Origin of the sequence: Parageobacillus galactosidasius (assembly GCF_002217735.1) — a bacterium.
GTDB classification, from domain to species: Bacteria; Bacillota; Bacilli; order Bacillales; family Anoxybacillaceae; genus Parageobacillus_B; species Parageobacillus_B toebii.
This window is the reverse complement of sequence record NZ_NDYL01000001.1, coordinates 1-57,671: the sequence shown is the minus strand read 5'-3', so window position 1 is coordinate 57,671 and position 57,671 is coordinate 1. Positions and strand designations below refer to the sequence as shown.

Below are 57,671 nucleotides of genomic sequence, written 5' to 3'. Positions count from 1 at the left end.
TACACATAGACGCCCCGTTCGTCATAGCGGAGTTCAATCGATTGCCCAATGAACCGGGGCGGCACTTCATACAGCTGCTTGTTCAAGGTGATCGTTCCATCGGCTTTGACCTTGCGGTGCTCCCGCTTCAGAAAAATCGCATCCAGCCAATCGCCATCTTCGATGAACGACACGAGATGCACTTGCGATTGAAACACCTCATGCGGCGTTTTTCCGTCCAGCGAGCGCCTCCGCTTTTCTTCTCGGTTATCTAGTTTTCAAGGAACCAACTCATTTCCTGCATCTGCTCATAGACGCAGGCGCAAGGCGACTACTTGAGTATGCTTCCTTGCAGCCTTGTGTCGAGGAATCCAGCTTCCTTGAATCCGCTGGTAGACGCAGGCGCAAAACGGATTGATTGAAGAGAACATAAACATGTTCCCTCAAAACTGAACAAACCCGAAGCGCCCACTTCCGACTAGCCCATAAGGGCAGCCGCTTCCGCTTTTCGTACTGTCTAGCTCCAGCGCCTAGCTCTCTTGTGCCAAATAACCTTCCCCCTCGAAGTGCAAGCACTTCAGCGGGTGAAGAACATTTGGCGTGGAGCCTATCGGGATCGAACCGATGACCTCCTGCGTGCAAAGCAGGCGCTCTCCCAGCTGAGCTAAGGCCCCATATTTTCTAAATCGGGAAGACAGGATTCGAACCTGCGACCCCATGGTCCCAAACCATGTGCTCTACCAAGCTGAGCTACTTCCCGCCCGTCCGCCGCTAACCGAACAGAAGCAAGCTCCCGCTCGGTCCGCTCGACTTGCATGTATTAGGCACGCCGCCAGCGTTCGTCCTGAGCCAGGATCAAACTCTCCAAAAAGAAAGTTGATTGGCTTTAATTCGGCGCCGACACCGAAGGTGTCAAGTCGCCTTCGCTTTTCTTATTGTCCAGCTTCAGCGCCTAGCTCTCTTGTGCCAAATAACCTTCCCCCTCGAAGTGCAAGCACTTCAGCGGGTGAAGAACATTTGGCTTCGAGAGCTGATCGCGGCGCTTCAGCTTTTCTTATTGTCCAGCTTCGGCTCCTAGCCCCTCGGGCCGCTTCGGTCTCGCTGTGGCGGCAACAGCCTCCTCGCGAGCCCTCCAGCGCCTGCCGGGGCTAATCAGTCGCCTTCGCTTTTCGTTGTGGACGCTTCGTTTTGTTCAGTTTTCAAAGAACATTCTTTTTTAAAACGACCTTGTTAATATATCATTTTAAAATTTTATTGTCAATCACTTTTTGTTTTATTCGTTTTTCAAAAGCGACGTTTACTAATATATCAATTATGAATATAAAAGTCAACTACTTTTTTAAAAATCTTATGTCCCCTATGATTTTTTTGATCATAGGGGACATGATATCTTATTTATTACGCATTTGCGGGAATAACAATACGTCACGAATAGACGGTGAATTTGTTAATAGCATAACAAGTCGATCAACGCCAATACCTAAACCGCCTGTTGGTGGCATTCCATATTCAAGCGCTTCAATGAAGTCCTCGTCCATCTCGTGCGCTTCGTCATTTCCTTGCTCTCGCTCTTTCAGCTGTGCCTCAAAGCGCTCACGTTGGTCAATCGGATCATTTAACTCAGTAAATGCATTCGCGTGTTCACGACCAACGATAAACAATTCAAAGCGATCTGTGAAGCGCGGATCGTCTGGATTTTTCTTCGCTAACGGCGAGATTTCTACCGGGTGTCCGTAAATAAACGTCGGTTGAATGAGCTTGTCCTCTACTTTTTGCTCAAAAAACTCATTAACAATATGACCAAACGTCATGTGCGGCGCTATTTCAACACCATGCTCTTTTGCCAATTCTCTAGCCTCTTCATCGCTCATTTGTTTCCAAAAATCGACACCTACGTATTCCTTAATCGCATCTACCATATGAAGTCGTTTCCACTCAGGAGTTAAATCAACTGTATGCTCTCCATATTGGATTTTTGTCGTTCCTAATACCTCTTGCGCGATATGAGCAATTAAATTTTCTGTCAATTTCATAATATCGCGGAAATCTGCATATGCTTCATATAGCTCAAGCATCGTAAATTCCGGATTATGTCGAGTAGAAATCCCTTCATTACGGAACACGCGCCCAATTTCATATACCTTTTCTAATCCGCCGACAATTAAACGTTTCAAATGAAGCTCGATCGCAATCCGCATATATAATGGCATATCCAACGCATTATGGTGAGTGATAAATGGACGAGCTGCTGCTCCTCCGGCAATGGAATGCATCATCGGTGTTTCTACTTCTAAATAGCCGTGGCTGTCCAAGTAGCGGCGCATCGCTTGAATAATTCGGCTGCGAGTGATAAACGTATTTTTGCTCTCCGGATTCATAATTAAATCTAAGTACCGTTGACGATAGCGTTGTTCAATATCTTTTAGTCCATGGTATTTCTCTGGAAGTGGACGCAATGCTTTCGTTAAAAACTCATAAGAAGATACTTTAATGGACAGCTCTCCTACTTTTGTTTTAAATACTGTTCCATAAACACCGATAATATCTCCTAAGTCAGAAGTTTTGAAAAGCTCGTATTGCTCCTCACCAACTGTATCTTCACGAACGTAAATTTGAATTTGCCCCGTAACATCTTGAATATGGGCAAACCCAGCTTTACCTTTGCCGCGTTTTGTCATAATACGTCCGGCAACGGCAACTTTTATTTGTTTCTCTTCTAGCTCTTCTTTGGATAAATCCCCATATAAATCAAATAACTCTTTTGCTTTATGTGTGCGCTCAAACCGTTTTCCAAACGGATCAATTCCCATTTCTCTCAATTTATTTAATTTTTCCCTACGGACTAGTAATTGATCGTTTAATTCTTCATGACTCATATGGCCTTCACTCCATTTAAAAAAGTTTTTATGAAAAATACTGCCAGCAACGGCTGGCAGTGAATAACCGCAATCTTTTATTGATCCATTTACACAGCCTGTGCATTCGCCTGTTCTTTGCTTTCTACTTCTTCGGCAAAGTTAAGTAAAAGGGTGGCAAGCTGTTCACGAGTGTCACATTCATTAATGGCATTGCGAATTTTTGCGTTACCGCGCACCCCTTTTAAATACCATGCCGCATGTTTCCGCATTTCTTTTACTGCAATATGCTCGCCTTTTAATGCAATGAGGCGATCTAAATGTAAAAGACATACTTCTATTTTTTCTCTTACCGTTGGTTCCGGGATTAATTCCCCTGTTTCTAAATAACGGACTGTGCGGTAAATCATCCATGGGTTTCCAAGTGCAGCGCGTCCGATCATCACGCCGTCCACGCCTGTTTCTTCAAGCATCCGCTTTGCATCTTGCGGTGTTTTTACATCCCCATTTCCAATGACAGGAATATTCACTGCTTCTTTTACTTGTTTAATGATATTCCAATCTGCTTTTCCTTCGTACATCTGTACTCTCGTTCTTCCGTGAACCGCTACTGCCTTACCGCCAGCGCGTTCTACAGCTTGCGCGTTTTCTACTGCGTAAATATGATTTTCGTCCCAACCGATTCGCATTTTTACTGTCACAGGTTTTTCCACTGCATCTACAATGGCGGCAACTACATCATAAATCTTATTTGGATCTAAAAGCCATTTCGCACCCGCATCGCATTTCGTGACTTTTGGAACAGGACATCCCATATTAATATCGATGATATCCGCATTCGTATGTTTATCGACAAATTTTGCGGCTTCTACAAGCGTTTCCTTTTCTCCGCCAAAAATTTGCAAACTTAATGGTTTTTCCCGTTCATCAATATATAACATGCCTAGCGTTTTTTCGTTATTGTACACGATCCCTTTATCACTTACCATTTCCGCACAAACAAGCCCTGCCCCAAACTCTTTTACCGTGAGACGGAATGCCGAATTGCACACACCGGCCATTGGAGCAAGAACAACACGATTTTTAATTTCTACATCTCCGATTTTAAACATCGGTTTACCCTCCTTTCTTATTCCCTAGGCTCTGAACGTGGCGGTGCAAGCTCTTCTACAGATATATTTAACCGTTCGGCAATTTTCTCTATTAATTGCTCCGACGGTAAGCGATTTCCACGCTCAACTTCTCCTAAAATGGACACAGATACCCCCAGATCTTTTGCCAATTTTTCCTGTGTATATCCTTTCAGCTTTCGAAAAGCGCGAATACGTCTTCCCCATTTTTCTGCTTCCATACACGAACTCCTTCTTTGTCAGGTAGTCGATCTATGAGGCATGCTAAACGTTCAGAAATATTTGGAAAATGGATATCGTGATTTAATTCCAATAACGGAATCATAACAAACGCCCGCTCTGTCATACGCGGATGAGGAATGATAAGTTGTTCTGTTTCAATATTTTCATGATTATATAATAAAATGTCAAGGTCTAACGTTCGTGGTCCCCACCGTATTTCCCTTTTTCTCCCAAGTTTTTGTTCGATATTTTGCGTGACGTCTAGCAATGCAAAAGGAGAAAGAGTTGTATAAATTTTTATAACCATATTTAAAAACTTATCTTGATTCACATAACCGACCGGTTCCGTCTCATAAATAGATGAAGCAGCAGTGACGGAAATTTGTTCATGTCTATCCAACATTTTGACAGCTTCCCGCAGGTAATATAGGCGATCACCGATATTAGAGCCAAGAGCAATATACGCATAATTTTCCATCTAACGACCCCTTACAATTTCTACTGCTACAGATTCATAATGACCTTGAATGGGTGGATTTGGTTTTGTCACTTTAATCGTACAACGAGCAACGGTTGGAAAAGAAGATAAAATTTGCTCCGCAATCGTCTCTGCTACTGCTTCGATTAACGCAAATCTCCTTTTCTCGACAACATTTCGGCAAATATCATACACTTCCGCATAATTAATGGTATCATCTAATCGATCGCTTTTTCCAGCCTTTTGTAAATCCGTTTCGAGAATGACATCTACAATAAAGCGCTGTCCAAGCACATTTTCTTCGGGAAGGACGCCGTGATATCCATAAAACTCCATCCGATGAAGATAAATTTTATCGATCGCTCTCCACTCCTTTTCCAAGCATTGCATCCATCATTTTTGCCATTCGCGCAATCGGCAATACATCATGAACACGGACGATGTGAGCTCCCTTTACGATTCCGAGGCATACGGTCGCTCCTGTTCCTTCGACTCGTTCATTAACCGGTAAATCAAGAACATGGCCGATGAATCGTTTCCGTGATGTTCCCAATAGCAGCGGGTATCCCAGTTTGGCAAATTCATCTAAACGCCGCATGACTTCTAAGTTATGTTCCAATGTTTTCGCAAATCCAATACCTGGATCTAAAATAATATTTTCATCTTTCACCCCTGCGCGTTTTGCGATTGCAACACTTTCCATTAAATCAGAAATCATGTCGGAAATTAAATCACGATATTGAAGATCATGACGGTTGTGCATTAAAATAATCGGAACATCGTAAAAAGCGGCAACTTCTGCCATCTTTGCATCCGCTTTTGCTCCCCATACATCGTTAATAATATGCGCTCCCGCTTCGATCGCTTGCTTTGCAACTTCAGCTTTATACGTATCAATGGAAATAGGAACATCGATTTCTTGAGCGATTGCTTTCACCACAGGAATGACACGCCGTAATTCTTCTTCGAGCGATACCTTTTCTGCACCAGGGCGGGTCGATTCCCCCCCAATATCAATGATATCTGCCCCATCGGCAACAAGACGTTTTGCATGCTCTACGGCACGATCGATATCATAAAACCGTCCGCCGTCAGAAAAAGAGTCTGGCGTTACATTGACAATGCCCATGATCATGGTCTTTTTCCGTAAATCTAACTCGTAATCCCCGCAGCGAAGTACAAAAGAAGCTGCATTTGTTGTAACCATCATTCATTCAATCCTTTCTGCCAACTCATGTCTTGTCCATAAAAATGGTGTGAAGCGCTTGTAATACCTTTGCAAAAATGAAGTAACAATCCCATCAGCACCTGGATAAGTACGACCATTCATTTGATAAATAGGGACGATTTCCTGAATGGAATTGGTCACAAATATTTCATCCGCCTGTTGCAGATGGTCAAGTGTATAAAAACCTTCCTCATATTCAATGTTTAGCACGTTCAACATCGCAATCACAAATTGTCTTGTTACTCCATTTAAAATTCCTGTATGAATCGCCGGAGTGTATACCGTTTTATTTTTTACCCAAAAAATATTGGAGACAATTCCCTCAGCAACATACCCTTGTTCATTCAAAAAAATGCCTTCCACATCGGTACGGCTGCCGATTTCCCGTTTGCCTATAATATTATTCAAATAATGATGCGATTTTAAGCGTTCTTTTCCCTCCGGGGTGTTTCGTTTTGTTTTTAGAACTGTTGCGATTTTGCCTTTTGCAAATGACGGAGGTGAAAAAGGCTTCATATACATAATGATCGTCGGTTCATCATACTCACTCGTTTGCAAACCAATATCCCCGATGCCTGCCGAAATATTGAAACGAACGTAAGCATTTCGCAAACCATTTGCTTCTAACAGACGATGAAGTATCTCCATGACTTCACCGCGAGTAAAGGATTTGACAATATTCATCTCTTGTAAGCTATGATTTAACCGTTCCAAATGGTCGTCTAGCAAAAACGGATGCCCATCATATGTACGAAACGTTTCAAATACACCAAGACCATACAAAAAACCGTGGTCAAACGGCGAAATACGCGCTTCGTCTTTATGAACGACATCTCCATTGATATATACATACATACTGTTATCGAACCCTTTTATATGTTTGAATAAAGTTTTCCAACAGCTTCATCCCGTGACTCGTCATAATCGATTCTGGATGAAACTGAACCCCTTCAACTGGCAATGTTTTATGGCGAATCGCCATAATTTCGTTTTCTTCTGTCCAAGCAGAAATTTCAAAACAATCTGGCAATGTTTCTTTTTCAACAATAAGAGAATGATAACGAGTGGCCGTAAACGGGCTAGGAATATTGGCGAAAATGGTTCTTCCATCATGGAAAATTGGCGACGTTTTACCGTGCATTAAACGGTCAGCACGAATGACTTTTCCCCCAAATACTTGAGCAATCGCTTGATGCCCAAGGCAAACTCCAAAAATCGGAATTTTCCCTGCAAAGTATTCGATGGCTTCCATGCTGATGCCCGCCTCATTAGGAGTGCAAGGACCAGGCGAAATCATAAGAAAATCAGGGCTTAGTGTCTCTATCTCCTTAATCGTAATCTCGTCATTTCGTTTTACGATTAATTCTTCCCCTAACACGCCTAGATATTGCACTAAGTTGTATGTAAAAGAATCGTAATTATCAACCATTAAAATCATCGATCTCACCTCATGCTCTCAATAGTTTCTCTGCTTCGCTCAGCTCTTTTGCTTTCCAAAGGGCTGCCGCCTTTTTCAAACATTCTTCGTATTCATGTTCAGGACAGGAGTCAATGACGATCCCTGCTCCCGCTTGCACATGTGCTATTCCGTCTTTGGCAATCATCGTGCGAATCGCAATATTGAATTCCATATCCCCCTCGAAGCTAATCCACCCGATGGAACCAGTATATACACCGCGACGTACCGGCTCAAGCTCTTCAATAATCTCCATTGTCCGTACTTTTGGAGCTCCGGTAATCGTACCGCCAGGAAACATTGCTTGTATAACATCAAATGCATCTTTCCCTTGTTGCAATTTCCCCGACACATGGGACACGATATGCATAACGTGGGAGTAACGTTCGATTGTCATCCATTCATCTACTTTTACTGTACCATATTGACATACACGCCCTAAATCATTGCGCTCTAAATCGACGAGCATCGCATGTTCTGCTATTTCTTTTTCGTTAGAAAGCAGCTTTTTTGCCAGCTGCTTGTCTTCTTCTTTTGTTTTCCCGCGCGAACGTGTTCCAGCAATCGGCCTTGTGCTAATGTCGCTTCCCCGCTTCTTGACAAGCAATTCAGGCGAACCGCTGACGATTTGAAACTCTGGAAAATGAATATATGCCATGTATGGAGACGGATTAATGATGCGCAGCTGCTCATAAATATGAAATGGATGCACTAGCAGCGGTTTTGATTGCCGCACGGATAAATTCACTTGAAATACATCTCCCTGGGCAATATATTGCTGTACTTTTTTGACCGCTTCGACAAATTCTTCTTTTGTCATCGAAACCGATGGGCTGGCGTCTTCTTTTTGGAATGCCCATTCGATATCCTCTTTCCTTTCTTCCAACCAACATGACTCATAAAAGGAAAGATGCCGCTCCGCTTCTAATTCTTCTCCATCCCCATAATGAGTAATCATATGCAGCAGCTGCTTTTGATGATCATATACAAATACATCATCAAAAATTAAAAAATACATATGCGGAAGCTGTAAATCATCTTTCGCATACGAAGGGATTTTTTCAATATATCGTGCGCAGTCATAACTGATATACCCAATCGCTCCACCTTGAAAAGGCAGTTCGCTTTCGGAAGAGAGAAGGGGGAATTGCGCGAACCATTGTTTGAGCAATAATAGCGGATTTCCTTCATAATAATTCTCTTCATCACGATAAGAGATGAAGAGCTGATTTTCTTTTGTTTGGATGATACCCGCAGGAGTTAAACCAATAATACTATATCGTCCGCCCTGACCGCTTTCTAGCAGAGCATGATACGGCTCACCAGCGGCAAGCATCTTATATTGCCGAAACCAATCATGTTTCGAATAAGGAATCGTTCGCCTCTTTCTATTTCTCCATTTCCGCACAGCGATATCACTCCCTTTATTAGCTATGCATATTCTTATTGTACAATGAGTCGCGGAACATATCATTACAAAAAAATTTCGACAGGGGTCCTCCCCTGTCGAAATAGGATGATTACTCCTCAAATTGATAAAGCGGTGTACTTAAGTAACGTTCTCCGTTACTTGGAATAATTGCCAGCACTTTTTTTCCTTTTCCAAGTTCTTTGGCGACCTTCAATGCAGCATGAATAGCGGCACCAGAAGAAATTCCGCCAAGTATTCCTTCTTCGCGAGCAGCGCGGCGAGCAGCGGCGAACGCTTCTTCTGTTGTAACGGTAATGACTCCATCATAAATGCTTGTATCTAAAATGTCCGGCACAAATCCTGCGCCGATTCCTTGAATTTTATGAGGACCTGGTTTTCCGCCCGATAATACTGGTGAATCAGCAGGTTCTACGGCATAAATTTTAATGTTTGGATATGTTTCGCGAAGCACTTGTCCTGCCCCTGTAATCGTTCCGCCAGTACCGACGCCGGCAATAAACGCATCTAATTGGTCGCCCATTTGCTCAACAATTTCTTTTCCAGTCGTTAACCGATGGATTTCTGGGTTTGCCTCATTCTTAAATTGTTGTGGCATAAAATAGCCATGCTCTCTTACTAGCTCTTCCGCCTTCGCAATCGCGCCGCGCATTCCTTCGCTTCCTGGTGTTAGCACTAATTCAGCGCCATATGCGCGCAACAAATTGCGACGTTCTAAACTCATCGTATCTGGCATGACTAAAACCGCTTTATACCCTTTTGCCGCGGCAACCATCGCCAATCCAATTCCGGTGTTTCCGCTTGTCGGCTCTACAATCGTGTCACCAGGTTTTAATTTTCCGGCTTTTTCCGCCGCTTCGATCATCGCTAAGGCAATACGGTCTTTGACGCTGCTGCCAGGGTTCATAAATTCCAGTTTTAAATATACATCGGCGCTATCTTCATCAACAATGCGGTTTAATTTCACTGCAGGCGTATCGCCAATAAGCTCTGTAATGGAGTTTACTGTTCTTGCCATCTTTCCACCCCTAATCCCGATTAATTTTATCGAATTTGTTTAAAATGTATCAGTTATTGATGGAATTGTCAATCATTTTAATTTTTTGCTTCTGCAAGTTGTTTTAATTGTTCGAGCTCTTCTTTTGTAAAATGATACGTTTCATTACAAAAATGACATGATGCTTCGGCATACCCTTCTTTTTCCATAATGTCTTGAATTTCTTGTGGACCTAAACTAATAATCGCATCGGCAATTCTCTCCCGCGAACAGCGACATACAAACGAAACAGGAAGTGTTTCAAGTACTTTGACATTTCCCTTTCCAAGCAGTTCCTCTAAAATTTCTTCCGGTGTTAGCCCGCTTTCAACCATTTTCGAAACTGGAGGAATCGTTTGTAAACGCTGTTCGATTTGTTCAATCGTCTTCTCTTCCGTTCCCGGCATCAGCTGGATGATAAAGCCTCCTGCCGCCAATATCGTGTTGTCTGGATTCACAAGTACACCAACCCCGACAGAAGACGGAACTTGTTCCGAAGAAGCAAAATAGTACGTGAAATCTTCACCAAGTTCCCCGGAAATAATCGGCACTTGTCCTGTAAAGAAATCACGCAATCCTAAGTCTTTTACAACCGTTAACATGCCATTTTTACCTACTGCTTTTGCCACGTCTAATTTCCCATGTTCGTTTAAATCAAAGTGAACGTGTGGATTTGTGACGTATCCACGCACCTCTCCCTTGGCGTTGCTGTCGACCAAAATGGTGCCGATTGGACCGCCGCCATCAATTTTAATCGTTAATTTATCGTCTCCTTTTAACATGGCTCCCATCATGACCCCCGCCGTAATAGCCCGGCCAAGCGCTGCGGAAGCAGTCGGCCATGTTTGATGGCGGCGCTGTGCCTCGCTAACGGTATCTGTTGTTCGTGCGGCATATGCTCTTACTTGTCCATCATAAGCTAAGGCTTTCACTAAGTAGTCTGACATACACACTCAACCTTTCATTGTTTTTTATCAACGTTTTTCTCGTATAAAATTTTTAATCCTGTCAGCGTCAAAAACGGATCAACAATATCAATCACACTAGATTCGCTGGCAATTAAGGACGCTAACCCTCCTGTTGCAATCACTTTTGGAGGAACAGAGCTTTTTGCTTTCATCCGCGAAACAATGCCCTCTACTTGCCCCACGTATCCATATAAAATTCCAGCTTGCATCGCACTAACAGTATTTTTCCCAATAATGTCATCCGGACGGGCAATTTCGATACGAGGCAATTTCGCAGCTCGCGCGAAAAGCGCTTCCGTGGAAATCATAATCCCTGGAGCAATAGCGCCCCCCATATATTGTTTATGTTCATTAATATAACAATACGTCGTCGCCGTACCAAAGTCGACAATAATGAGAGGGCTGCCATACAAGTGAATGCCGGCAACCGCGTTCACAATTCGGTCTGCCCCTACTTCTCGCGGATTATCGTATTTAATATTCAGTCCTGTTTTAATCCCTGGCCCGACGATAATCGGCTTAATATGAAAGTATTTTAAACACATTCGCTCAAGCGCAAACATAATCGGCGGCACCACGGAAGAGATAATAATACCATCAATGTCGGAAAACTGAAGCCCGACATGGTTCAATAACGCCTTGATCGTCATGGCGTATTCATCTTCCGTTTTGCCCCGGCTCGTTTCGATGCGCCAATGATGCTTTAATTCATCGCCATCATATACTCCTAACACCGTATTGGTATTGCCAACGTCTAACACAAAAATCATCGTTTCATCACCACTTCTCATAAATTGTTACTTTCTACATCATATCATATCTTGTTTTTACTCGGATAAAAAAAAGATGTCCCTTAAAAAGAGACATCTTACTCATCTTTCTTTTGAATATTTATTTTGACGTCATTGTTATCCTCATTATTTTTATTGTCATTGCCATTATTTGCATCACGGTTTGGCAATGTTCCATGTTCAAATAAATGTTTAATTTGTTCTGCATCTAACGTTTCTACTTCTAGCAATGTAGTAGCGATTAACTCCAGTTTATCACGATGTTGTGTTAAAATGTTTTTCGCCTTCTCATAACATTCTTTAATAATCCGTTGAATTTCTAAATCAATTTCATATGCAATTTTATCGCTGTAGTTTTGCTCATTGTGCAAGTCACGCCCTAAAAACACTTGCCCGCTCGGCTGCCCAAATTGCAATGGACCAAGCTTCTCACTCATTCCAAACTCGGTGACCATGCGGCGAGCAATGTTCGTCGCACGTTGGAAGTCATTATGCGCCCCTGTGCTCACTTCGTTAAACACAATTTCTTCCGCAACGCGCCCGCCTAATAAACCGGTAATTTTATCTAACAAGTCTTGCTTTGTCATAAAATAGCGGTCTTCTTTCGGAAGCATAACCGCGTAACCACCGGCTTGGCCACGTGGAACGATCGTCACTTTATGCACCATTTCCGCATTATCAAGCACCATACCAATGACGGTATGACCCGCTTCATGGTATGCAACAATGCGTCGCTCTTTTTCTGAGATGACGCGGCTTTTCTTTGCCGGTCCGGCGATGACACGGTCTGTCGCCTCATCGATGTCGCTCATATCAATTTTCTTTTTATTCCGTCGCGCCGCAACAAGGGCCGCCTCGTTCAACAAGTTTTCTAAATCAGCACCAGAGAAGCCTGGTGTACGCATTGCAATCGCTTTTAAATCAACGGATTCATCAAGCGGCTTATTGCGAGCGTGTACGCGCAATACCGCTTCACGCCCTTTTACGTCCGGACGGTCTACCGTAATTTGCCGGTCAAAACGACCTGGACGTAACAATGCTGGGTCTAAAATATCCGGGCGGTTTGTCGCTGCGATGATAATAATTCCTTCGTTTCCATTGAATCCATCCATCTCGACAAGCAATTGGTTGAGCGTTTGTTCACGCTCATCATGTCCGCCGCCAAGACCTGCTCCGCGTTGACGGCCAACCGCATCAATTTCGTCAATAAAAATGATACATGGCGCGTTCTTTTTCGCGGTTTCGAACAAATCGCGCACACGTGACGCACCGACACCAACGAACATTTCTACGAAGTCGGAACCGCTGATGGAGAAAAACGGTACGCCAGCTTCTCCTGCAACCGCGCGCGCAAGCAACGTTTTCCCTGTCCCCGGAGGCCCAACAAGAAGAACTCCTTTCGGAATACGGGCGCCAAGCTCCACAAACTTCCGCGGATCTTTTAAAAATTCCACAATTTCCACAAGCTCTTGTTTTTCTTCATCCGCACCAGCAACATCGCGGAAACGAACTTTTTTCTTGTCGTCCGTATATAAGCGCGCCCGGCTTTTTCCAAAGTTCATTACCCGGCTGCCGCCGCCTTGCGCTTGGTTCAACAAGAAGAAAAACAAGATAAAAATGATGACAAACGGGATGATTGAAGTGAAAAAGGTGACCCATCCGCTCGTTTCATCCGCAGGCATTACTTCCACTCTTGTTCTTTTCGCTGCAGCGTCAATACGGTTCAGCACCGTATCGCTGTTCATGACATAAGTGGAAAAGTATTGATCCTCACTGTACGTTTTGAGCTGTCCCCTTATCTCATACACACCGCGCTCCGGTTTCATGGAAAACGATTTAACATCGCCATTTTCTAAATGTGTAATAAAGGCATCGTATGTCATCGGTTCCGTCCGTTGATTGCTTCCGTTAAAGAAGCTGACTACACCGATCACAACGAGAAAAATCAATAAGTAAAATATGGTATTTCGGAAGATCCGATTCATCTCTTGCCTCCTCCCATATGAAACACACTATACTCAATAGTATCATAGAAAATTGTATAAATACAAACAATTCGCTAGCGGCTGAAAAAGCAAACTACTTATTGTACACTTCCGGTTTCAGCACTCCGATAAAAGGAAGATTACGGTATTTCTCACAATAGTCTAAGCCATAGCCGACAACAAATTCGTCAGGAATGATAAAACCGGCATAATCTGCTTGAATATCCGCCTTGCGTCCGGAAGGTTTATCTAATAAGGTAACAATTTTAATCGAGTTCGCTTTCCGATAACGGAATAAGTCGACTAAATAACTTAATGTTAAACCACTATCAATAATATCCTCGATAATTAAAATGTCACGCCCTTCCACAGAAGTATTTAAATCCTTTAAAATTTTCACTTCGCCGGACGATACCGTCGCGTTTCCATAACTGGACACATCCATAAAATCCATTTCTAAATATGTATCGATATGCTTTAACAAATCTGCCATAAACGGCATGGCCCCTTTTAGTACTCCGACGGCTAACGGAAAACGCCCTTCATATTCTTCTGTCAACAGCTTGCCTAGCTCCTTTACCTTTTCTTGAATTTGCTCCTCCGTAATAAGTATTTTTTGGATATCGTCTTTCATCCCCATCTTTCTTTTCCTCCTAGATGTTCATTGCTCTTTATAGTGTAATACAATGTAGCTTGCTTTTGTAACATTTGTTGCTTCAAAATTTGATTTTTTTAACTTCGGAACCCATAAAATATTTCCTTGCGCGTCTTCTACAATTGGCCAGCGATCCCTTTCATATAAAGGAATTTTCGCTTCAATGAAAATTTCCTTAATCTTCTTTGTCCCTTTTGTCCCTTTCAACGTCATCCGGTCACCAGCGCGGCGTGTTCGTACTCGTAACGGAAGACGAACCGCTTCCGGATCAATAATAAATACATCGTTTCCCTTCTGTTCTTTCGGATAGTGTTCCCAAAATTCACTAATGATTACATGATTGTTTGGGAGGGGCAATACAGCTGGAATATCCAGCTCGAATGCATAGCTTATATCTTCTTTTTCCTCTCGAAATGTAAACAAGCAACGGTCATAAGAACGAATGACTTTTAAGCCATGCGGAAAGTCTAATCTTCCTGAAGGATGGTCGCGGTTTAAAAACGTAAATATATTATGGATATGTACAGACGAAAGGGAAGAAGGGATGTCTTTATAAAGATAGTTCAATATTAGTTGAATCCCTCTTCTTTGTAAAGGTTTTGGCATCGCCTGAAATGGTTCAATTTTTAATGCAACCGTATCATGTTGTTTTTCCATTACTTTATTCATCGCATCTTTCGCTAATTCCTCTAAAAATAACTCATCTTCCATTACCATTTCACTATACGATTGGAACCGCTCATGAAGACGCGGATTTTCTTTTTTTAAAAATGGAATAACATGGTGGCGAAACCGATTTCTTGTATAATCATCTTTATCATTACTAGCATCATGACGAGGCGTAATTTGATGTTGTCGACAATACGCATCAATATCTGCACGGCTGATCGCCAAAAACGGGCGAATAATATATCCTCCGTAAAATGGGCGCTTTGCCGGAATACCGGCATAGCCTTTGCTAGTACTGCCGCGCACAAGCCGCATTAAAATCGTTTCAACTTGGTCATCGCCATGATGGCCTAAAGCTAAATAATGCGCTTTATATTTTTTCATCAGTTCACCGAAAAAACGGTAACGGCATTGACGCGCCGCCTCTTGAACACCTAATTTGGACTCGCGCTGGAATGCCGGAACATCCATTTGCACCGCCTCACATATAATACCGCGCGCCGCGCAAAAATGTTTCACAAAATTCATATCTTCCTCTGACTGTTTACCGCGAAACATATGATCTACATGTGCGGCGATCAACGTGATATTCCATTCTTGTCGAATCGACCAAAAAAAATGCAACAGCGCTAGTGAATCCGGTCCTCCCGATACGCCAACAATGACCGTCGAATTCGGAGTGAGCAGCTCATGTTTTTTTATAAACTCGTACACTTCCGCAATCATTCGGAAAAACCCTCTTTATAATAACGTAATTCTAAAATTCATCGTACCATTATTACAATATTTTCTCAAAAATCTCGCCCAATTATTTTATCAAAAATAAACATCATAGCGATAAAAATTTGTCAAGGAAGTACTTGATGGTATACATATATTGCGTATGCGCATAAAAGTACGGCAACGATCAACGCTGTTTCCAACACTCCCTTTGTTTTGCTGCTTTTTCTTTTTTTATTTCGGCGTGTTTTTTGCATCGTTCTCTGGAAAGTACGCTGGTTGGAATGAGAATGATAAGAACGCTGAAGAGCGGTCAAAAAGTCTTGTTTCATTTCGGAAGCTCTTTTATATTTCCCATCAATCGCTTTCATCAACACCGTCTGATATGTCCGCAACGTATCATCTGCCTGAATGATGGAGATTAGCTGACGGCGTCCATCTCCTTTCCGCTCAAATTTGATTGGATAACAAGCTTGGATCATGATCATTGCCACAGCAAATAAATCATATGAAGGCTCTGCTTTTCGTGACCCCACTCCCCAATAACCGCGATCGTAAAATTCGGTAAACTCTTTAACAGCTCTTCCTTGCAACGTTGTTCCTCCCACATCAAGAAGACGGACCGTCGGCGGCGGACCTGCAACTAACAAGTTTTCGGGCTTCAAATCGCCAAATACCCATCCTTCTTGGTGAAGCTGGTCAAGGGCAGATAAAAGCTGTAACAAAAGAACGACTACCCACTCTTTTCCACGTTTGCGAATAAACGTAAAAAAATTTTCTCCTTTGATATATTCCATCACATAAAAAGGAATCGTTTTATTCATCAAAGGATTTACCCAGTCATCAACATCTAGTAAAGAAGGTCCAAGGGCAACTCCCTGGACCTTGGAAAATCGACGTAATACATTGACCTCTGATGCGATCGCCGCGCTATTATCGCTTAACTTTAAAGCAACAAGCCCCTTCGTGCTTTCCGCCAAATAAACGACCCCGTTAGCTCCATTTCCAAGCGGTTTTACCAGCTTGTACGAATGGCGGTGCCACTTTCCTGTCACGACCGTCCCTAGCGGAAGATTACATAGATTCTTCAAAGTATGATTCATCATCACGAATCAAACCCCTTAACGACCGCTTTTTCTCAAAATATGTTAATGCTTCGCGCAAGGCCGGTCCTGTCGGTGTCAATCCTCCCGATGTTAATTTTGGAAAAACAGTGGAAAGCTCCTCTATTTTCGGCGTCCAGTCAACAATTTTTTCTACATTTCCTCGTTTCCCCGGAAATACAAACACAGCGAAACGATTATCACCGATACGTGCATTAAGGCTGAGGGACAAATCAAGCAGTGCCTCTTTCACCGTTGGCAATTTCGTTTTCATACTCCCGCTCGTATCTATTAATATTAAAACTTCTAATTCCACTGTTTCTCCAAGTTCATCGACGACTTCCATCACCTCTCCTCGTTTTTCCGGAGGCAAATCTTCAAGCGACACGTCCGATCCTAATATTTGCTTCAATTCTCTATTCACGACACCTTGAAGCGTTTGCGTCATTGCCTTTCTCGTTACCATTTGCACCGTTTGAGACAGCTGTTTGGCATAGACAACTTGGCTGATTCCACCTCCCGATAAAGCGATCCCTTCAATTTCACGCAATCCACTTTCATCAATCGTATCTTGGTCAAGAACACCGATCACATTCACCGTAATCCCTTGTTCTTTTGCTAAAGAAGCCATCGCAATCGGGTCTTCGCCATGATTGGAACAGCCATCTGTAATAAGCAAAATCTGCCGCAACGTTCCTTTGCGCATCTGATCTTCCCCTCCTCAGCTAATGTATTACAAGCATCGCCGGAGGATGGGGATTTTATACCATTATTGCGCTTTTTTTGTATACATATAAGCTGGAATCGTCGCCCATTTTGGCGTGTTATGCTTGATTTTCGCAACGACTACCGTCATGTCGTCTTCAATTCTTCCAGAACGGCTTCGGATCACTTCTTCCATAATTAAGTCTGCCACTTCTTGCGGGTCGTTCGTTTTCAATTCTTTAATTTTCCGCTTCATCCATAAATCGTAATTTTCTACGTGCGGCGGCCCTTCAAATACCCCATCGCTCATCATAATAAGCAAGTCGCCCGCTTTTAATTGTTCACTGACAATCTCAAAGTCCGCTTCTTTAATAATTCCGATTGGCAAGTTGCTTGCCTCAATTTTCATGACTTTATCCCCGCGTTTGACAAAGCTTGGCGTGGAACCGACTTTTAAAAACTTCGTGACAGCGTTTTGCAAATCAATAATGGCTAAATCTAACGTAGAAAACATATCTTCTGTCGTCCGTAATGATAAAATGGAATTAACGGATTTAATGGCAATAGATTCATCAATTCCTGTTTGTAAAATTTCTTGTAAAAGACGCAACGTTTCATTGCTTTCGTTATGTGCACGCTCTCCATTTCCCATTCCATCGCTGATCGCAATCGCATATTTTCCTGTTCCGAGTTCAATCATGGAATAGCTATCACCGGAAACAAGACCGCCGCCTTTTGCCGCAAACGCTACGCCTGTTTCTACGACGAACGCTTTTGTTGAGCCGAATGCTACTCGGCAATAACCGTTCGGGTAAGCGGCGCATTCTTCGCGTTTTACCACAATCGTTTCTCCTAAAATATCGGATAGCATCGGCGCAATTAATTTTTCACATTCGCCGCGGCCTTCACAATATGGAATGCTCATTTCAATATCGATATTTCCTTTTTCTAAGCTATAAATATCAACGTGTCCGATTTCAATCCCGAATTCTTGCAAGGCGTGAAAGATTTGTTCCTCCTGCAAATAATGATTTTCACGCTCCCGCTGAATTTCCTTAGCGAAATCTTCCATCACTTGCGAGACACCCAACAGCTGTTCGGCAACCAACTTTCTGCTTTCATTCATTTGTTTGCGCAGTTTACGATTCGCTTGATAAAACGTCACGTCTTTTTCAATCATGTCGACTACTTTGCTTGCTTTTACGCAATGGTTGTCCCATTCTCGCAATAGTTTATGGTTATGTTCCAAAATTCCCGCATCTGCTTCTAGCATAATTTGCTTCATATATTCATATGTTGTATCAAAGTTGTATGACCAACATTGTTCTTTTTTAAAGCAAGTTTGGCACGTTTTTTCCGTAATATCGCTTAAAAAGTAATCAATTTCCCGTTCGCTATAATCTTCATCAGAAGAAATTAGACTCTTCGTTGAAAAGCTATTGGCCAGCGCTTGAAATACGTGAGAAAATTGGGAAACGCGCTGTGCAGTCACATCGCGAATTTTGCGGACATACTGCTGCTGTTCATTGGCATATTCTGCTGTACCAGGAATGTGTTTTGCGATTTTTTCCGTCAATGAGCGAGACGTAAATGCAAATAGAATAATCGCCAAGAACGACTCCATCACTGTTGGAATAATTTCTGCCTTACCGCTCCCATATAAGCCAATCAGCAAGGTAGCGATGAGCAATCCGAAAGACACGCCGGCTTTCTTTCCTTCTTTTAATAAGCCTCCTAAAAGACCAGCAAACGCTAACAAACTCATTTCGTATAAATTACCGATGTTCGCTAAACTTAAAATAAGCCCTGTTACTACTCCTACTGTAGAGCCAATCGTCGCTCCTGCCACAAACGCAAAAATTAACACAAGATAGCGGGACATTACATGTTCAAGTGAAAGTCCATAGAACGTCCAACCGATCATCCCCGTTAACATCGACGCAATTAAAATAATGAGCGAAATAATTTCTTCGGCTCTTAACGCTTGTTTATATTTGCGAATCATTAACAACGGGATGCTTTGAATAAAAATAAGTGTCAATACAAATGCGAGCCCTGCTTCGACAAACGCCATCATTGCTTCATATAGCGTCCTATTTCCCAACAAATAATAGAAAATGGCTAATTTTGTAGAAAATGATAGACAAAATACAACAAAAGGCACCATTTTTAACGACTCACTAAAAAACTTCCTTATAAATGCATTCACAACCAGGAAACCGAATATTCCGACAAATACAAATAACGTTGCCTCAAACGATAGAGTAAGTGAACCTGCAAGCAATGCAATAAATGCTAGTGCTGCTTTATCGCGGCGCAACATATAAACAGCGGCAAAAAACGGTAAAGCAAATGGAGTTAGCTTGGATAGAATAAGAGCTCGTCCAAGCAGAAAACCGATAATAAGAAGAAGAAACCCCTTATGAATAAATAAATGTCCGACTCGCAATTTCACATGGCGCACCCACCGCGACAACACAGCCTGTGTCTCATGAATAGGCACTTCTGAAATTTGATTCATAAACCTTCTTTCTACTCTTTCCACTCCGATCCCACTCCTTTGTTTTTCTGTTGCTCCTATTATACATTTCCAATAGTCAAAAATTTGTCAAAAAAAGAAAAGCAACCAAAAAAACCGTTCGACGTATTTCTTGCTAACATGCCATAAGTTCACATTGAACTACCCCTACTTACCGGCTAATGACGGTGGAAGTGGGGGATTCTTGTTTCCTTTGGCTGTTGTTGCTCAAAGGTCCCAAGAATCCCCTCCGTTCATTTATGACAGAAGAAGAACGTTCTTCAACTATTAAGATTACTAAAAAACAAAAAATGCCGATTCATCCCCTATCTATGCGCTGCTTAGAGGCGGGGCCTTCTCGGCAAAAAAGATAAATTCCCAAAAAACATAAAAAAACGAGGGCGCCTCTCTTTCGAGAAACACCCTCGTTTTTTAGTGACCCGTACGGGATTCGAACCCGTGTTACCGCCGTGAAAGGGCGGTGTCTTAACCACTTGACCAACGGGCCTCATATGGTAGCGGCGGAGGGAATCGAACCCCCGACCTCACGGGTATGAACCGTACGCTCTAGCCAGCTGAGCTACGCCGCCACGCAACAACATTTCTTATAATAATGATAAAACATGTGATTGTCAATAGCTTTTCTACAGGAAATATATTAGAAAAATTTGTTGTGAAACAATATAAAAAATTCCACATACACGAACGGCAAAATACATCTGCCTTCTCGCTAAAAAATAAGAAAAAGCATCCATCACCGTGGATGCTTTTTAGCTGTTATTCACTATTATGATATGATCATCCTTATACATTCAGCAGCAAGTTACCCACGTCTCGCGCCACGACCTCCCCGCTTTGATTCCATATGGCGTCTAAGAGATGCTAGACGATCTTCACTTTCTTTAAGAAAGCGGCTGATTTTTTGTTCAAAGCTTTCTGTTGCGGCTCGATCATTGGCCTTATAGCGTGGACGCTGCGAAGGTTGCGTATCTTTTGCTTTTTTAATGGATAAACCAATTTTTCCATCTTTCTCTACGTTAATGACCTTGACATTAACAATATCTCCAACTTTAAGATGATCGTTAATATCCTTTACGTAATTATCCGCTACCTCACTAATATGAACTAGTCCAGTTACACCTTCTGGCAGCTCCACAAACGCTCCGAATTTCGTAATCCCCGTTACTTTGCCTCGTAACTTGCTGCCTACTTCAATTGACATAAAAAAAGTGCTCCTCCTTAAAAAAACTTTCAAAATTATTTCCTTTATTATAACGAATGTAAAAAACAAGTGTCAATAAGATGAGTGCCTGAATTTATCGAACATCACAGGACAAAAGATTATTTTTCGGGGACGACAAAAATAATCTCCCCATCCTTCGATAAATAATATTTTTTTCTTGCTAACTCAGCGATATATTCATCATCATGCAATTTTTTAATTTCCTCTTTCAGGTGTTTTTGCTGTTTCTCGAGCTTGTCTAGCTGCTGCTCAAGCTGCTTTTTATCTGCTAATTTCGCTTCAATGTCCTTTGATTGAGAGTGGAGGGTGTAAAGAAATATCGAAGATAACGCTACTAATACAACGCTAAAAAACGTAAAACGAACGACGGCGATTCGTCGTCTTCTCGACGCTTTCTCCCTCTTTTCTTCCTGAGCTGATATGTATGAAGATTGTAACTTTGTTACATTTGTTTTATGCGGTACGCTCACTGTTTTCACACCTCCACCCTTACTTTCGCCGTTTTATGAAACTATCTTTCATATTCTTCACTTGGCGAATAATTCCTGCTAAATAGCTGAAAATTTTTTCTAGCGGCTGTTTCCAATGTTTTGGAATTCCTCTCCAAATCATAAAGCCAATCCAGCGAACCGGAGCAAATAATATCTTTACACATTGATACAAAATATGAAGGAAAGAGGAAAACAATTTCCATACAAAAAACGAAAGTGCCAATAATATTTGAAAAAGCAATTGAATCGGGCGAACGATGGAATAATAGCACAACTGAACAAAAAAGCGGTATAACCGCACCGCAAACCAAATCGTCCATTCAAGCACTTTTAAATATATCATACGAAACAAACTTTGATAAGCAGCATACCCACATAAAATCGCTAGAAAAATATAAAAGCGCAGCTCGCCTTCATTGACGAGCAGTAAAACGTAAAAAATAATCAAACCTTGAACAATCCAAAATAAAATATCATTAATAAAAACGATCCAATGGGCGCGGTCCTGTCGTTTTAAAAAGCGGTTATACGTATCGAGCGCGGCGCCAAGCCAGCTGCCCATTCCGATCATCGCCAGCATTGTCGCCAGCTGCGTCGTTAAACTCATTTGAACAACTTGCTAAAGAATCCTTTAGCCTTCTCCTGATGGTCATCTAAATAAACAAGGTCAAAAATTCTCCCTTTAATCGAAACGACCCCTTTATCCACGTCTAAGTTTTTCATTTGCAAATTTTGTCCGCGAATCGATAAAAACCCCATCACCGTTTCAAGCAAAAATTCCTCATTATCAAAACTTTCCACTTGCTTGACTCCCGTAATATCAAGGAGTCTTCTCCCCCGCATAATGACGTCATGCTCTTGGACAGGACCTTTATTCGTATTGCCTCCAAAATCATAATGTTGGCTCATGTTCATCCCCCGCATTCATATTGAAATCGAGTCAAATGAGAGTCTATTTCCTATCCGTGTTTGTACCATATGTATGAATGCAGGGGAAATTTTAGAACAAGCCTATCCGTATAAATTGAAGCTATCCATTACTCTTTCGTCGTGGCATCGAGCTGTTCTTCTCGAATCACTTCATACAAACTAGCTGCTTCCTCTTTTTTTGTCGTTTCCTTCAAATCAGTCACTTTCACCGTTAGCTTCTTCTGTCCAAATTGAATCGTTAGTTCATCGCCAACTTTCACTGTAGAGCTTGCTTTTGCAACGGCGCCGTTAATCGTAATACGCCCTTGATCCGCTACTTCTTTCGCTAACGTGCGGCGTTTAATAAGACGGGAAACTTTTAAAAATTTATCTAAACGCATATACGTCTCTCCCCTTTACCATCCTTTTTCTTTTGCCTCTTCCCAAAAACGGTCTAACTCTGCAAGCGACAATGACGTAAGCGCTACGCCGTGCTTTTGCGCCTGCTCTTCTATATAGGAAAAGCGCTGATAAAATTTTTTGTTTGTTGAGTGCAACGCTTCCTCTGGGTTGATGTCGTAATAACGGGCAATATTGATAAGCGCAAATAAAATATCGCCAAATTCGCTAATGAGACGAGAACGGGTATTTCGTTCCGCCAACGTCTCTCGCTTAAATTCGGCAATTTCTTCTTCTACTTTTTCCCACATTGGTTTGACATCGTCCCAATCGAATCCTACTTTTGCCGCCTTTTTTTGGAATTCATACGCTTTTAAAATATTTGGCAAGCTTTTCGGAACGTCATCAAGCAAGGAATTAGAGCGGTCTTTCTTTTCTTTTTCTTTAATTCGTTGCCAATTTTCTACAACCTGTTCTGCATTTTCAACGATAATGTCACCAAATACATGTGGATGGCGACGAATCATTTTTTCTGTAATCCCGCGAATGACGTCATCAATGGAAAACATTCCTTCATCTTCACCAATTTGCGCATGAAGCATGACTTGCAAGAGCACATCGCCAAGTTCCTCAATCATATGTTCATCATCATTTTCATCGATCGCTTCAAACAGTTCATATGTTTCTTCAAGCAAATATCGTTTGAGCGATTCATGTGTTTGCTTGCGATCCCACGGGCAGCCGTTCGGCCCTCTTAATGTCGCAATGACGCGCCGCAACGTTTCAAAACGGTGATAAAGCAATTTCTCCTCGCGAACAGGCGGGACATATACGCTCGTTAAATTGTTCAATGTCGTAGAGCGGTCCAGCTCGTATAATGGAATTTTGGTTACTTTCTCTTCCTTGCTTCCCGCCGCTGTTACGATATAGACAGGATAATCATCAGGAAGCTGCTCCATTAATGTCAATTTCACCTCAGAGGCAATAAACGAATCATATACTTGGCAAAAAATCGTATGCTTTGTTAATTGCCATTCATCTCCTTGAAACGATGTGGCGTCAATGAGCTGAAACCCTTCGATCGGATCAATTTTTAACGTTGTAAACAAAGCATCTAAAAAGCTTTGACCTCCCTCGATGACGACGCGGCATTCCTTTCGCCGCTCCGCTTCTAATAAAAGCTGCACGGTCTTTTCTGCCACAAGCGGATGGCCAGGAACGGCATAAAATATATCACGTTCTTTTACTTGTTCCAATAAAATGGCTGTTATTTCCTCATATACGTCTTCAAATTGTTCATGTTTTTCGTAAATGGAGTCAAAGGATGTAAACGAAACTCCCTCGTCCTCTAACGCAGCGACCACCGGATGTTCCTTTGTGCGGAAAAAAAGCGGAGAAGCCGTCTTTAACTTTCGATATACACCTAACGGCAGCTGCTCAATATCACCAGCGCCTAAACCGAAAATATAAATCGCATTCATCGTCCATCACCTGTTTCTAATAATAAACGTAGTTTGTTTCCAAATGGGAAAAATGATAATTCTTGTTGTGAGAATACATTTCCTTTTATGACCATTATAATATACGTAGCGCCTCCAAGCAGCACTCCGACTAGCGCTTCACCAGTTGCGAACAAGCGGCTGTCGATCCACCTTTCCGCAAGCATTGTGTACAACTGCAAAACAACGACCATCGCTATCGCTGATTTCATAACAGGATATAAATACGTTTTCTTTGGAAAGCGAATATGTAACTTTCGTTGCAACATGACATATAAAAAGCATGCCATTGCGGCATAAGACAACGTCGTAGCAGCAGCTGCACCGGTTGTTCCAAATAAAGGTATTAATAGCCAATTGCATGCAGTTTTTCCTGCTACCGCTACACATACTCCCGCTACTGCAATCCATTCATACCCCATTCCTTGCAATAACGCCGAAAGCGTAAGCGCTAATGTCGTAAAGAAAATCGAGGCAGCCAAAATTGCCAGCGGAAGTGAACCAAGATCATTTTCAAATAACATCACGTTCACAGGACGTATCAGACACATTAATCCTAATGCAGCTCCTAATCCGATGACAGTGGCGATGCGTAATGACAAATCCGTCTTTTCATAAATAAATGGTTCGTCATTGCGTTTTCTCGCTCCGGAAATGAGCGGAACAAGCGTCAGCGAAAAGGAAGTCGCAACCACGGTGCCAAGCTGGATCAAAGGTTGCCCACGATCGTAAATTCCCTTCCATATTTTCGCTTGTTCGAGACTTTCCTTGCCACGTTCAACAAGCAATGATAATAGGGAAAAAGAGTCCACCAGTTGAATGAGCGTTAATAACATGTTTGTAACACAAATAATAAACCCTTCGATGAACAAATAAGAAACAATGCGCTTTGTATCCGCGCTTTTCACTGCTATATGTATTTTCCCTCTATTTTTTCTCCTCATCCAATACGCTGTCAATAAAAGAAGTGCGGTCAATCCCCCGGCGAATGCACCAAACATTGCGGCTGCTCCAGCTTCATATGCGTTGCGTCCGCTTTTGATAAACCAATACGACAAGAAAATAATCGTTGTTACACGTACAAACTGTTCTCCAACTTGAGAAACAGCGGTTGGAATCATATTGTGATTACCTTGAAAATAACCGCGCAACAAAGCGATAAACGGAAATAGTAAAAACGAAAAAGAAAGGAGGCGAACAAGCGGAGCGAGTTCCCCATCTCCCATCCATATCGCGATTTGTTTCGCTCCTATATAGAGAATAGAAAAAATAAGCAAGCCGAGCGAACATAAAAACAAAAGCGAAACTTGCAAAACAGAAATAACACCTTTTTCGTCATGTTCTGCTGCACGCTCTGCCACTAACTTTGAAATGACAATAGGATAGCCATATAACGCTAACGACATGACAATGCCGTAAATCGGATAAACTTGTTGATAAATATAAAAACCGACATCACCAACAATATTTTGATACGGAATGCGATAAAAAGCGCTCAATATCTTCGTCACAAAGGCGGCAATGGTTAAGACGGCCGCCCCCCTCCATATTCTCTCTTCCGGCGATCTCATCGCGTTTCTCCTTCCGCATGTTGGATTCTCCCCACAAGTCTTATCGATGGTTTCTAGTAATTGCAGTATTCCACACGTCAAACTTATAACGTTTGCTATTATAACGCAAAAGAAAAAGGCAGCATAGCAGGCTGCCTTTTTATTCATGTTTTTTATTGTCCACTATTGCTCCATTTGTCGAGCCAAGAAGCTAGCAGCTGTTTCGACTGCTTTATGTTCTACTTCACCAAGCACTTTATCTTTTGATAAAATGACAACGGCGCCAATCGGATCTCCGTTTGCTACAATCGGTCCAATTGTATACGATTTTAACATTTCAGAAACTCCGTCAACGAGTTCGGTCTCTCCTTCTTCTGTGTGAAGGACAGAATTTCGTTCTTCCATCGCTTTTTCCACTAATGGACCGACATTTTTGTTCAAATATTCTTTTTTCGAAACACCCGCTACTGCAATAAAAACATCTCGGTCGCAAATCAACACAGGCTGTCCTAAACTGTCAAACAACGCCTCTGCATATTCTTTTGCAAAATCACCTAATTCACTAATTGGCGAATATTTTTTTAAAATAACTTCTCCGTCACGGTCAACAAATATTTCAAGCGGGTCCCCTTCTCGGATACGCAACGTTCTTCGAATTTCTTTCGGAATGACAACCCTTCCTAAATCATCAATTCGGCGAACAATACCAGTTGCTTTCATCTACAGATGCCCTCACTTTCACCTAGGATTTGAAGAATACACGGATGAATCCTTGTTATGGAGAATTCACCATTGCTGTGATTAGTATCCTTCATAATCCCAGTTATATACGTGATGAAAGTGATTTTTTCAATTTTAGATAAAATTACCCATCATTCATTATCGACCATCTTTTAGAAGCATAAACTTATGCAATAATCGATTTTTCACCTTTTACGCCCGAAAGCTCTTTTAACGTTTCATATAAAATCATTAACCATTCTTGTGGCTTCAATTCTTTAATGTATAAAACAATTTTTAATTTGGAACCTTCCATTCCAAAACCGAATAAGCGACCGTATTGCCCGCCGATTTTCGATAAACGCTGAATTTCCACATCTTTTGATGCGTTCTCATCAAATAAAATTTCAATTTGCTGTTTCTGTTGTTTAATCGATTCTACTCCTATTTGTTTCGCATATACTTTAATTTCCGCAATTTGGAATAAATAAGCGACTTCATCCGGATACTCACCAAAGCGGTCAAGCATTTCATCCCGCAATGCTTCCACGTCTTCCATCGTTTCCACCGCTTTAAAACGCTTGTACATATCAATTTTTTGTAACCCGTCAGAAATATACGTATCTGGAATATAAGCGTCGACTTCTAAATCAATCGTTACTTCAGGTTTTGCTTCTTCCTGTTTGATTCCTTTTCGTTTTTCGATTGCTTCTTTTAACATTTGTGAATATAAATCAAAGCCGACAGAATCAATGAATCCATGTTGTTCCGCGCCTAATATATTCCCAGCGCCGCGAATCGATAAGTCACGCATCGCAATTTTAAACCCTGAGCCAAGCTCGGTAAATTCTTTGATTGCTTGTAAACGTTTCTCAGCATCCTCATTGAGCACTTTATCTTTCCGATACGTAAAATACGCATAAGCAACGCGATTAGAACGTCCGACGCGACCGCGCAGCTGATACAATTGCGATAATCCCATGCGATCTGCATCATAGACAATTAATGTGTTCACATTTGGAATGTCAACACCTGTCTCAATAATCGTCGTTGTGACAAGCACGTCATACTGGCCTTCTAAAAACGCCAACATCGTGGACTCCAACTCATTTTCTGTCATTCGCCCGTGCGCATAAGTAACACGCGCTTCCGGTACGAGCTGTGAAATTTCTTCCGCTTTGGCATCAATATCTTCAATACGATTGTATAAGAAAAAGACTTGGCCATCTCTTGCCAGCTCTCGCTCAATAGCCTCTCGTATAAGTTCAGGGGTATATTCCATCACATACGTTTGCACCGGAAAACGATTTTCTGGCGGCGTTTCAATAATGGACAGGTCACGCACTCCGATCATGGACATATGCAACGTCCTTGGAATTGGTGTTGCCGTTAATGTCAACACATCGATATTTGCCTTTAGCTGCTTGATTTTTTCCTTATGCGTGACGCCAAACCGCTGCTCTTCGTCAATAATGAGAAGCCCTAAATCTTTAAACTGCACATCTTTCGATAATAGGCGGTGCGTGCCGATGACCATATCAATCGTTCCGTCTTTCAGCCCTTTGATCGTTTCCGCCTGCTGTTTTCTCGTCCGGAATCGATTTAAAAGTCCAACGTTAATCGGAAATCCTTGAAACCGCTCCCGAACTGTTTCGTAATGCTGCTGTGCTAAAATCGTCGTCGGTACAAGAAACGCGACTTGTTTTCCGTCCATAATCGCTTTAAACGCTGCCCGCAGCGCAACTTCCGTCTTTCCGTAGCCAACGTCGCCGCAAAGAAGACGGTCCATCGGCTTGTCGCTCTCCATGTCGCGTTTAATTTCCTCAATCGAACGCAGCTGATCTTCTGTCTCCTGATACGGAAACGCCGCTTCAAATTCCCGCTGCATTTCTGTATCCGGGGAAAACGCGTATCCTTTGCTTGCTTCGCGTTCCGCATATAACTTAATTAAATCTTCAGCAATATCTTGGACGGACGACTCGACTTTCTTTTTGACTTTTTTCCATTCAGATCCGCCTAACTTATAAATTTTCGGCTCTTTTCCTTCTGAACCAACGTATTTTTGTACTTGATCAATTTGATCCACAGGCACATATAACGTATCGCTGCCCTGATATTGAATATGGATATAATCTTTATGGACACCGTTAATCTCTAATGTTTCGATTCCCAAATATTTACCGATACCGTGGTTGACATGAACCACGTAATCGCCCACTTGCAGCTCCGAATAACTTTTAATCCGCTCCGCATTCGACAATTTTTGGCGGCGAATTGGTCTTTTCGCCCGCTTTTTAAACAATTCTTCTTCTGTAATCACAGCCAGCTTTTGCATCGGCAGCTCAAATCCTGTATTTAAATCTCCCTCGAGCATTTGATATTTGCCGTGCATCAGCATTGCTTCATCGCTTAGCGGGGCGACATCGATTTCGTAATCTTCAAACACCGATTGCAGTTTTTTCATCCGTTCCGCATTCGGTGCTAAAAATACAACAGCATAATTTGCTTTTTTCCATCTCTCTAGCTCAGACTTAAGCAAAGACATTTGTCCGTGGAAGTTTTGCATTTGCTTGCAGGAAATATTGACAATGTTTTCTGGATGTGTATGCGGGACATGACGTAGAAAAATGGATAAATAAATCCGCTGTTTTGGATGTTTTTGTAATAATTCAGAAAAAGAGTGAGAAATTGGAACATCATGGATGATTTTTCCCTCGCTAAGTAAGCTTGTATACCATTCTGCTTCTTCTTTATCTAAACTTTCTGCCATCTCTTGTAATCTGCTCATTTCATCCATCAACAATATTCCATTTTCCGGCATGTAATCTAGCAAACTAGCAGGCTCGTTATAAAAGAGCGCCGTATATTTATATTGTTGTTCAATTTCCTGCCCTTGTTTTAACTGCTCAATCTCTGACGACACATGTTCTAGCAATAATTGTTTGGCTTTCTCATCTTTTAATTTGTTGAGGCTTTCCGCTAATCCTGCTTCAATTCGTTCGATTCCCCGCTCCAGCATCTCCCCGTAAACAATCATTTCATCAGCAGGTCCAATGGTTACTTGTTGGACTTCATCGCGGGAACGCTGATCATCCGCGGTAAACGTACGAATCGATTCGATTTCTGTATCAAATAGCTCAATCCGATATGGAAATTCTGCCGTTAATGGATAAATATCAATAATACCGCCGCGAACGCTAAACTCCCCAGGGGTTGACACAGTTGCAACACGCTTGTATCCCATTTGTACGAACCGTTGCTTATAATGTTCAACATCTATATGATGATGAACCTCCAATGTCAACATATGATCTCTCCATAATGACACAGGAGGAAGTAGACGTCGTAATCCGGCAACAGGACAAATGACAACACCTTTGTTATGTTTCAGCCAATAATTCATCACTTCTAAGCGCTGAGCCTTTAATTCTGGACTGGCTATCGCCATTTCTGCGGCAATTACTTCGTTTACTGGATAAAGAAATACCTCTTCCGCCCCAAGCAGTTGAACAAGGTCATCATATATTTTTTGTGCTTGAAACAAATTATGTGCAATCACTAAGAGCGGCCTCTCTGTTTCTCTATATAACGACGAAATGAAAACAGACCGGGCAGAGCCGGATAACCCGACAACAAGCTGTTCTTTCAACCTAGCTTTCACGCCTTCGATAATGGAACGGACATCTTGATTCTCAACAAAATAGCGATGCAACGAAAGCACCCCTATTCTCCCTCCTCTCAACAAAATAAAAACGTAAACCGTTTTTTTTATTTCCCGCTATTATATCTATTATATCCGTCTATTTTGCGCGCAAATGCGGACATTTTCAATAAAGTGATCGTAAATAGACAAAGTTTTTCTAGTGTAGGAAAGATAAAAAAATACAAAAATGCTTTGGTTGCCCAAAGCTTGCTAATGTATAAATTTCTCATATTGATGTAGTTCCGGATTTCTCGTCAGCGCCTCTTGACAATCCTCACAAATCGTTTTTACGTGAATATCACCATTCGGTTGATACGAAATCATCTCCAATCGTTCTTCCTCTGTCAAATGGTGAAATCCTAATTGTTCGCTATATATGGAGACTCTATCAATCGTCCCTATTTTTGTTCCGCAATGCCGGCAATAATAATGTAATGCCATTGCAACAAACCTCCTAATGGGCGTATTCCATATCTTCATTTTGCACCAATTAGGAGGAAAATATTCATGCGTTAAATTCATTCATCACTTGCAGAAATGGCGTCACCACTGCTTTTTCACACGCATCCGCCGCGCGTAAAATCGCCTCCATTACCGCGTCGCTTTCTTCTTTAGTAAAGCGGCCCAACACATAATCGGTTATCTTTTGCCCATTTGCCGGGCGCCCAATCCCGATGCGAACTCGTTTAAATTCTTGCGTGCCTAGGTGATGAATTAATGATTTAATGCCGTTATGTCCACCGGAGCTTCCTTTCATGCGAAGGCGAATTTTCCCAGGGGGAAGGTCAAGGTCGTCGTATATGACAATGACATCATCGACATCAATATGATAGTAATCCATTAACGGCCGAACACATTCCCCTGATAAATTCATATATGTCAGCGGCTTACATAATGCCACTTTTTCTCCGAAAATGACGGTGGAGGCCATCATTCCATGAAATTTTGTTGTTTGAAAGGAAATATTCCAGCGCTTGGCAAGCTCATCAATTACCATAAATCCAGCGTTATGCCTCGTTTGTTCATATTCCTTTCCTGGATTTCCAAGCCCGACAAATAGCTTCAATACTCGGTCTCCTTTCTTTGCGAAGATACTACAAAAGACGTAACCGAAAACGGTTACGTCCGAATTTATGACTCTGGAGTCGTTTCTCTTCCCTCTTCTGCATCAGGGTGACCAGGTTCTTGCTGTTCACCGCTATGAATTTCTTCCTCCTGTTGTGGCGGCAAGATCGTCGCAATCACTTCAGAAGGATCATCGATAATTTCGTATTTTCCGCCCGTGTTAATATCTCCCACCGTAACCGTATCGCCTATTTGAAGGTGCGAAATGTCAATATCAATCGACGGTGGAATATTCGCCGGCAATACGCGGATCGTTAATTGATGCAGATTTTGTTGCAATACGCCGCCGTCTTTTTCTCCGGCAGCTTCGCCGATTAAGCGCACATCAACATCAATATCTACTTCTGTCGACATGTCTACTGCTTGAAAATCAGCGTGAAGAATATTGCCGCGCAGCGGATCTCTTTGGATCTCGCGCAACAGGACGGAATAATCTTTTTCGCCTATTTTCAGCGTCATTAAGCTATGGCGTCCACCTTCGCGGATCGTTTTTTCAAGTGCTGCGCCACTAACAAAAATCATTTTATTGTCAATATTTTTCCCATATAATATTCCAGGAATATTTCCTTGTAAACGAATGCGTCGAAGTGTGGAATGTTTTTTATCTGGGCGTTCTTTTGCTTCTAGTACTACAGCCATGTTTCCTCACCTTCCTGAATTAGAATTTTAGAATCAATTAGAACCTAATTGATACTTTATCCTAAAACAAGAAGGTCTAAACATGCTTTTCCATTAATCAAATAACACACTGACAGATTTCATTTCATATACGCGTGTAATTGCCTCCGCAATAAGCGGTGCAACTGACAGCTCTACAATTTTATCAATTTTCTTCTCTTCTGGCAACGCAATTGTATTCGTTACAACAAGTTCTTTAATTTTTGAATTTTGAATGCGCTCAATTGCCGGACCGGACAGAACCGGATGCGTACAGCATGCGTACACTTCTTTCGCTCCGTTTTCGATCAGTGCGTTGGCAGCTAATGTAATCGTTCCGGCCGTATCAATGATATCATCAATTAAAATAGCAGTTTTCCCTTCAACTTGTCCAACGATATTCATGACTTCCGCCACATTTGGCTTTGGCCGGCGCTTATCAATGATGGCGATCGGCGCTTTTAAACGGTCAGCAAGTTTTCGTGTCCGCGTTACTCCTCCATGGTCTGGAGAAACGACAACAACATCATCAAGATTTTTATTTTTAAAATATTCAGCTAAAATCGGAACTCCCATTAAATGATCAATCGGAATATCGAAAAATCCTTGAATTTGCGGCGCGTGCAAATCAAGTGTAATGACGCGGGAAGCTCCTGCTGTTTCTAAAAGATTTGCCACTAATTTTGCTGTAATCGGCTCGCGGGAGCGTGCTTTTCGGTCTTGACGGGCATACCCGTAATACGGCATCACAATATTAATCGTTTTTGCGGAAGCGCGTTTTAACGCATCAATCATGATTAATAATTCCATTAAATGCTCATTGACCGGGACGCTTGTCGATTGAACAACGAAAACATCATCGCCGCGGATGCTTTCTTCAATGTTAATTTGGATTTCCCCATCGCTAAAACGGGAGACAGAGCATTTGCCCAATTCAATTCCCATAACTTCCGCAATTTCTTCCGCCAATTTCATGTTAGAATTTAACGCAAACAGTTTTAGTTTGTGGTGACACTCAGACATTGATAAACCTCCATTAAGAATTTTTCTTGATCGAAAGACGATCCACATAATTCTCTTTATTTACCTGCCGCGCGCGGGCAATCGATAACGCGTTTTCTGGAACATCATCCGTAATCGTAGAACCGGCGGCAACATAAGCCCCTTTTCCAACCGTCACAGGAGCAATTAAATTGGCATTACAGCCAATAAACGCCCCATCTTCAATTTTCGTTATATGTTTATTTTTCCCATCATAGTTTACCGTAATCGATCCACAGCCAAGATTAACGTTGACGCCGACTTCCGCATCGCCGATATAGCTTAAATGCGACGCTTTGCTTCCTTTTCCAAATGTTGATTTTTTCACTTCGACAAAATTTCCGATGCGGACCTCATCATCGATTTTCGACGATGGACGAATATGGGCAAACGGTCCAATCGTGACATCGTTCCCAATTTCGCTGTCATGGGCAACGGAATGACGAATCGTTGTGCCGTTTCCAATCCAACAATCTTTAATTTCCGAGTTTGGTCCAATCGTACAATCTTCACCGATTACCGTTTTTCCTTCAATGACCGTACCCGGATAAATCACAGTGTCACGGCCGATTCGCACCTCAGCCGATATATACGTATGAGCAGGATCAATAATTGTTACCCCGTTCATCATATGTTTGCGACAAATCCGCTCGCGCATAATTTTTTCTGCTTCAGCGAGGGCAACACGGTCGTTTACCCCGATCGTTTCTTCAAAAGATGGGGCTTTGTACGCGGAAATGATACTGCCATTTGATTTTAAAATTTCAATGACATCAGTTAAATAATATTCGCCTTGTGCGTTATTGTTTGATACATGTGTAAGCGCTTCAAACAAAGACTTGTTATCGAAACAATATGTCCCTGTGTTAATTTCCTTGATGGCACGTTCTTGTTCGCTTGCATCTTTATGTTCGACAATTTTCTCAACATTTCCATGAGCATCGCGAACAATGCGGCCATATCCGGCAGGGTTATCTGCAACTGCTGTCAAAATCGTTGCTTTTGCATTGGTCGCAAGATGATGATCAAGCAAAGCTTGCATCGTTTCAGCAGTAATTAATGGTGTATCTCCGCATACAACGAGCGTTACTCCATCTTTTTCCTGTAAATAAGGGGCTGCCTGCATAACCGCGTGCGCCGTTCCTAATTGCTCTTGCTGAAAGGCATATTCGCTTTGGTCGCCAAGCTGCGCCTTTACTTGTTCTGCTCCAAATCCAACAACCGTAATAAGCTTTTCTATTCCCAGCTGTAAAACTTGGTCCACCACATGCTGGACCATTGGCTTGCCGCAAACAGGGTGCAATACTTTATATTGCTTCGACTTCATCCTTGTCCCCTGTCCAGCCGCCAATATGACCGCATATCGTTTTACCATATATAGGCCTCCAATTACCTTTTTATCCATAATTGAATATATCTCAATTAGTAGTGTATTTCAAGGAAACATTCATTTTTCCAAAAAAAGAGCCTGTTCATTTAGAACAGACTCTTTTCCATATTTTTATGAAGCACCAGCTTCTTCAAGTTCTTCTTCCAATTTACCTAAACGGTGATACTCAGCTAATATTGCCTCTTGAATTTTTCCGCGTGTGGCTGAGTTAATCGGATGTGCAATGTCGCGAAATTCTCCATCTGGAGTGCGCTTGCTTGGCATTGCGACAAACAATCCGTTATTGCCATCGATGACGCGGATATCGTGGACAACGAATTCGTTATCCAATGTGATAGAGGCAATGGCTTTCATACGTCCTTCGGTATTTACGCGGCGTAATCTTACGTCAGTAACTTCCATTATGTTCACCACCTTTTCCCTATATCAGACTTGATTATTTTTATTCCACATGTTTTCTCTTTTTCCTTCTTTTTTTGAAAATTTTTTATAATAAATTAGCTAGTACGCAACGTACAGCATCCTTGACTGTTTAGGGAAAAGGCAGATGATGTAATTTATCGAATCAACGCGACTACTTCAATTTCGACAAGCGCGTCTTTCGGCAGTCTCGCCACTTCCACGCACGAGCGCGCCGGTTTATGGTTAGTGAAATATTCACTATATACTTCATTCATTGCCGCAAAGTCATCCATGTTTTTCAAAAACACCGTCGTTTTGACTACTGTATCAAGCGATGCGCCAGCCGCTTCCAAAACGGCTTTTAAGTTTTGAAATACTTGATGTGTTTGTGCTTTTATGTCGCCTTGTACCATCTCTCCTTCAGGAGTGAGCGGAATTTGCCCCGAGCTGTAAAACATGTTATTGACGATAATTCCTTGCGAATACGGACCGATCGCTTGCGGCGCTTTATTCGTTTCTACCTTTTTCATTTTGTTTGCTCTCCTTTCTCGTTTATCTATTCCATAAAATGAATATAATTTCCTGCTTTTACGGTAATTTGTTTTTCTTTAACATCGACAGAAGATAATTTTACGAGCGAAATATATTCATCAACAAGTCGCTCTTTCGTTTCTTCCGACTCGACAAGAACACCGATGCCGGAAAGTTTGGCGTTAAATTCATTTAATAAATTCACCATGCCGTTTACCGTTCCGCCGGCTTTCATAAAATCATCGATGATTAACACATTGGCTCCTTCGGCTAAACTCCGCTTGGCTAGCACCATCGTTTGAATGCGTTTAGAAGAACCGGAAACATAGTTAATGCTGACCATCGACCCTTCTGTCACTTTATTGTCATGGCGGACAATAACGACAGGAACATACAAAAAATGAGCTACCGCATAAGCAAGCGGGATTCCTTTTGTTGCAATCGTCATGACGACATCCACCGGCCGGTCGGCAAAAATGGACGCATATAGACGGCCGATTTTGTTCACAATACGAGGGTCGCCAAGAATATCGGTCATATACAAATATCCGCCAGGCAACAGCCGATCTGGGCGTGATAGTTGCTCACATAAATATGTAACAATCTCTTCCGCTTCCTGTTTCGACATTTTCGGAATATATTGCACTCCGCCCGCTGCGCCTGGCAATGTTTTGATCGTTCCGATTCCTTGCTGTTCAAACGTTTGTTTAATAATGGCTAAATCCTCACTAATCGATGACTTCGCCGATTCATAACGATCTGCAAAAAAAGTAAGCGGAATAAGCTGATGAGGCCGTTCGAGAAGATAATGGGTCATATCGACTAAACGGCCGCTGCGCCTTAACTTCATAGAGGCCCTCCTAAAACCGAATGTTTTAAAGTAAATATACCAAAAATGTACGTATTTAATCAAGTGAATGGCGTTCGCCTAATATACGGACAGCAAACACTTGATCACAAAAACCGCGGAGTCCGTTATAAATTCGCTGCAATCTTGAATCGTGCTGGACTAACCCGAACACCGTCGGCCCGCTGCCGCTCATCAATACCGCGTCTGCTCCAAACCGCTTCATTTGCTCTTTAATATGCGCTACTTCTGGATATTTTTTTAATGTTACTTCCTCTAATACGTTTCCAACCAGTTTACAAATAGCCGCATAATCTTGGCGATAAATCGCCTCTACCATTCCGTCCACATCCGGATGTGGAATCTCATCAACCTTTAAATTTCGATACACTTCAGCAGTAGAAACACCGATCGATGGTTTGGCCAAAATAACCCAGCATGGCGGTGGAGCAGGAATCGGTGTAATTTTTTCGCCCCGTCCTGTTGCAATCGCGGTTCCACCGTAAACGCAAAATGATACGTCAGAACCGATTTTTGCTCCTAGTTCTGCTAACTCATCCAGTGTAAGGCCTAAATTCCAAAGCTTATTTAAACCGCGGAGCGTCGCGGCGGCGTCACTGCTTCCTCCCGCCAGCCCGGCCGCTACTGGAATATTTTTTGTAATAGAGATCGCTATGCCTTGTTTAATCGCAAATGTATCTTTCAATAACTTTGCAGCCTGATACGCCAAGTTGCGGTGGTCATCGGGAACGAATCGGTTTTTTGAAATAATTTGTATGGTATCATCCATTTGTGGAATTAATTCGATCCGATCTGCCAAATCAATCGTTGTCATGACCATTTTCACTTCATGATACCCATCCGGCCGCTTATGTAACACGTCCAATGATAAGTTGATTTTTGCTGGCGCTTTGACTAACAACCTCAAACGTTCCACCTACTTTAACGACTTCAAACTCATAAGATCCATTTACCATATTAGCATAAATGATGTGTGTTCCTGAACAAAAAGAAAAATATATTCATCTGTTGAGTTATGGCAAACGATATCAAACAAAAGCCGAAGCGATGCTGCTTCGGCTGTCGCGGTCGTTTTTGTTTTCCTTTACACAAGTTTACGCTATTTCATGTTCTCGGCTAGCTGTCGTTCCGCTTTTTCAATCGCTAATTTCACCATATTTCCAGCATCTTTCGCGCGGATCGCGCCCCATCCTTCTCTTTGAACGACATCATAAAAGCCTAATTCTTTCGCCAACTCTTCTTTAAAGCGTTGCGACATAATTCCACGACGTCGACCCAATGTCAACAGCCCCTTTCAACCACCGCGACAGTTTTAGTATGAAAAAAAAAACGCATATCTTTATGTTCACCTATTTATGACAAAACAAAAAGCAGCAAACAAATGTCTACTGCCTACCCGCTTGATCGTCATCTAAAAACGTCAATTGTACTGTTTCTGTTAACACATCAGCGTAACTAAACGATACCCGTTCAAACGCATTTTCTTTTTGGTCGAGTTCAATAACAAATACCGATGGATACGTTTCAGCTAAAATTCCGCATCGTTCAATCGTTTTTCTTCGTCCGCCGTTTGCGCGCAATGTCAAACGTCTGCCGATATTAGAATCCAACGCTTTTTTAATATCGGATAAAGTTTTTGCCATTCGCTATCCACCTCACTATTTATAATTATAACAAAGGTTTCTTTCAAAGTCAAAAAAATTAAAATTATATCAGTGTTTTTTCGTTACTGTCAATGCATATTTTTCTACAAAATCCTTCTTTATTATGTATATTATGGTTTTTTATGTGAAAAAATATGTATAAATTGTAGAAAAAATAAAAAAACCGCCTTTTTGATGGCGGCTCTGTTAATCGCTCATTTCACCAATGGAACGAAAAGGCATTCCCGTGCGCAATACTCCTTTCGTTTCTACTCCTCCAAGTCCTTTTTCTCCAGTTAATGTATTGCGAAGTACATCCCAAACATCTACCGTTTCCATAAAAGAGGTAAAACTAATTCTCGAGACGACATAAACTGGGTCCAGCGCATGAATGTTTACGCGTGCGGGGGAGCTGGCAAAATTGGCCCCGGCGCGAATAAGCGATTCAAAATGGGATTGACACGCCCCCGCAAAAATAATCAGCTGGTCAAGATGAGGAACTTTTTTACGTGCTTCTTTTACTGTTTGTACAAAATGTTTTGAATGGCGATATGCCTTTAAATCCGTTACTTTTCCTTTTGACTTGGAATAAGAATCATGGCCGGTAATCACTAAAATATCAGGGCGGAATCGCTCAAGAAGCTCACCGACTTTTTCAGACATTTCGCTTTCATCACAATAAATTCCGTATACCGGCACTCCGATTCGTTCATATAAATCTAAACACTTCCGCAAATATAAAGGGTCACCGTCCAAATGAAGGACGCGCCCCGGAATTTGAAAAAAATCTTTTTCCGTTCGGTATCCTCCCGTCGCCCGGTACTCTGTTTTTTGCTTCATTACATGGTAATCTTGCCGGAATAGCTTATACGATTGTTCTATAAGCTCTATTTCCTTTTTCTTTCTTTCCTGCTGTTCCCGTTCACCAATAATGACTAAATCACTGCATGGGGCATCGGCGACCAGTCTGACATCTTCGCCATATAAAGTCGCTTCTTTTTCCCCATCTTTTTCTTTCACATCTATTACACGAAACAATAAATCACAGTTATACGACTTTCTTGCAACAATATCGCCGACCTTAACGTCCATCACCATTCACTCCATTAAAACAAATTGTTTACTTAAGTAACATATGCACATCTCGACAATAGGTGATAGACATAGGTCTTTTCTTTCCCAAACCAACCAAAAAAGTGCTTACATACTTACAAAACGTGCCGCAACGCATTGCTAAGCGCGGCAAACTCCTCCATTGTCAGCGTTTCTCCGCGGCGGCGCGGGTCAATGTCTGTCTCTGTTAAGACACGCTCTATTTGCTCTTTCATCGCTTTTCCGTTTGGCAAATTGTTTACTAAATTGTTTAAAATCGTTTTCCGGCGCTGCGCAAAGCTTGCCCGCACCACTTGAAAGAAAAACGCTTCGTCTTCCACTTTAACAGGCGGCTGCTTTCGCTTTATTAACCGAATAACAGCAGAATCCACGTTCGGCTGCGGGATAAACACCGTTCTTGGGACGGTCATGACCGTCTCCGCTTCTGTATAATATTGAATTGCAATCGACAACGAACCGTAATCTTTCGTTCCCGGCTTTGCGGCTAGGCGGTCCGCCACTTCTTTTTGCAACATAACAACCATGCCGCGAATCGGCAAGCGATCTGTCAATAGCTTCATAATAATCGGTGTTGTGACGTAGTACGGCAAATTTGCCACTACCATAATATCGGTCATGCCGGTAAATTCTTCGGAGATCACGCGGTGAATATCCGCTTTTAAAACATCTTGATGGATAATACGGATGTTTCCATACGGTGATAATGTATCCTCTAAAATCGGCAAAAGCCGCTGATCAATTTCAAACGCGACTACCTTTTTCGCACGGCGTGCCAGCTGCTCCGTTAAAGCACCGATTCCAGGACCGATTTCAATCGCTCCTGTTTCGTCCGAAAGCTCGGCAAAATCGACAATTTTCCGCAAAATATTGGTGTCAATTAAAAAATTTTGTCCTAAACTTTTTTTAAATGAAAACCCATACTTTTCCAGGATTTCCCGGGTTCGCCCCGGTGTGGCAATGTCTTTATTCATCATTTGCTTCCTCCTGCAATACTTGCTCTAATGCTGCATAAAATGTTTCTTTAGAGATTTGAAATACTTGCAATCGCTTATAAAGCTGCTTTCCGTTTGTATATCCTATTTTTAAAATTTCACCTAAATGTTGGCGCCGCTTTTTCGCTAATTCTCCACCGATTAAACCAGCAGCAACGAGTTCATCAAACGTAATCTCTTCCTTCCACTCTGTTGTTTCCTCATACACGTTTTTCAACGCTTGACGGATATCTTCCACAGACGCATGTTCTACGCCAATTCCTTTCCCATTTTTCGCAATAGCCGCTTTTCTTGGCAAAAAAGCATGTTTGCAGCCTGGAACACGCTCTGTAATCGTTTTGCGAATTTTTTCACCTGGAAAATCAGGGTCCGTAAAAATAATTACGCCACGTTTTTCTTTTGCTAATTTAATTCGTTCAATCGTTTCTTCACTAATTGCCGACCCGTTCGTTTCAATGGTATCTGCATCAACGGCGCGCTGAATCGCCACTGTATCGTCTTTTCCTTCCACAACAATAATTTCTTTAATCTTCATCACTATTGCGCAGAAATCGTTCACTCATTCCACACGGAATAAGTCTTTTTTCCTATTTCTGCGATGCCCCCTTTCCTGTAAAATAATTGTTGAAAGAGTTTTTTGCTGCTAAAAATGTTAATTTATTTTTTAAAATAACCGAAACTTTTTTCGATTTTTTTCGTCTAAATGAGTAGGAAAATATCTTTCTTCATTATAACGAAAAAGCAGAGGGCAAAAAAACCCTCCGCATCCTTTTCCTTTATTGAAGAATTCTCACCTTCACACGCTTTCTACCCCAACGAAGTGCATCCGATTGCTTTGGAATAAACACGTCAATTTCATAACCATTAATACCTGATCCTGTATCAGCAGCTATAGCATATCCGTATCCTTCTACGTACACTTTTGATCCAAGCGGAATAACGTTTGGATCCACTGCGATTACTTTTGCAGAAGGATTTGCACGTAAGTTAATTCCCATTCTCGTTGTTCCTGAACATCCTTGACAATAAGCAGTATAGGCGCTAGCAACAACATAAATTTCTCGCGCTGCATGCTTTTGGCCGCGCGATACGGTCTGAACAGAGCGGCTTTGCGTATGAGCAGGTCGGCTTTTAGCCACTTTCGTACCGATAGCAACAATCCGATTTTTACTTTCTTTTATCATCTTTGTCTCAATTAATTTCCGCGATACTTCTTTTCCATTTTCGAGCACTACTTCATACTTTTTCGAAACTCGCCCTTTTTCTCCAGGGCTAATAATACGTTGTTCTCCTTTTGGCAATTGTGCATCTTGTCTAGTGACGACTGCAAAGTCAACTGGTTCTTCCACTACATCGGTGACTTTTTCAACTTTAATCACTTTTACGACCATATTTTCTTTTAGTTTGTCCTGTAAAGATGGCTCTACACGGTCGAGTTCATCTAATTTTACATTTTGTTGTTTTAAAAAGTCAGCGACAGTAGTCGAAGTTGCCCACACTTGTTGCTGTTTACCGCCGACATTTAATTGAACCGGGAATGCCTTTTCTATGTTCACTTTCATTCCCTTTTTAATTTTTGTATTTGGTGCTGGGGCAATTTTGTCGTGCTTTTCGATTTTAATATGTTGTGAGTTTAATAGCTCGGCAACGTTCTTTGCAGTCGTCCATATTTCTTGTTTTTTTCCATCTACTATCAAAGTGACTTTCTTGCTCGCTTCCCAAACGATGTTTAAATCATCTGTAATCGGCGTATCTAACGATGGATAGACGCGATCTTCTTTCCTTGGCTTAATATTTTGCTCCTGTAATACTTCTTTTACCGTTTTTGCATGAGTACGAATCTCTTGTTTTTTTCCGTTTGCCGTTAGTGTCACATCATCTTTGGCTATTTCGTACCCAGCAAATCCCGTTGTTGCTGACAAAGCTATAAAACTACTAGCAGTAACAGTGAAATTTTTCCTCAATGAACCGGAAATCTTCTTCATATTGGGTAACATTATGCAAAACGCCTCCTTCTCTCGCTAAATTCCCCTCTCCCTCTAACATGTACGCGTAAACACACTCTATTATGCAGAAAATTCGGTTAAAAGGGAAGGAAGACTTGTCGACAGTTTATACTATGTAATGTTCTAAATTTGTAGAACTTTTTTTACCTCGATCATATTAGACAAGTCTCCTTACCATTTGACAAATAATTTTAGCGATGGATGCCGAATAATCTTTTTGCATTCTCTGCCGTCGCTTTTGCTACTTCCTCAAAGGAAATACCTTTAATCTCGGCGATCGCCTCCGCTACATATTTGACGTAGCTTGGTTCGTTTCGTTTTCCGCGGAAAGGGTGAGGCGTTAAATACGGACAATCTGTTTCAATCAATAAATGCTCAAGCGGAATTTGCGCCGCTACTTCCTTCGGCTTTTTCGCATTTTTAAACGTTACCGGACCGCCAAGGGAAATAAAGAAGTTCATATCAATGCATTGCTTCGCTACTTCTACACTTCCGGTAAAACAATGCATAATTCCACCCACTTCGGCGGCATTTTCCTCTTTTAAAATTTGCAATACATCCGCTGTTGCTTCCCGATTATGGATAATGATTGGCAGTTTTACTTTTTTCGCTAAAGCGATTTGCCGCCGAAATACGTCATGTTGTATTTCCTTTGGTGATTTATCCCAATAATAATCTAAGCCCATTTCTCCTAACGCCACCACTTTTGGATGGGCAGTCAACTCTTCAATCATGTTTAAATCCTCATCTGTCATATCGATTGCATCAACGGGATGCCAACCAACGGAAGCATAAATAAAATCATATTGCTCCGCTAGCTCTATCGCCCGCGCAATCGTAGGGCGGTCAAAGCCGACGACGACAATATGAGAAACTCTTTCACTAAGAGCGCGATCAATCACTTCTTGTAAATCATCATTATATTGAACGGCATTTAAATGCGCATGTGTGTCAAAGAGCATAACAATAACCCCTTTTCTACCTTGGTGTTAAGTGTAACATAGAAATCCATTACATATATCACAAGTTGTTAACATTTACTTTACAAAATGACAACAAAGAGGTGTCGTGTACGATAGACACTACACCTCTTATGTTTGTCATTATTTTATTTTTGTCCCATTTGGAATCGTTTTATCAACGGTAACAAGAGAAAGCACCCCGTTTTCTTCCCCGGCGAGAATCATGCCTTCGGATAGTTCACCGCGCAGTTTCACTGGTTTTAAATTGGCGACGCAAACCACTTTTTTGCCGATCAAATCCTCTGGTTTGTAAAATTGCGCAATTCCTGATACGACTTGACGTTGTTCATCGCCAAGATCAAGCTTGAGCTTCAGCAGTTTATCCGCATTTTTTACCGGCTCAGCGTGAAGTACTTCTGCAACTCGCAAATCAACTTTCATAAAATCATCAATCGTAATTTCTTGCGCTTCTTGTTTTGGTTTTTCTTCCGTTTGTTTTGCCGGTGCACTGCCCTGCATATGGGCTTTAATATATTCCACTTCTTTTTCAATGTCTAGACGTGGAAATAGCGGTTCACCTTTTGTTACTTTCGTGCCTTCCTTGATGAGGCCGAACTCATATAAGCTGTCCCATTGTTTTAATTGTTCATCAACAATGCCAAGCTGCGCGAAAATTTTTTCCGGCGTGCGTGTTAAAAACGGCTGCAACAAAATCGCAACATGACGAAGTGATTCTGCCAAATGGGTCATTACAGACGCCAATTGTTCTTTTTTGCCTTCATCTTTGGCAAGCAGCCAAGGTTGCGTTTCGTCAATATATTTATTCGTTCGGTTAATCAGCTGCCATACGGACGCAAGCGCAATGGAAAATTCCATTTTCTCCATCGCTTCTTCATATTGTTTCACCGTTTCTTTTGCCTTTTCGACAAGATCGTTGTCGAATGCTGTTTTCGCTCCACGATATGGTGGAATCATGCCGTCAAAATATTTTTCAATCATCGCTACCGTGCGATTTAACAAGTTGCCTAAATCGTTTGCTAAGTCGTAGTTAATGCGTTCGACAAATCCTTCTGGAGTAAACACGCCATCGGAGCCAAACGGAACTTCGCGAAGCAAATAATAGCGAAGTGCATCCAATCCATAACGGTCGATTAATGTTACCGGATCAACGACATTTCCTTTTGATTTCGACATTTTTCCGTCTTTCATTAACAGCCAGCCATGGGCAAACACTTTTTTCGGAAGCGGCAAATCGAGCGCCATTAACATTATTGGCCAGTAAATCGTATGGAAGCGGACAATTTCTTTTCCGACTAAATGAACGTCTGCCGGCCAGTATTTTCGAAACTTCTCATCGTTATCCGTGCCATATCCTAATGCCGTAATATAGTTCGTGAGCGCGTCAATCCATACGTAAATGACGTGTTTCGGATCACCCGGAACTTTAATGCCCCAATCAAACGTCGTGCGTGATACCGCTAAATCCTCAAGCCCTGGTTTAATAAAGTTGTTAATCATTTCATTTTTGCGCGACTCCGGCTGGATGAACTCCGGATTTTCTTCATAGTATTGCAAAAGCCGATCCACATATTTGCTCATTCTAAAGAAATACGATTCTTCTTTTACTTTCTCTACCGGACGGCCGCAATCCGGGCAGTTTCCATCAACGAGCTGCCGCTCCGTATAAAATGATTCGCACGGTGTACAATACCATCCTTCGTATTCACCTAAATAAATATCACCTTGTTCGACAAGACGCGCAAAAATCTTTTCTACTACTTTTTTATGACGTTCTTGCGTCGTACGGATGAAGTCATCATAAGAAATATCAAGCTTTTTCCACAACTCTTGGATGCCTTCGACAATTTCGTCGACATATTGCTGCGGTGTTACTCCTTTTTCTTCCGCTTTTCGCTGAATTTTTTGTCCATGTTCGTCCGTACCAGTCAAATACATGACATCATAACCGCGAAGACGCTTATAGCGCGCCATCGCATCGCCTGCTACGGTCGTATATGCATGGCCAATATGTAATTTCCCGCTCGGATAGTAAATCGGGGTCGTAAGATAAAACGTCTTTTTCTCCATCTTCATACCTCCCTATTCTGAACAAAAGCCCCCGCCCAACGGACGAGAGCGATGTTACTTCTATTTTACATAATTTTTTTCATTCTACAAAAACATCTATTTCTCTTATTGAAAAAAAATATACATACAAAATAACGCCATATTTTATAAAAAATAGTCGAATAGTTATAGAAGAAAACAATCGTCTTTCTTAAAAATACATTTTTTTTTAATTTTACATATAAAAGGATTGACGTATAATGGAAACACTGATATGATTAGGGTGTAGGAAATTTGTCGAATATTGACGAATAAATCCTAGCAAAATAAAAAACTATTTTATTATAGAGAGGGGGAGCGTTCCGTGAAATCAACAGGCATTGTCCGCAAAGTGGATGAATTAGGCCGTGTCGTAATTCCAATTGAATTACGCCGCACGTTAGATATTGCTGAAAAAGATGCATTGGAAATCTACGTAGACGACGATCGCATCATTTTGAAAAAATATAAACCAAATATGACATGTGTCGTCACTGGCGAAGTTTCTGATGACAATTTCAAATTAGCCGGCGGTAAAATTATTTTAAGCCGTGAAGGCGCGGAAATTCTTTTAAAAGAAATCCAAGAGCATCTACAACAATCATCTGACAATAATGATAAATAAAAGAGTTTCTCTAGCATTTTTAGAGAAACTCTCTTTTTTTATCGATGATGATATTGCTGATAAACGTCCCGTTTCGACATATTTCGATCTTTTGCGGTTTGTTTAATAGCTTCTTTTGACGTAAAATTTTTCTCCCGAATATAATATTCGACATGCTCCACCGGTGTTAGCGAATGCCACCATTCCTCTTTCTCTTCGATCGTTTCCTCCGCTCCTTCCACAATAATGCAAAATTCTCCGCGAATTTCATTCGTTTCTGCCCATTCGACCGCCTCCCGCAAAGTTCCACGAATGAACTCCTCAAATCGTTTGGTAAGCTCACGGCATATAGCGATACGGCGATCGCCAAACACTTCATACATCATCGCAAGCGTTTCTTTTAAGCGATGAGGTGCTTCATAAAAAATCATCGTTTCACGAACCGTTTTTAGTGATTCCAACTGTTCCTTTTTTTCTTTCTTTGTCCGTTCGAGAAAACCGAAAAAATAAAAGTGATCGGTCGGCAGCCCCGAGGCAACCAGTGAGGTTAACGCCGCGTTCGCTCCTGGAAGCGGAACAACTGAAAACTGCTCTTTGAGCGCGGAAACGATCAGCTCATATCCTGGGTCGGAAATTCCCGGCATTCCTGCATCACTGACAAGCGCTACCGATTTTCCTTCTTTCAGTTGTTCGATAATTTGCGGCCCGCTTGTATATTTATTATGTTCATGATAACTAATGACCGGTGTATGAATCTCAAAATGGTTTAACAGTTTTTTCGTTTGCCGTGTATCTTCTGCGGCAATGATATCTACTTCTTTCAAAATACGTACCGCCCGAAATGTCATATCTTCAAGATTGCCAATCGGTGTCGGGACGATATATAGAGTTCCTTTATTATCGCCGGCAAAACTTTTTTGCTGCCAAAGCATCGTTTCTGCTCCTTTACGATGGGATAATTCCATATAATAGTTGCTTCACTTCATCTGTATATTCATTATTGTCATGATACACAATAAGCGGCGGCAATACTTTTAAATCCGGATTGCCATCTTTTATTCCTTCAATCAAAATCGTATTGGCCTCTTTTCCGATTTTCGGATAAACAAACCGCAGCCGTTTTGGCTCTAACCGATACTTGCGCATTAGTGTAATAATATCGAGAAGCCGTCCCGGCCGGTGCACAAATGCGGCTTTGCCGCCTTGCTTCAACAGCTGGCTGCTTACGCGAATCACATCTTCGAGCGTACAATAAATCTCATGGCGAGCAATGGCAAAATGAATATTTTTGTTCATTTCTTCCTTGCTGATCGTTGGAAAATAGGGAGGGTTGCACGTGACGACATCATATTTACTGTATCCTAACTGCTTAGGCGCATCTTTAATATCCCCGCGAATAATTTCTATTTGTTTTTCCAAACCGTTATATTGTACGCTTCTTTTTGCCATATCACAAAGCCGCTCTTGAATTTCTATACCGATAATTTTTCCCTTTGTTCTCATGCTTAATAACAATGGAATAACTCCATTTCCGGTGCATAAATCGACAATTTGCCCTTTTTGAATCGGCATATAAACAAATTTCGCAAGCAGCACCGCATCAAGGGAAAAGGAAAACACAGACGGACTTTGAATAATGCGAATATCTTCATTTAAAAGATAGTCAAGCCTCTCATCATCATATAATTCCACCATCGTGTATTCCTCCTTATTTTCAAAAAAATAACCTCTCCTTATGTGGAAAGGCTATCGTTATGCTTACTTTTTATTTAAAAAGGATAAACAAAATAGGCAATCGCCTTCTTTTCGGACGCTTCCATAATGGACATGACAAATATGGAACCCTTCCTGATAAAGACGCGCTAAATTATCATATCCTTCGCCAATGTCAACTAATTTTCTTTCATGACCATGCTTATGATCTTTTTCTTTTTGCTTTTCCTCTGCCAATTCACTGGTCACTTGTTCGAGCCGACGGCGCAAATGATCATTTTCTATTTGCAAATGATGATTTTCCTCAAGCAGCTGAACTACATGTTCCTTTAATTGTACAAGCTGGCGGTACAAATGGCTCAGTTGTTCCTCCATGCTCGTTACTGACTGAAAAATCTCTTTCTTATCCACGTCAATCCACCCCAATTAGTCTGTGGCTTGGACTGGTAACGTTCCATCTTTCATCAACTCGTCGAGCGTATATTCCACGACCCGTCCATGTTCCGATAATTCCACTTGCAATACTCGTTCTAAAATATTTAATCCGATCACTTTTCCAAGACCATGCGGAGTTTCCACATACTCCCCTAAATCAGGAAGCTGCTCTTTCGCTGTTTCATATTCATCATTTTCGTATTTTAAGCAGCACATTAACCGGCCACAAAGACCGGAAATTTTCGTCGGATTGAGCGATAAGTTTTGGTCTTTCGCCATTTTAATGGATACTGGTTCAAAATCTCCTAAAAATGTTGAGCAGCAAAGCATTCTTCCGCACGGACCGATCCCGCCAAGCATTTTTGCTTCATCGCGAACACCGATTTGTCTTAATTCAATGCGCGTGCGAAAAATGGCTGCCAAATCTTTGACAAGTTCGCGGAAATCCACACGCCCGTCTGCAGTAAAATAAAAAATCACTTTATTGCGGTCAAACGTATATTCCACATCGACTAATTTCATTTCCAAGCCATGCTCTTCTACTTTTTTTAAGCAAATATCGTACGCTTCCCGTGCCGCTTTTTTGTTTTCCTCAACAATTAATTTATCTTTCGCGTCCGCGACGCGAATCACTTTTTTCAACGGCAAAACGATATCATTTTCATCGACTTGTTTGTTGCTAATGACAACTTTTCCATATTCGATCCCTCGAATGGTTTCTACAATGACGAACTCCCCGGCAGAAATCGACAATTCTCCAGGATCGAAATAATAAATTTTTCCCGCTTTTTTAAAGCGAACACCGACGACATTATACAAACACTTTTCCCTCCTTTAGATCAAGGATAAGTTGTTCCATTAAAAGCTGTACGCTCATATTAGTTGTATTTAAACGCGCCTTCGCTTGTAAAATCATTTCCATGCTTTTTGCGATCTGTCGTTGAGAACAAGAAAGCGCCCATTGCTGCAAATCATCGATTTTATCCCGATAAATGATTTTATCTTGCTGTCCTAATTGAATGTGCAACATATCTTTATATATATATAAAAGCAAATCTAATCCTAAATCGATTTGCTGCTTTTCTTGAAAATGCGGAATCCATTGATCATGGATGAAAAAAAGCGCCTGCAAATCATTTTTCTTTAACATTTCATATAATTGTAACACTATTTTTCTCGCCTGCGCAAACCAATCATCTCGACCTAACTCGAGTGCTTCTTCATGACTGTTTGTCACATGTGCGGCAAGGAGAGCAATATGAGGCGGGATTTGCTGCTCTGCTAAATAATTGGCAAGCAAAGCAGGTGGTATTGGCTTAAACGAAAACACTTGGCAACGGGAAATGATCGTTTCTAATAGGCGGTGATATTGTTCTGTAAGCAATATCGCTACCGTCCCTGGACGAGGCTCTTCTAAAAATTTTAACAAGCTATTCGCTGCATTCGTTGTCATTTTATCAGCGTGCTCGATAATATATAGTTTTCGGTCTGATTCCACCGCCATTTTTGCAAACTCTTGCTGCAACATTTCAATTTGTTCTTTTTTAATCGATTGCCCATCTGGTTCAATGACATGTACATCTGGATGATTCCCGGAATCGATTCTGCGGCAATTTCGGCATTCATTGCAAGGCTTTATTCCGGAACGATGTAAACAAAATAAGCTTTTTGCCAATAAAAGACTCATTGCTTTTTTTCCCGTTCCGCGTTGCCCCTCGAATAAATAAGCATGAGAAATTCGCCCTTTTTCAAGACTTTTTGTGAGCATTTTCACTACTACAGGCTGATATCGTTCCAGCTGCTCCCAGAAAATCGCCACTTTCATCACTTTCCTTTAATTTTTATTCTAACATGTCTTATCCTTTTCATCATGTTCTGTTTCATGGAAACATCACTGTTATCTTCCTTCTATTTGATCCATAACCGCCGCTATGGTCATTGCAAACACTTCATCGACCGGTTTGGAAGCATCAATGACAATGATACGATCAGAAAAACGTTCTGCTATCTTTAAATACCCTTCTCTTACTTTATAATGGAAAGATAAACTTTCCATATCAAGCCGATTAATTTCCCGCTGCTTATTTTTTTGGATTCTCTCTAATCCTATTTTAGGATCAATATCAAAATAAATCGTTAACGAAGGAAAATAACCATCAATCGCAAACTGATTAATTTGTAATATTTCATCGATGCCTAACCCTCTTGCAAATCCTTGATAGGCTAACGAACTGTCGACAAACCGATCGCACAATACAATTTTGCCGGCTTTTATCGCAGGAATAATTTTTTCTAAAAGATGCTGCCTTCTCGCAGCGGCGTAAAGCAACGCTTCCGTACGACCATCCATTTCCGTATGTTTTGGGTTCAAAATAATGGAACGAATTTCCTCGGCAATACGAACTCCTCCTGGTTCTCTTGTCGATAAAACGTCAAACCCTTTTTCTCGCAAAAATGATTCCAGCTTTGTAATCATCGTCGTTTTTCCTGCTCCATCAGGTCCCTCGAAAGAAAAAAAACGACCTTTCATACGCTAATCCCCCTTATTTTACTGGTACATACACTTCTATTTGATTAGAAGATAAAAACTTTCCTCCTTGAAACCGCGCATGATATTTTAACTGTTTTATTTGTTCAATATGCTCTTTACTAATTGATTCTCCTATAAATAATAAAGGCACTCCAGGTGGATAAGGTGTGATCGTTTCCGCGGCAATAAATCCTTCCGCCTTTTCTAAGTTAACCACTTTTTTCGGCAATGTCTCTAGTTCCTTATAAGAAATCGGATTTGCAGATGCCAAGAAGGAAAAAGAACGGAACGAATTTAGCAACTCTTCGCTATAGCTTAATCCGCGAAACGCCCGTTTTAATTTTTCGATCACTTCCTCTAAATGATCGATAGCAGCAAGCGGATACACGAGCAAAACGTTAAACGGATCGGCAAGCTCCGCAAAAACGCCTTCTTGCTCCAGCCGTTGTTGAAGCTCATAACCGGACAACTTACTTCTCGTTTGAACGGTAATTTTCAATAAATCCGTCTTTATAAGCGGATGTTGCGAATGAACTACCGCAATCCCTTCTATCTCATCGAGGGCATCTTTCAACCGTTGAATTTGTTTTAAAATATTTTCTACATCTCCCTTTGTTAAACGAGCGAGGTAACTTCTCGCCAAATCAAGTGAAGCCATAATCGGATAAGATGGGCTGCTTGACTGAAACACTTGTAAAAAATATTTTAGTTTCTCTTTATCTATTAATGAACTATTTACATGTAAATACGACCCCATTGTCATGGCTGGCAATGTTTTATGCGCTGACTGGACAACAACATCCGCCCCGCACGCGATCGCTGTTTTCGGAAAAGGCTCTCCTATAATAAAATGAGCCCCATGCGCTTCATCGACAAGCACAGGAATACGATAGCGGTGTGCGATGTTTACAACTTCCGTAAGATCCACCGCCATTCCATAATAATTCGGATTAGTCAACACTAATGCTGCGGCATCTTGGTGAAGTTCAAGCGCCTTTTTTACCGTTTCATACGCAACATAAGAGGCGACACGGACGTCTTCATCCAATTCCGGAGGAAGAAAAATAGGGGCAGCTCCAACTAATTGAAGCGCATGCATAACCGATTTATGGCAATTTCGCTGCACAATTACCTTTTTCTTTTCCCCGCAAACAGCAAAGATCATCGCTAAATTTCCAGCCGTAGAACCGTTTACGAGAAAAAACGTTTCTTCTACATTATACAGCTTTGCTGCTAAAGATTGCGCCTCGGCAATAACCGATTCCGGTTGATGTAGATCATCAAGCCCGCTTAATTCAGTCGCATCTAGTTTTAGTAACTGCTTATAATCATTTTTCGCTTCTATAGGAAATACTGTACCATATTTGTGACCTGGTACATGAAATGAAAACGGATGAATGGCATCATGACGTTTTAAAGCGGTATATAAAGGAGTTTGCTGTTGATCCATAAATGCCCCTCTTTTCTTTTTCATGATAAGGAAATTTAGAACATTGTTTTTCTGACATAGACAACAAGATATATATTATCACTAATCTAATTGCCTTGAATAGAAATACATAAGAGATAACATCGATTTTCCGATACCACTCCAAATCAAAAAAGAAAAAAGCGTGATGAAAGTTGAACATATAAACAAAATAGGCCCTATCAATAGGACCCTATGAATATATTTTTGAAGATATAATTTTTCTTAACTGCTTTACATAAAAACGATATTTCGGATCGGTCGTGTCCGTTTGCACGATCTCCCTTTCGCAATCAAGACAAAGAAACTGATCATAAATTTGAATTCCTTCTTGTTTTGGCTGCTCACAAACGATACATACTCTTTCGATAACATCTTTACCCGTAATCAGTGAACCCACCTTCTCCACCTCCCACCCTTTATCTTTCCCACATTAATAAGTTTCTATAACTAATAGATGAAAATAAAATTTTATAGATGCTTAGGTAAAATAATAAATACCAAAAAATAAAATTTTATAACACCATGAGAACAAGATAGGAGAGTTGCGCATTTTTCTTCGTTCCAGTTTAATAGAAAAAATGGATACACACAGAGTGAGAGGTGAAGTGGAGATGTTTTAAGGTATATATAAAAACAGCTGATTAAGCTTCATGCTTAATCAGCTGTTTTCTGTAATAATTGCCTAGCAACGACCTACTCTTGCAGGGGCGCTGGCCCCAACTACCATCGGCGCTGGAGAGCTTAACTTCCGTGTTCGGGATGGGAACGGGTGTTTCCTCTCCGCTATTGTCACTAGGCAATTATCTCAATTGGACATTTATTATTATATTCCAATCATCACGTTTGTCAAGAGGGATTTCGTTCCCTCAAAACTAGATAACCGTCTGTTTGGAAGAAGCCGTCTTGCATAGGCGGCCTACGCTTTTCCATTGTCTAGCTCCGATGCCTAGCTCTCTTGCGCCAAATAACCTTCTCCCTTGAGGTGCAAGCACCTCTACGGTCGAAGAACATTTTCCTTTTGGCGCTAAGCGCTCGCCTCCACTTTTCGCTTGGTTAAGTCCTCGATCGATTAGTATCCGTCAGCTCCACGTGTCGCCACGCTTCCACCTCGGACCTATCGACCTCGTCATCTTCGAGGGATCTTACTCGCTTGACGCGATGGGAAATCTCATCCGCTCTCCCAGCTGAGCTAAGGCCCCACATAGAAAGGGATGGGCCTAAGTGGACTTGAACCACCGACCTCACGCTTATCAGGCGTGCGCTCTAACCAGCTGAGCTATAGGCCCGTCATATTTAAATTAGAGAAGGAACATGAAGCTCCTTCAAAACTAAACAAAACGACAAGCGTCATTATAACTTATTTTAGCGTCATTGTCAATAGGCAATCGCCTGCGCGCTTCCGCTTTTCGTACTGTCTAGCTCCAGCGCCTAGCTCTCTTGTGCCAAATAACCTTCCCCCCTCGAAGTGCAAGCACTTTAGCGGGTGAAGAACATTTGGCTTTGAGAGCTGATCGCGTCGCTTCCGCTTTTCGTACTGTCTAGCTTCGGCTCCAAGTCGCCTTCGCTTTTCGTATCATCCTTAGAAAGGAGGTGATCCAGCCGCACCTTCCGGTACGGCTACCTTGTTACGACTTCACCCCAATCACTTGCCCCACCTTCGGCGGCTGGCTCCTCTCCGGATCAACGCTTGCTTACAGCTCCCCGAAGCGTTTCGGCGTTTGCCCCGTCCTTCATCGGCTCCTAGTGCCAAGGCATCCACCGTGCGCCCTTTCTAACTTAACCATGCGAAAACAGCTTCATGCTTGCCGCCTTCGCTTCTCGGCTTCTTCCTATGTCTAGCTTCGGCGCCTAGCCCCTCACGGTCGCTTCTCGGTCCTGCCGTGGCAGCAATAGCCTCCTCGCAGGCCCTCCAGCGCCTATCGGGGCTAACCGCGGCGCCTCCGCTTTTCCTTCCGGTTATCTAGTTTTCAAGGAACCAAACTGTTTCCTGTATGTGCTCATGGACACAGTATTTTTCCGCTAAAATGGTGGAGCCTATCGGGATCGAACCGATGACCTCCTGCGTGCAAAGCAGGCGCTCTCCCAGCTGAGCTAAGGCCCCACATAGAAAGGGATGGGCCTAAGTGGACTTGAACCACCGACCTCACGCTTATCAGGCGTGCGCTCTAACCAGCTGAGCTATAGGCCCGTCATATTTAAATTTTAAATTAGAGAAGGAACATGAAGCTCCTTCAAAACTAAACAAAACGACAAGCGTCATTATAACTTATTTTAGGATTATTGTCAATAGGAAGTCGCCTTCGCGCTTCCGCTTTTCGTACTGTCTAGCTCCGGCTCCAAGTCGCCTTCGCTTTTCGTATCATCCTTAGAAAGGAGGTGATCCAGCCGCACCTTCCGGTACGGCTACCTTGTTACGACTTCACCCCAATCACTTGCCCCACCTTCGGCGGCTGGCTCCCTTACGGGTTACCTCACCGACTTCGGGTGTTCACCCCTACCCACACCTCATCCCCGCACTTTTCAACGTACGTGGGTTCGGGCCTCCAGTAGGTGTTACCCTACCTTCACCCTGGACATGGGTAGATCACCTGGTTTCGGGTCTACGACGACGTACTAAACGCCCTATTCAGACTCGCTTTCGCTGCGGCTCCGTCTCTTCGACTTAACCTCGCACGTCATCGTAACTCGCCGGTTCATTCTACAAAAGGCACGCCATCACCCATAAACGGGCTCTGACTACTTGGGGTCTACGACAACGTACTTAACGCCCTATTCAGACTCGCTTTCGCTGCGGCTCCGTCTCTTCGACTTAACCTCGCACGTCATCGTAACTCGCCGGTTCATTCTACAAAAGGCACGCCATCACCCATAAACGGGCTCTGTTGGCATTTCACCCCTACCCACACCTCATCCCCGCACTTTTCAACGTACGTGGGTTCGGGCCTCCAGTAGGTGTTACCCTACCTTCACCCTGGACATGGGTAGATCACCTGGTTTCGGGTCTACGACGACGTACTTAACGCCCTATTCAGACTCGCTTTCGCTGCGGCTCCGTCTCTTCGACTTAACCTCGCACGTCATCGTAACTCGCCGGTTCATTCTACAAAAGGCACGCCATCACCCATAAACGGGCTCTGACTACTTGTAGGCACACGGTTTCAGGTTCTCTTTCACTCCCCTTCCGGGGTGCTTTTCACCTTTCCCTCACGGTACTGGTTCACTATCGGTCACTAGGGAGTATTTAGCCTTGGGACACCCCTACCCACACCTCATCCCCGCACTTTTCAACGTACGTGGGTTCGGGCCTCCAGTAGGTGTTACCCTACCTTCACCCTGGACATGGGTAGATCACCTGGTTTCGGGTCTACGACGACGTACTACACGCCCTATTCAGACTCGCTTTCGCTGCGGCTCCGTCTCTTCGACTTAACCTCGCACGTCATCGTAACTCGCCGGTTCATTCTACAAAAGGCACGCCATCACCCATGAACGGGCTCTGACTACTTGTTTGGCATTTCACCCCTACCCACACCTCATCCCCGCACTTTTCAACGTACGTGGGTTCGGGCCTCCAGTAGGTGTTACCCTACCTTCACCCTGGACATGGGTAGATCACCTGGTTTCGGGTCTACGACAACGTACTTAACGCCCTATTCAGACTCGCTTTCGCTGCGGCTCCGTCTCTTCGACTTAACCTCGCACGTCATCGTAACTCGCCGGTTCATTCTACAAAAGGCACGCCATCACCCATAACGGGCTCTGACTACTTGTAGGCACACGGTTTCAGGTTCTCTTTCACTCCCCTTCCGGGGTGCTTTTCACCTTTCCCTCACGGTACTGGTTCACTATCGGTCACTAGGGAGTATTTAGCCTTGGGAGATGGTCCTCCCTGCTTCCGACGGGATTCCCCGTGTCCCGCCGTACTCAGGATCCACTCGGGAGGGAACGAAGTTTCGACTACAGGGCTGTCACCTTCTCTGGCGGGCCTTTCCAGACCGCTTCGTCTACCCCGTTCCTTTGTAACTCCCATGTGAGTGGTCCTACAACCCCAAGAGGCAAGCCTCTTGGTTTGGGCTGTTCCCGTTTCGCTCGCCGCTACTCAGGGAATCGCGGTTGCTTTCTTCTCCTCCGGGTACTTAGATGTTTCAGTTCCCCGGGTGTGCCCTCCATACCCTATGGATTCAGGTATGGATACTGCCCCATTACGGGCAGTGGGTTTCCCCATTCGGACATCTCCGGATCAACGCTTGCTTACAGCTCCCCGAAGCGTTTCGGCGTTTGCCCCGTCCTTCATCGGCTCCTAGTGCCAAGGCATCCACCGTGCGCCCTTTCTAACTTAACCATGCGAAAACAGCTTCATCACCCCTACCCACACCTCATCCCCGCACTTTTCAACGTACGTGGGTTCGGGCCTCCAGTAGGTGTTACCCTACCTTCACCCTGGACATGGGTAGATCACCTGGTTTCGGGTCTACGACGACGTACTAGGGTCTACGACGACGTACTTAACGCCCTATTCAGACTCGCTTTCGCTGCGGCTCCGTCTCTTCGACTTAACCTCGCACGTCATCGTAACTCGCCGGTTCATTCTACAAAAGGCACGCCATCACCCATGAACGGGCTCTGTCTCCGGATCAACGCTTGCTTACAGCTCCCCGAAGCGTTTCGGCGTTTGCCCCGTCCTTCATCGGCTCCTAGTGCCAAGGCATCCACCGTGCGCCCTTTCTAACTTAACCATGCGAAAACAGCTTCACGCTTGCCGCCTTCGCTTCTCGGCTTCTTCCAATCGGTTATCTAGTTTTCAAGGAACAACATTTATTTGAAAGAACATATAGCATGTTCCCTCAAAACTGAACAAACCCGAAGCGCCCACCTTATTTCACACACATACAGTCCTTAGAAAGGAGGTGATCCAGCCGCACCTTCCGGTACGGCTACCTTGTTACGACTTCACCCCAATCACTTGCCCCACCTTCGGCGGCTGGCTCCCTTACGGGTTACCTCACCGACTTCGGGTGTTTTGGCCACATATTATTATATTCCAATCATCACGTTTGTCAAGAGGGATTTCGTTCCCTCAAAACTAGATAACCGTCTGTTTGGAAGAAGCCGTTTTGCATAGGCGGCTTCCGCTTTTCCGTTGTCTAACTCCTAGCGTCCTCCGCTTTTCCGCTTGGTTAAGTCCTCGATCGATTAGTATCCGTCAGCTCCACGTGTCGCCACGCTTCCACCTCGGACCTATCGACCTCGTCATCTTCGAGGGATCTTACTCGCTTGACGCGATGAGTGCCAAGGCATCCACCGTGCGCCCTTTCTAACTTAACCATGCGAAAACAGCTTCATGCTTGCCGCCTTCGCTTCTCGGCTTCTTCCTATGTCTAGCTTCGGCGCCTAGCCCCTCACGGTCGCTTCGGTCCTGCCGTGGCGGCAATAGCCTCCTCGCAGGCCCTCCAGCGCCTATCGGGGCTAATCGCGGCGCCTCCGCTTTTCTTCTCGGTTATCGGGTCTACGACAACGTACTTAACGCCCTATTCAGACTCGCTTTCGCTGCGGCTCCGTCTCTTCGACTTAACCTCGCTCGTCATCGTAACTCGCCGGTTCATTCTACAAAAGGCACGCCATCACCCATGAACGGGCTCTG

At 42.5% G+C, this 57,671-nt stretch carries 53 protein-coding genes, 7 tRNA genes, 1 rRNA gene, 1 pseudogene and 1 other annotated feature (1 of these 63 running past the window's edge); of the genes and pseudogenes, 1 reads left to right on the top strand and 61 read right to left on the bottom strand.

The genetic code is table 11. The annotated features are described in order from the left end of the window. The 49 genes and pseudogenes from B9L23_RS00310 to metG form a co-directional block, all read right to left on the bottom strand. Positions 1-236: pseudogene (locus tag B9L23_RS00310) on the bottom strand (Mu transposase C-terminal domain-containing protein) (its annotated part extends 121 nt beyond the left edge of the window); the annotation flags it as partial. Between the two features lie 344 nt (positions 237-580). After that, positions 581-653, bottom strand: a tRNA-Ala gene (locus B9L23_RS00305). 12 nt (positions 654-665) lie between these two features. Then, positions 666-739: transfer RNA gene (locus B9L23_RS00300), tRNA-Pro, on the bottom strand. Positions 740-1,370: 631 nt separating this feature from the next. Further along, positions 1,371-2,855, bottom strand: coding sequence for a lysine--tRNA ligase (gene lysS, locus B9L23_RS00295; protein WP_012748852.1), 1,485 nt, complete (start codon positions 2,853-2,855; stop codon positions 1,371-1,373). A gap of 89 nt (positions 2,856-2,944) precedes the next feature. Further along, positions 2,945-3,946 (bottom strand): tRNA dihydrouridine synthase DusB, encoded by a 1,002-nt coding sequence (gene dusB / locus B9L23_RS00290; RefSeq protein ID WP_062677399.1) that lies wholly within the window; start codon positions 3,944-3,946, stop codon positions 2,945-2,947. Between the two features lie 17 nt (positions 3,947-3,963). Next, the gene (locus B9L23_RS00285; RefSeq protein ID WP_062677400.1) at positions 3,964-4,185 is read right to left on the bottom strand and encodes a helix-turn-helix domain-containing protein; all 222 of its coding nucleotides are present in this window, start codon (positions 4,183-4,185) and stop codon (positions 3,964-3,966) included. Then, positions 4,137-4,664, bottom strand: coding sequence for a 2-amino-4-hydroxy-6-hydroxymethyldihydropteridine diphosphokinase (gene folK, locus B9L23_RS00280; protein WP_012748850.1), 528 nt, complete (start codon positions 4,662-4,664; stop codon positions 4,137-4,139). The genes B9L23_RS00285 and folK overlap by 49 nt, the downstream gene beginning before the upstream one ends. Then, on the bottom strand, positions 4,665-5,054 hold the full coding sequence (folB, locus tag B9L23_RS00275) for a dihydroneopterin aldolase (protein WP_171699211.1): 390 nt from the start codon (positions 5,052-5,054) through the stop codon (positions 4,665-4,667). It lies immediately after the preceding gene. Further along, positions 5,017-5,871 carry a dihydropteroate synthase gene (gene folP, locus B9L23_RS00270; RefSeq protein ID WP_081189199.1) on the bottom strand — a complete coding sequence of 285 codons (855 nt, stop codon included), beginning with the start codon at positions 5,869-5,871 and terminating at the stop codon, positions 5,017-5,019. The genes folB and folP overlap by 38 nt, the downstream gene beginning before the upstream one ends. A gap of 3 nt (positions 5,872-5,874) precedes the next feature. Next, entirely contained in the window at positions 5,875-6,747 is an 873-nt protein-coding gene (pabC, locus tag B9L23_RS00265; RefSeq protein ID WP_089096686.1) for an aminodeoxychorismate lyase, read from the bottom strand. Positions 6,748-6,751: 4 nt separating this feature from the next. Further along, positions 6,752-7,330: an aminodeoxychorismate/anthranilate synthase component II gene (gene pabA, locus B9L23_RS00260; RefSeq protein WP_062677403.1), complete on the bottom strand. Its 579-nt coding sequence runs from the start codon at positions 7,328-7,330 to the stop codon at positions 6,752-6,754. Between the two features lie 10 nt (positions 7,331-7,340). Further along, positions 7,341-8,756, bottom strand: coding sequence for an anthranilate synthase component I (trpE, locus tag B9L23_RS00255; protein WP_081189186.1), 1,416 nt, complete (start codon positions 8,754-8,756; stop codon positions 7,341-7,343). A 112-nt stretch (positions 8,757-8,868) separates the two neighbouring features. Continuing rightward, positions 8,869-9,795: a cysteine synthase A gene (gene cysK / locus B9L23_RS00250; RefSeq protein ID WP_012748844.1), complete on the bottom strand. Its 927-nt coding sequence runs from the start codon at positions 9,793-9,795 to the stop codon at positions 8,869-8,871. A gap of 77 nt (positions 9,796-9,872) precedes the next feature. Further along, positions 9,873-10,760, bottom strand: coding sequence for an Hsp33 family molecular chaperone HslO (hslO, locus tag B9L23_RS00245; protein ID WP_012748843.1), 888 nt, complete (start codon positions 10,758-10,760; stop codon positions 9,873-9,875). Positions 10,761-10,774: 14 nt separating this feature from the next. Further along, positions 10,775-11,551: a type III pantothenate kinase gene (locus B9L23_RS00240; RefSeq protein ID WP_012748842.1), complete on the bottom strand. Its 777-nt coding sequence runs from the start codon at positions 11,549-11,551 to the stop codon at positions 10,775-10,777. A 98-nt stretch (positions 11,552-11,649) separates the two neighbouring features. After that, on the bottom strand, positions 11,650-13,557 hold the full coding sequence (gene ftsH, locus B9L23_RS00235; RefSeq protein ID WP_062677404.1) for an ATP-dependent zinc metalloprotease FtsH: 1,908 nt from the start codon (positions 13,555-13,557) through the stop codon (positions 11,650-11,652). 94 nt (positions 13,558-13,651) lie between these two features. Then, entirely contained in the window at positions 13,652-14,197 is a 546-nt protein-coding gene (gene hpt, locus B9L23_RS00230) for a hypoxanthine phosphoribosyltransferase (RefSeq protein ID WP_081189187.1), read from the bottom strand. Between the two features lie 21 nt (positions 14,198-14,218). Next, positions 14,219-15,607 carry a tRNA lysidine(34) synthetase TilS gene (tilS, locus tag B9L23_RS00225; protein WP_012748839.1) on the bottom strand — a complete coding sequence of 463 codons (1,389 nt, stop codon included), beginning with the start codon at positions 15,605-15,607 and terminating at the stop codon, positions 14,219-14,221. Between the two features lie 122 nt (positions 15,608-15,729). Then, entirely contained in the window at positions 15,730-16,707 is a 978-nt protein-coding gene (locus tag B9L23_RS00220) for a protein kinase domain-containing protein (RefSeq protein WP_081189188.1), read from the bottom strand. Beyond that, positions 16,676-17,410, bottom strand: coding sequence for a VWA domain-containing protein (locus tag B9L23_RS00215; protein ID WP_012748837.1), 735 nt, complete (start codon positions 17,408-17,410; stop codon positions 16,676-16,678). The genes B9L23_RS00220 and B9L23_RS00215 overlap by 32 nt, the downstream gene beginning before the upstream one ends. Before the next feature lie 63 nt (positions 17,411-17,473). After that, positions 17,474-19,954: a stage II sporulation protein E gene (gene spoIIE, locus B9L23_RS00210; protein WP_081189189.1), complete on the bottom strand. Its 2,481-nt coding sequence runs from the start codon at positions 19,952-19,954 to the stop codon at positions 17,474-17,476. Positions 19,955-20,363: 409 nt separating this feature from the next. Continuing rightward, positions 20,364-20,435: transfer RNA gene (locus tag B9L23_RS00205), tRNA-Glu, on the bottom strand. A gap of 5 nt (positions 20,436-20,440) precedes the next feature. Then, a tRNA-Met gene (locus B9L23_RS00200) sits at positions 20,441-20,517 on the bottom strand. Between the two features lie 233 nt (positions 20,518-20,750). After that, the gene (locus B9L23_RS00195) at positions 20,751-21,149 is read right to left on the bottom strand and encodes a S1 domain-containing RNA-binding protein (RefSeq protein WP_012748835.1); all 399 of its coding nucleotides are present in this window, start codon (positions 21,147-21,149) and stop codon (positions 20,751-20,753) included. A gap of 119 nt (positions 21,150-21,268) precedes the next feature. Beyond that, positions 21,269-21,640 (bottom strand): FtsB family cell division protein, encoded by a 372-nt coding sequence (locus tag B9L23_RS00190; RefSeq protein ID WP_081189190.1) that lies wholly within the window; start codon positions 21,638-21,640, stop codon positions 21,269-21,271. A gap of 19 nt (positions 21,641-21,659) precedes the next feature. Then, positions 21,660-22,268, bottom strand: a complete 609-nt coding sequence (gene yabQ / locus B9L23_RS00185) for a spore cortex biosynthesis protein YabQ (protein WP_012748833.1) — start codon at positions 22,266-22,268, stop codon at positions 21,660-21,662. Next, positions 22,265-22,570, bottom strand: a complete 306-nt coding sequence (gene yabP / locus B9L23_RS00180) for a sporulation protein YabP (RefSeq protein ID WP_003247459.1) — start codon at positions 22,568-22,570, stop codon at positions 22,265-22,267. The genes yabQ and yabP overlap by 4 nt, the downstream gene beginning before the upstream one ends. A gap of 128 nt (positions 22,571-22,698) precedes the next feature. Next, positions 22,699-22,971 carry an RNA-binding S4 domain-containing protein gene (locus B9L23_RS00175; protein ID WP_081189191.1) on the bottom strand — a complete coding sequence of 91 codons (273 nt, stop codon included), beginning with the start codon at positions 22,969-22,971 and terminating at the stop codon, positions 22,699-22,701. Between the two features lie 15 nt (positions 22,972-22,986). Then, positions 22,987-24,450 (bottom strand): bifunctional methyltransferase/pyrophosphohydrolase YabN, encoded by a 1,464-nt coding sequence (gene yabN / locus B9L23_RS00170; RefSeq protein WP_012748831.1) that lies wholly within the window; start codon positions 24,448-24,450, stop codon positions 22,987-22,989. Continuing rightward, the gene (locus B9L23_RS00165; RefSeq protein ID WP_062756176.1) at positions 24,447-26,039 is read right to left on the bottom strand and encodes a putative polysaccharide biosynthesis protein; all 1,593 of its coding nucleotides are present in this window, start codon (positions 26,037-26,039) and stop codon (positions 24,447-24,449) included. Before B9L23_RS00165 ends, yabN begins: the two co-directional genes overlap by 4 nt. Before the next feature lie 162 nt (positions 26,040-26,201). Continuing rightward, positions 26,202-26,738: a stage V sporulation protein T gene (gene spoVT, locus B9L23_RS00160; protein WP_012748829.1), complete on the bottom strand. Its 537-nt coding sequence runs from the start codon at positions 26,736-26,738 to the stop codon at positions 26,202-26,204. Positions 26,739-26,925: 187 nt separating this feature from the next. Continuing rightward, entirely contained in the window at positions 26,926-30,459 is a 3,534-nt protein-coding gene (gene mfd / locus B9L23_RS00155; protein WP_081189192.1) for a transcription-repair coupling factor, read from the bottom strand. Positions 30,460-30,651: 192 nt separating this feature from the next. Beyond that, positions 30,652-30,882: an anti-sigma-F factor Fin gene (gene fin / locus B9L23_RS00150; protein WP_012748827.1), complete on the bottom strand. Its 231-nt coding sequence runs from the start codon at positions 30,880-30,882 to the stop codon at positions 30,652-30,654. A gap of 64 nt (positions 30,883-30,946) precedes the next feature. After that, positions 30,947-31,507 (bottom strand): aminoacyl-tRNA hydrolase, encoded by a 561-nt coding sequence (pth, locus tag B9L23_RS00145; protein WP_012748826.1) that lies wholly within the window; start codon positions 31,505-31,507, stop codon positions 30,947-30,949. A 65-nt stretch (positions 31,508-31,572) separates the two neighbouring features. Next, entirely contained in the window at positions 31,573-32,205 is a 633-nt protein-coding gene (locus B9L23_RS00140) for a 50S ribosomal protein L25/general stress protein Ctc (protein ID WP_081189193.1), read from the bottom strand. Between the two features lie 93 nt (positions 32,206-32,298). Beyond that, positions 32,299-33,246: a ribose-phosphate diphosphokinase gene (locus B9L23_RS00135; RefSeq protein ID WP_012748824.1), complete on the bottom strand. Its 948-nt coding sequence runs from the start codon at positions 33,244-33,246 to the stop codon at positions 32,299-32,301. Positions 33,247-33,259: 13 nt separating this feature from the next. Next, the gene (gene glmU / locus B9L23_RS00130; protein ID WP_012748823.1) at positions 33,260-34,639 is read right to left on the bottom strand and encodes a bifunctional UDP-N-acetylglucosamine diphosphorylase/glucosamine-1-phosphate N-acetyltransferase GlmU; all 1,380 of its coding nucleotides are present in this window, start codon (positions 34,637-34,639) and stop codon (positions 33,260-33,262) included. A 126-nt stretch (positions 34,640-34,765) separates the two neighbouring features. Then, positions 34,766-35,056 (bottom strand): septation regulator SpoVG, encoded by a 291-nt coding sequence (gene spoVG / locus B9L23_RS00125; protein ID WP_003247437.1) that lies wholly within the window; start codon positions 35,054-35,056, stop codon positions 34,766-34,768. 155 nt (positions 35,057-35,211) lie between these two features. Beyond that, positions 35,212-35,586, bottom strand: a complete 375-nt coding sequence (locus B9L23_RS00120) for a RidA family protein (RefSeq protein ID WP_062677415.1) — start codon at positions 35,584-35,586, stop codon at positions 35,212-35,214. 26 nt (positions 35,587-35,612) lie between these two features. Beyond that, complete coding sequence (purR, locus tag B9L23_RS00115; protein ID WP_012748821.1) at positions 35,613-36,437, bottom strand: pur operon repressor; 825 nt, start codon at positions 36,435-36,437, stop codon at positions 35,613-35,615. Between the two features lie 55 nt (positions 36,438-36,492). Continuing rightward, positions 36,493-37,362, bottom strand: a complete 870-nt coding sequence (gene ispE / locus B9L23_RS00110; protein WP_012748820.1) for a 4-(cytidine 5'-diphospho)-2-C-methyl-D-erythritol kinase — start codon at positions 37,360-37,362, stop codon at positions 36,493-36,495. 192 nt (positions 37,363-37,554) lie between these two features. Beyond that, positions 37,555-37,734 (bottom strand): small, acid-soluble spore protein, alpha/beta type, encoded by a 180-nt coding sequence (locus tag B9L23_RS00105; RefSeq protein WP_041269542.1) that lies wholly within the window; start codon positions 37,732-37,734, stop codon positions 37,555-37,557. 106 nt (positions 37,735-37,840) lie between these two features. Next, positions 37,841-38,098, bottom strand: a complete 258-nt coding sequence (gene veg / locus B9L23_RS00100) for a biofilm formation stimulator Veg (RefSeq protein WP_012748818.1) — start codon at positions 38,096-38,098, stop codon at positions 37,841-37,843. A gap of 207 nt (positions 38,099-38,305) precedes the next feature. Then, positions 38,306-39,190, bottom strand: a complete 885-nt coding sequence (gene yabG / locus B9L23_RS00095) for a sporulation peptidase YabG (RefSeq protein WP_012748817.1) — start codon at positions 39,188-39,190, stop codon at positions 38,306-38,308. A gap of 116 nt (positions 39,191-39,306) precedes the next feature. Next, a complete protein-coding gene (gene rsmA, locus B9L23_RS00090; protein WP_089097451.1) occupies positions 39,307-40,182 on the bottom strand; it encodes a 16S rRNA (adenine(1518)-N(6)/adenine(1519)-N(6))-dimethyltransferase RsmA in 876 nt (291 codons plus the stop codon). Further along, entirely contained in the window at positions 40,175-40,738 is a 564-nt protein-coding gene (gene rnmV, locus B9L23_RS00085) for a ribonuclease M5 (RefSeq protein ID WP_012748815.1), read from the bottom strand. The genes rsmA and rnmV overlap by 8 nt, the downstream gene beginning before the upstream one ends. A 241-nt stretch (positions 40,739-40,979) precedes the next feature. Continuing rightward, positions 40,980-42,200 (bottom strand): G5 and 3D domain-containing protein, encoded by a 1,221-nt coding sequence (locus tag B9L23_RS00080; protein WP_081189196.1) that lies wholly within the window; start codon positions 42,198-42,200, stop codon positions 40,980-40,982. A 200-nt stretch (positions 42,201-42,400) separates the two neighbouring features. Next, positions 42,401-43,171: a TatD family hydrolase gene (locus B9L23_RS00075; RefSeq protein ID WP_012748813.1), complete on the bottom strand. Its 771-nt coding sequence runs from the start codon at positions 43,169-43,171 to the stop codon at positions 42,401-42,403. 141 nt (positions 43,172-43,312) lie between these two features. Continuing rightward, on the bottom strand, positions 43,313-45,259 hold the full coding sequence (metG, locus tag B9L23_RS00070; protein WP_012748812.1) for a methionine--tRNA ligase: 1,947 nt from the start codon (positions 45,257-45,259) through the stop codon (positions 43,313-43,315). Between the two features lie 343 nt (positions 45,260-45,602). On the opposite strand from metG, the gene B9L23_RS00065 reads away from it, so the two are divergent. Continuing rightward, entirely contained in the window at positions 45,603-45,902 is a 300-nt protein-coding gene (locus B9L23_RS00065) for a transition state genes transcriptional regulator AbrB (protein WP_012748811.1), read from the top strand. Between the two features lie 38 nt (positions 45,903-45,940). Here B9L23_RS00065 and rsmI read toward each other — a convergent pair whose 3' ends face one another. The 12 genes from rsmI to B9L23_RS00010 all read right to left on the bottom strand — a co-directional run bounded on the left by rsmI (position 45,941) and on the right by B9L23_RS00010 (position 54,218). After that, on the bottom strand, positions 45,941-46,813 hold the full coding sequence (gene rsmI / locus B9L23_RS00060; RefSeq protein ID WP_089097450.1) for a 16S rRNA (cytidine(1402)-2'-O)-methyltransferase: 873 nt from the start codon (positions 46,811-46,813) through the stop codon (positions 45,941-45,943). Positions 46,814-46,826: 13 nt separating this feature from the next. Then, the gene (locus tag B9L23_RS00055; protein WP_081189197.1) at positions 46,827-47,576 is read right to left on the bottom strand and encodes a tRNA1(Val) (adenine(37)-N6)-methyltransferase; all 750 of its coding nucleotides are present in this window, start codon (positions 47,574-47,576) and stop codon (positions 46,827-46,829) included. A 63-nt stretch (positions 47,577-47,639) separates the two neighbouring features. Then, entirely contained in the window at positions 47,640-48,005 is a 366-nt protein-coding gene (gene yabA, locus B9L23_RS00050) for a DNA replication initiation control protein YabA (protein ID WP_012748808.1), read from the bottom strand. Between the two features lie 15 nt (positions 48,006-48,020). Next, the gene (locus tag B9L23_RS00045; RefSeq protein ID WP_012748807.1) at positions 48,021-48,848 is read right to left on the bottom strand and encodes a PSP1 domain-containing protein; all 828 of its coding nucleotides are present in this window, start codon (positions 48,846-48,848) and stop codon (positions 48,021-48,023) included. Continuing rightward, positions 48,841-49,848: a DNA polymerase III subunit delta' gene (gene holB / locus B9L23_RS00040; RefSeq protein ID WP_081189202.1), complete on the bottom strand. Its 1,008-nt coding sequence runs from the start codon at positions 49,846-49,848 to the stop codon at positions 48,841-48,843. The genes B9L23_RS00045 and holB overlap by 8 nt, the downstream gene beginning before the upstream one ends. A 78-nt stretch (positions 49,849-49,926) precedes the next feature. After that, positions 49,927-50,559: a dTMP kinase gene (tmk, locus tag B9L23_RS00035; RefSeq protein WP_062756510.1), complete on the bottom strand. Its 633-nt coding sequence runs from the start codon at positions 50,557-50,559 to the stop codon at positions 49,927-49,929. A gap of 13 nt (positions 50,560-50,572) precedes the next feature. Further along, complete coding sequence (locus B9L23_RS00030) at positions 50,573-52,009, bottom strand: aminotransferase class I/II-fold pyridoxal phosphate-dependent enzyme (RefSeq protein ID WP_012748804.1); 1,437 nt, start codon at positions 52,007-52,009, stop codon at positions 50,573-50,575. A 211-nt stretch (positions 52,010-52,220) separates the two neighbouring features. Next, the gene (locus B9L23_RS00025) at positions 52,221-52,427 is read right to left on the bottom strand and encodes a sigma factor G inhibitor Gin (protein WP_012748803.1); all 207 of its coding nucleotides are present in this window, start codon (positions 52,425-52,427) and stop codon (positions 52,221-52,223) included. A 283-nt stretch (positions 52,428-52,710) separates the two neighbouring features. Further along, positions 52,711-52,827: ribosomal RNA gene (gene rrf, locus B9L23_RS00020) — 5S ribosomal RNA — on the bottom strand. 415 nt (positions 52,828-53,242) lie between these two features. Then, positions 53,243-53,316: transfer RNA gene (locus B9L23_RS20680), tRNA-Ile, on the bottom strand. A 739-nt stretch (positions 53,317-54,055) separates the two neighbouring features. Beyond that, positions 54,056-54,131: transfer RNA gene (locus B9L23_RS00015), tRNA-Ala, on the bottom strand. A 13-nt stretch (positions 54,132-54,144) separates the two neighbouring features. After that, positions 54,145-54,218 (bottom strand) — tRNA-Ile (locus B9L23_RS00010). A 1,219-nt stretch (positions 54,219-55,437) separates the two neighbouring features. Beyond that, positions 55,438-56,372: a sequence feature (23S ribosomal RNA rRNA prediction is too short), on the bottom strand. Between the last annotated feature and the right edge of the window lie 1,299 nt (positions 56,373-57,671).

Bases quoted from the DNA above. Each gene is read 5' to 3' on its own strand.
- lysS (WP_012748852.1), bottom strand. From the start codon at position 2,855: ATGAGTCATGAAGAATTAAACGATCAATTACTAGTCCGTAGGGAAAAA.
- dusB (WP_062677399.1), bottom strand. From the start codon at position 3,946: ATGTTTAAAATCGGAGATGTAGAAATTAAAAATCGTGTTGTTCTTGCT.
- B9L23_RS00285 (WP_062677400.1), bottom strand. From the start codon at position 4,185: ATGGAAGCAGAAAAATGGGGAAGACGTATTCGCGCTTTTCGAAAGCTG.
- folK (WP_012748850.1), bottom strand. From the start codon at position 4,664: ATGGAAAATTATGCGTATATTGCTCTTGGCTCTAATATCGGTGATCGC.
- folB (WP_171699211.1), bottom strand. From the start codon at position 5,054: ATGCAATGCTTGGAAAAGGAGTGGAGAGCGATCGATAAAATTTATCTT.
- folP (WP_081189199.1), bottom strand. From the start codon at position 5,871: ATGGTTACAACAAATGCAGCTTCTTTTGTACTTCGCTGCGGGGATTAC.
- pabC (WP_089096686.1), bottom strand. From the start codon at position 6,747: ATGTATGTATATATCAATGGAGATGTCGTTCATAAAGACGAAGCGCGT.
- pabA (WP_062677403.1), bottom strand. From the start codon at position 7,330: ATGATTTTAATGGTTGATAATTACGATTCTTTTACATACAACTTAGTG.
- cysK (WP_012748844.1), bottom strand. From the start codon at position 9,795: ATGGCAAGAACAGTAAACTCCATTACAGAGCTTATTGGCGATACGCCT.
- hslO (WP_012748843.1), bottom strand. From the start codon at position 10,760: ATGTCAGACTACTTAGTGAAAGCCTTAGCTTATGATGGACAAGTAAGA.
- B9L23_RS00240 (WP_012748842.1), bottom strand. From the start codon at position 11,551: ATGATTTTTGTGTTAGACGTTGGCAATACCAATACGGTGTTAGGAGTA.
- ftsH (WP_062677404.1), bottom strand. From the start codon at position 13,557: ATGAATCGGATCTTCCGAAATACCATATTTTACTTATTGATTTTTCTC.
- hpt (WP_081189187.1), bottom strand. From the start codon at position 14,197: ATGGGGATGAAAGACGATATCCAAAAAATACTTATTACGGAGGAGCAA.
- tilS (WP_012748839.1), bottom strand. From the start codon at position 15,607: ATGATTGCGGAAGTGTACGAGTTTATAAAAAAACATGAGCTGCTCACT.
- B9L23_RS00220 (WP_081189188.1), bottom strand. From the start codon at position 16,707: ATGATGAATCATACTTTGAAGAATCTATGTAATCTTCCGCTAGGGACG.
- B9L23_RS00215 (WP_012748837.1), bottom strand. From the start codon at position 17,410: ATGCGCAAAGGAACGTTGCGGCAGATTTTGCTTATTACAGATGGCTGT.
- B9L23_RS00195 (WP_012748835.1), bottom strand. From the start codon at position 21,149: ATGTCAATTGAAGTAGGCAGCAAGTTACGAGGCAAAGTAACGGGGATT.
- yabQ (WP_012748833.1), bottom strand. From the start codon at position 22,268: ATGAGTTTAACGACGCAGCTGGCGACAATGCTGGCGATGATCGGAATG.
- yabP (WP_003247459.1), bottom strand. From the start codon at position 22,570: ATGAGCCAACATTATGATTTTGGAGGCAATACGAATAAAGGTCCTGTC.
- B9L23_RS00175 (WP_081189191.1), bottom strand. From the start codon at position 22,971: ATGCGTTTAGATAAATTTTTAAAAGTTTCCCGTCTTATTAAACGCCGC.
- yabN (WP_012748831.1), bottom strand. From the start codon at position 24,450: ATGAATGCGATTTATATTTTCGGTTTAGGCGCTGGTGATATTGAGCAG.
- B9L23_RS00165 (WP_062756176.1), bottom strand. From the start codon at position 26,039: ATGAGATCGCCGGAAGAGAGAATATGGAGGGGGGCGGCCGTCTTAACC.
- spoVT (WP_012748829.1), bottom strand. From the start codon at position 26,738: ATGAAAGCAACTGGTATTGTTCGCCGAATTGATGATTTAGGAAGGGTT.
- fin (WP_012748827.1), bottom strand. From the start codon at position 30,882: ATGGCATTACATTATTATTGCCGGCATTGCGGAACAAAAATAGGGACG.
- B9L23_RS00140 (WP_081189193.1), bottom strand. From the start codon at position 32,205: ATGGCTGTAGTACTAGAAGCAAAAGAACGCCCAGATAAAAAACATTCC.
- B9L23_RS00135 (WP_012748824.1), bottom strand. From the start codon at position 33,246: ATGTCTGAGTGTCACCACAAACTAAAACTGTTTGCGTTAAATTCTAAC.
- glmU (WP_012748823.1), bottom strand. From the start codon at position 34,639: ATGGTAAAACGATATGCGGTCATATTGGCGGCTGGACAGGGGACAAGG.
- spoVG (WP_003247437.1), bottom strand. From the start codon at position 35,056: ATGGAAGTTACTGACGTAAGATTACGCCGCGTAAATACCGAAGGACGT.
- B9L23_RS00120 (WP_062677415.1), bottom strand. From the start codon at position 35,586: ATGAAAAAGGTAGAAACGAATAAAGCGCCGCAAGCGATCGGTCCGTAT.
- purR (WP_012748821.1), bottom strand. From the start codon at position 36,437: ATGAAGTTAAGGCGCAGCGGCCGTTTAGTCGATATGACCCATTATCTT.
- veg (WP_012748818.1), bottom strand. From the start codon at position 38,098: ATGGCAAAAACTTTATCCGATATTAAAAAAGCGTTGGATTCTAATATC.
- yabG (WP_012748817.1), bottom strand. From the start codon at position 39,190: ATGGACGTTAAGGTCGGCGATATTGTTGCAAGAAAGTCGTATAACTGT.
- rsmA (WP_089097451.1), bottom strand. From the start codon at position 40,182: ATGAATAAAGACATTGCCACACCGGGGCGAACCCGGGAAATCCTGGAA.
- rnmV (WP_012748815.1), bottom strand. From the start codon at position 40,738: ATGAAGATTAAAGAAATTATTGTTGTGGAAGGAAAAGACGATACAGTG.
- B9L23_RS00080 (WP_081189196.1), bottom strand. From the start codon at position 42,200: ATGTTACCCAATATGAAGAAGATTTCCGGTTCATTGAGGAAAAATTTC.
- B9L23_RS00075 (WP_012748813.1), bottom strand. From the start codon at position 43,171: ATGCTCTTTGACACACATGCGCATTTAAATGCCGTTCAATATAATGAT.
- metG (WP_012748812.1), bottom strand. From the start codon at position 45,259: ATGGAGAAAAAGACGTTTTATCTTACGACCCCGATTTACTATCCGAGC.
- rsmI (WP_089097450.1), bottom strand. From the start codon at position 46,813: ATGCTTTGGCAGCAAAAAAGTTTTGCCGGCGATAATAAAGGAACTCTA.
- B9L23_RS00055 (WP_081189197.1), bottom strand. From the start codon at position 47,576: ATGGTGGAATTATATGATGATGAGAGGCTTGACTATCTTTTAAATGAA.
- tmk (WP_062756510.1), bottom strand. From the start codon at position 50,559: ATGAAAGGTCGTTTTTTTTCTTTCGAGGGACCTGATGGAGCAGGAAAA.
- B9L23_RS00030 (WP_012748804.1), bottom strand. From the start codon at position 52,009: ATGGATCAACAGCAAACTCCTTTATATACCGCTTTAAAACGTCATGAT.